The organism is Bacillus sp. DB-2 (genome assembly GCF_003315125.1).
GTDB lineage: Bacteria > Bacillota > Bacilli > Bacillales > Bacillaceae_G > Bacillus_A > Bacillus_A mycoides.
Window position 1 is genome coordinate 269,192 of record NZ_QNRN01000007.1, and the last position, 44,175, is coordinate 313,366.

Annotated in this window: 38 protein-coding genes, 2 other RNA genes and 2 riboswitches (1 of these 42 running past the window's edge); of the genes, 29 read left to right on the top strand and 11 right to left on the bottom strand. The window is 35.8% G+C overall.

Annotated elements, in window-relative coordinates; all coding sequences use genetic code 11:
- Window positions 1-1,838: the 3' portion of a dynamin family protein gene (locus tag DET63_RS14555; protein WP_113937076.1), read on the top strand. 1,822 nt of this gene lie to the left of the window's left edge; only the last 1,838 of its 3,660 coding nucleotides appear in the window; its start codon lies beyond the left edge, outside the window; its stop codon occupies window positions 1,836-1,838.
- A gap of 3 nt (window positions 1,839-1,841) precedes the next feature.
- Here DET63_RS14555 and DET63_RS14560 read toward each other — a convergent pair whose 3' ends face one another.
- The gene (locus DET63_RS14560; RefSeq protein WP_000369740.1) at window positions 1,842-2,096 is read right to left on the bottom strand and encodes a DUF3931 domain-containing protein; all 255 of its coding nucleotides are present in this window, start codon (window positions 2,094-2,096) and stop codon (window positions 1,842-1,844) included.
- A 72-nt stretch (window positions 2,097-2,168) separates the two neighbouring features.
- On the opposite strand from DET63_RS14560, the gene DET63_RS14565 reads away from it, so the two are divergent.
- The 5 genes from DET63_RS14565 to ssrS (DET63_RS14585) all read left to right on the top strand — a co-directional run bounded on the left by DET63_RS14565 (window position 2,169) and on the right by ssrS (DET63_RS14585) (window position 4,270).
- Window positions 2,169-2,636: a GNAT family N-acetyltransferase gene (locus DET63_RS14565; RefSeq protein WP_002030843.1), complete on the top strand. Its 468-nt coding sequence runs from the start codon at window positions 2,169-2,171 to the stop codon at window positions 2,634-2,636.
- 21 nt (window positions 2,637-2,657) lie between these two features.
- On the top strand, window positions 2,658-2,930 hold the full coding sequence (locus DET63_RS14570) for a YpbS family protein (protein WP_113937077.1): 273 nt from the start codon (window positions 2,658-2,660) through the stop codon (window positions 2,928-2,930).
- Between the two features lie 2 nt (window positions 2,931-2,932).
- On the top strand, window positions 2,933-3,766 hold the full coding sequence (locus DET63_RS14575; protein WP_113937078.1) for a sulfurtransferase: 834 nt from the start codon (window positions 2,933-2,935) through the stop codon (window positions 3,764-3,766).
- 116 nt (window positions 3,767-3,882) lie between these two features.
- A non-coding RNA gene (ssrS, locus tag DET63_RS14580) (6S RNA) lies at window positions 3,883-4,065 on the top strand.
- Window positions 4,066-4,086: 21 nt separating this feature from the next.
- Window positions 4,087-4,270, top strand: a non-coding RNA gene (gene ssrS / locus DET63_RS14585) — 6S RNA.
- Between the two features lie 55 nt (window positions 4,271-4,325).
- Here ssrS (DET63_RS14585) and DET63_RS14590 read toward each other — a convergent pair.
- Window positions 4,326-4,775, bottom strand: coding sequence for a hypothetical protein (locus DET63_RS14590; RefSeq protein WP_113937079.1), 450 nt, complete (start codon window positions 4,773-4,775; stop codon window positions 4,326-4,328).
- Window positions 4,776-4,858: 83 nt separating this feature from the next.
- Here DET63_RS14590 and DET63_RS14595 point away from each other — a divergent pair, with 83 nt between their 5' ends.
- The 6 genes from DET63_RS14595 to DET63_RS14620 all read left to right on the top strand — a co-directional run bounded on the left by DET63_RS14595 (window position 4,859) and on the right by DET63_RS14620 (window position 9,719).
- Entirely contained in the window at window positions 4,859-5,170 is a 312-nt protein-coding gene (locus DET63_RS14595) for a hypothetical protein (RefSeq protein ID WP_113937080.1), read from the top strand.
- A 3-nt stretch (window positions 5,171-5,173) separates the two neighbouring features.
- Window positions 5,174-6,409, top strand: a complete 1,236-nt coding sequence (locus tag DET63_RS14600; RefSeq protein ID WP_113937081.1) for a glutathionylspermidine synthase family protein — start codon at window positions 5,174-5,176, stop codon at window positions 6,407-6,409.
- Window positions 6,406-6,792 carry a DUF350 domain-containing protein gene (locus DET63_RS14605; protein ID WP_002117799.1) on the top strand — a complete coding sequence of 129 codons (387 nt, stop codon included), beginning with the start codon at window positions 6,406-6,408 and terminating at the stop codon, window positions 6,790-6,792. Before DET63_RS14600 ends, DET63_RS14605 begins: the two co-directional genes overlap by 4 nt.
- A 205-nt stretch (window positions 6,793-6,997) precedes the next feature.
- Window positions 6,998-7,163, top strand: a riboswitch (M-box (ykoK) riboswitch).
- 354 nt (window positions 7,164-7,517) lie between these two features.
- A complete protein-coding gene (locus DET63_RS14610) occupies window positions 7,518-8,243 on the top strand; it encodes a P-type ATPase actuator domain-containing protein (protein ID WP_113937082.1) in 726 nt (241 codons plus the stop codon).
- A 132-nt stretch (window positions 8,244-8,375) separates the two neighbouring features.
- Window positions 8,376-9,242: a 5'-3' exonuclease gene (locus DET63_RS14615; protein WP_113937083.1), complete on the top strand. Its 867-nt coding sequence runs from the start codon at window positions 8,376-8,378 to the stop codon at window positions 9,240-9,242.
- A 336-nt stretch (window positions 9,243-9,578) separates the two neighbouring features.
- Window positions 9,579-9,719 carry an FbpB family small basic protein gene (locus tag DET63_RS14620; RefSeq protein ID WP_001228051.1) on the top strand — a complete coding sequence of 47 codons (141 nt, stop codon included), beginning with the start codon at window positions 9,579-9,581 and terminating at the stop codon, window positions 9,717-9,719.
- A gap of 67 nt (window positions 9,720-9,786) precedes the next feature.
- Here the strand turns inward: DET63_RS14620 and DET63_RS14625 are convergent, their stop codons facing one another.
- Entirely contained in the window at window positions 9,787-24,819 is a 15,033-nt protein-coding gene (locus DET63_RS14625; RefSeq protein WP_113937084.1) for a DUF7507 domain-containing protein, read from the bottom strand.
- Between the two features lie 122 nt (window positions 24,820-24,941).
- On the opposite strand from DET63_RS14625, the gene DET63_RS14630 reads away from it, so the two are divergent.
- Window positions 24,942-25,802 (top strand): GNAT family N-acetyltransferase, encoded by an 861-nt coding sequence (locus tag DET63_RS14630; protein ID WP_113937085.1) that lies wholly within the window; start codon window positions 24,942-24,944, stop codon window positions 25,800-25,802.
- A 44-nt stretch (window positions 25,803-25,846) separates the two neighbouring features.
- Here the strand turns inward: DET63_RS14630 and DET63_RS14635 are convergent, their stop codons facing one another.
- Window positions 25,847-26,407 carry a cysteine hydrolase family protein gene (locus tag DET63_RS14635; protein ID WP_113937086.1) on the bottom strand — a complete coding sequence of 187 codons (561 nt, stop codon included), beginning with the start codon at window positions 26,405-26,407 and terminating at the stop codon, window positions 25,847-25,849.
- Window positions 26,408-26,589: 182 nt separating this feature from the next.
- On the opposite strand from DET63_RS14635, the gene DET63_RS14640 reads away from it, so the two are divergent.
- Complete coding sequence (locus tag DET63_RS14640; RefSeq protein WP_001195213.1) at window positions 26,590-26,850, top strand: DUF6123 family protein; 261 nt, start codon at window positions 26,590-26,592, stop codon at window positions 26,848-26,850.
- Between the two features lie 2 nt (window positions 26,851-26,852).
- On the opposite strand, the gene DET63_RS14645 is transcribed toward DET63_RS14640, so the two are convergent.
- From DET63_RS14645 to DET63_RS14655, 3 genes are all read right to left on the bottom strand, one after another.
- The gene (locus tag DET63_RS14645; RefSeq protein ID WP_002135344.1) at window positions 26,853-27,758 is read right to left on the bottom strand and encodes a DMT family transporter; all 906 of its coding nucleotides are present in this window, start codon (window positions 27,756-27,758) and stop codon (window positions 26,853-26,855) included.
- A 13-nt stretch (window positions 27,759-27,771) separates the two neighbouring features.
- Window positions 27,772-28,158: a reverse transcriptase-like protein gene (locus DET63_RS14650; protein ID WP_113937087.1), complete on the bottom strand. Its 387-nt coding sequence runs from the start codon at window positions 28,156-28,158 to the stop codon at window positions 27,772-27,774.
- Window positions 28,159-28,228: 70 nt separating this feature from the next.
- A complete protein-coding gene (locus tag DET63_RS14655; RefSeq protein ID WP_002086548.1) occupies window positions 28,229-29,101 on the bottom strand; it encodes an aldose 1-epimerase family protein in 873 nt (290 codons plus the stop codon).
- A gap of 131 nt (window positions 29,102-29,232) precedes the next feature.
- A riboswitch (PreQ1 riboswitch) is annotated at window positions 29,233-29,277 on the top strand.
- Window positions 29,278-29,283: 6 nt separating this feature from the next.
- Between DET63_RS14655 and DET63_RS14660 the strand changes: the two genes are divergently transcribed.
- From DET63_RS14660 to DET63_RS14670, 3 genes are all read left to right on the top strand, one after another.
- Complete coding sequence (locus DET63_RS14660; RefSeq protein ID WP_002011909.1) at window positions 29,284-29,772, top strand: QueT transporter family protein; 489 nt, start codon at window positions 29,284-29,286, stop codon at window positions 29,770-29,772.
- 269 nt (window positions 29,773-30,041) lie between these two features.
- A complete protein-coding gene (locus DET63_RS14665; RefSeq protein ID WP_002126525.1) occupies window positions 30,042-30,701 on the top strand; it encodes a ribonuclease H family protein in 660 nt (219 codons plus the stop codon).
- Between the two features lie 12 nt (window positions 30,702-30,713).
- Window positions 30,714-30,890 carry a zinc-finger domain-containing protein gene (locus tag DET63_RS14670; protein ID WP_002011906.1) on the top strand — a complete coding sequence of 59 codons (177 nt, stop codon included), beginning with the start codon at window positions 30,714-30,716 and terminating at the stop codon, window positions 30,888-30,890.
- 33 nt (window positions 30,891-30,923) lie between these two features.
- Here the strand turns inward: DET63_RS14670 and DET63_RS14675 are convergent, their stop codons facing one another.
- Together DET63_RS14675 and cspB are read right to left on the bottom strand one after the other, a co-directional pair.
- Entirely contained in the window at window positions 30,924-31,172 is a 249-nt protein-coding gene (locus DET63_RS14675) for a DUF2564 family protein (RefSeq protein ID WP_002011905.1), read from the bottom strand.
- A 119-nt stretch (window positions 31,173-31,291) separates the two neighbouring features.
- Window positions 31,292-31,489, bottom strand: coding sequence for a cold shock-like protein CspB (cspB, locus tag DET63_RS14680; RefSeq protein WP_002011904.1), 198 nt, complete (start codon window positions 31,487-31,489; stop codon window positions 31,292-31,294).
- 260 nt (window positions 31,490-31,749) lie between these two features.
- On the opposite strand from cspB, the gene DET63_RS14685 reads away from it, so the two are divergent.
- The 8 genes from DET63_RS14685 (at window position 31,750) to DET63_RS14720 (ending at window position 38,277) form a co-directional block, all read left to right on the top strand.
- Window positions 31,750-32,478 carry a YqcI/YcgG family protein gene (locus DET63_RS14685; protein ID WP_113937088.1) on the top strand — a complete coding sequence of 243 codons (729 nt, stop codon included), beginning with the start codon at window positions 31,750-31,752 and terminating at the stop codon, window positions 32,476-32,478.
- Between the two features lie 138 nt (window positions 32,479-32,616).
- Entirely contained in the window at window positions 32,617-33,249 is a 633-nt protein-coding gene (locus DET63_RS14690) for a LysE family transporter (RefSeq protein WP_002086541.1), read from the top strand.
- 19 nt (window positions 33,250-33,268) lie between these two features.
- Complete coding sequence (locus DET63_RS14695) at window positions 33,269-33,562, top strand: hypothetical protein (protein WP_002086539.1); 294 nt, start codon at window positions 33,269-33,271, stop codon at window positions 33,560-33,562.
- Between the two features lie 82 nt (window positions 33,563-33,644).
- Window positions 33,645-34,274: a sterol desaturase family protein gene (locus DET63_RS14700; protein WP_002086538.1), complete on the top strand. Its 630-nt coding sequence runs from the start codon at window positions 33,645-33,647 to the stop codon at window positions 34,272-34,274.
- Window positions 34,275-34,499: 225 nt separating this feature from the next.
- Complete coding sequence (locus DET63_RS14705) at window positions 34,500-34,841, top strand: DUF485 domain-containing protein (RefSeq protein WP_002086537.1); 342 nt, start codon at window positions 34,500-34,502, stop codon at window positions 34,839-34,841.
- 2 nt (window positions 34,842-34,843) lie between these two features.
- A complete protein-coding gene (locus DET63_RS14710) occupies window positions 34,844-36,394 on the top strand; it encodes a solute symporter family protein (RefSeq protein ID WP_113937089.1) in 1,551 nt (516 codons plus the stop codon).
- Window positions 36,395-36,583: 189 nt separating this feature from the next.
- Window positions 36,584-37,933 (top strand): aspartate aminotransferase family protein, encoded by a 1,350-nt coding sequence (locus DET63_RS14715; protein WP_113937090.1) that lies wholly within the window; start codon window positions 36,584-36,586, stop codon window positions 37,931-37,933.
- 65 nt (window positions 37,934-37,998) lie between these two features.
- Window positions 37,999-38,277, top strand: a complete 279-nt coding sequence (locus DET63_RS14720) for a DUF3986 family protein (protein ID WP_113937091.1) — start codon at window positions 37,999-38,001, stop codon at window positions 38,275-38,277.
- 63 nt (window positions 38,278-38,340) lie between these two features.
- On the opposite strand, the gene DET63_RS14725 is transcribed toward DET63_RS14720, so the two are convergent.
- Window positions 38,341-39,504: a cation:proton antiporter gene (locus DET63_RS14725; protein ID WP_002011888.1), complete on the bottom strand. Its 1,164-nt coding sequence runs from the start codon at window positions 39,502-39,504 to the stop codon at window positions 38,341-38,343.
- Window positions 39,505-39,772: 268 nt separating this feature from the next.
- Between DET63_RS14725 and DET63_RS14730 the strand changes: the two genes are divergently transcribed.
- Together DET63_RS14730 and DET63_RS14735 are read left to right on the top strand one after the other, a co-directional pair.
- Window positions 39,773-40,603: a MerR family transcriptional regulator gene (locus DET63_RS14730; RefSeq protein ID WP_113937092.1), complete on the top strand. Its 831-nt coding sequence runs from the start codon at window positions 39,773-39,775 to the stop codon at window positions 40,601-40,603.
- A gap of 89 nt (window positions 40,604-40,692) precedes the next feature.
- On the top strand, window positions 40,693-42,048 hold the full coding sequence (locus tag DET63_RS14735) for an MATE family efflux transporter (RefSeq protein WP_113937094.1): 1,356 nt from the start codon (window positions 40,693-40,695) through the stop codon (window positions 42,046-42,048).
- Window positions 42,049-42,086: 38 nt separating this feature from the next.
- Here DET63_RS14735 and DET63_RS14740 read toward each other — a convergent pair whose 3' ends face one another.
- Complete coding sequence (locus DET63_RS14740; protein WP_002126540.1) at window positions 42,087-42,752, bottom strand: DUF421 domain-containing protein; 666 nt, start codon at window positions 42,750-42,752, stop codon at window positions 42,087-42,089.
- A 202-nt stretch (window positions 42,753-42,954) separates the two neighbouring features.
- On the opposite strand from DET63_RS14740, the gene DET63_RS14745 reads away from it, so the two are divergent.
- Together DET63_RS14745 and DET63_RS14750 are read left to right on the top strand one after the other, a co-directional pair.
- Window positions 42,955-43,491 carry a YdcF family protein gene (locus DET63_RS14745; RefSeq protein WP_306475273.1) on the top strand — a complete coding sequence of 179 codons (537 nt, stop codon included), beginning with the start codon at window positions 42,955-42,957 and terminating at the stop codon, window positions 43,489-43,491.
- Window positions 43,492-43,638: 147 nt separating this feature from the next.
- The gene (locus tag DET63_RS14750) at window positions 43,639-43,956 is read left to right on the top strand and encodes a magnetosome magnetite crystal formation protein family (protein ID WP_002189054.1); all 318 of its coding nucleotides are present in this window, start codon (window positions 43,639-43,641) and stop codon (window positions 43,954-43,956) included.
- Window positions 43,957-44,175: the final 219 nt, after the last annotated feature.

A 44,175-nucleotide genomic window follows, 5' to 3' on the forward strand; every position in this document is an offset into this window, starting at 1 on the left:
AAGAAGTAGTTGGCAAAAGACAGCGTGTAGAAACGAAGCAATTTACAGTAGCGTTATTTGGAGCTTTTAGTGCTGGGAAATCATCATTTGCTAACGCATTGCTCGGTGAAAAGGTACTTCCTGTATCGCCAAACCCAACGACAGCAACAATAAATCAAATTTTGCCAGTTACAGAAGATAAACAACATGGAACGGTAATTGTCCAGTTTAAATCAGAGCAAGCGCTGTTAGAAGATATGAAAGCTGTTTATAAAATGTTTCACTATGAAATTGCTACATTGGAAGAAGCGTTAACGAAAATTGATCAAATTATGAAATACCCTTCACCAAGTGGGAAGCAAAAAACAACATTTAGCTTTTTGCGAGCGGTACAAAAAGGATATGAGGCAGTTGCTAATCATTTAGGGGAACAATTACAAGTTACGTTAGAGGAGTTCTCTGATTATGTAGCTAATGAAGAAAAATCATGCTTTGTTGAGTATATGGAGCTTTATTATGATTGTGCTTTAACAAGGCAAGGAGTAGCTCTTGTAGATACACCAGGGGCGGATTCTATTAACGCGCGCCATACGGATGTTGCATTCCAGTATATTAAAAACGCAGATGCTATTTTATTCGTAACATACTATAATCATGTTTTCTCTCGTGCAGATCGTGAATTTTTAATTCAGCTCGGTCGTGTAAAGGATACATTTGCACTTGATAAAATGTTCTTCTTAATAAATGCTGCCGATTTAGCACAATCTGAAGAAGAACTTGAAATGGTAAAAGGTTATATTGCTGATCAGCTCCTGCAATACGGTATTAGAAATCCACGTTTATTTGCAATTTCAAGTTTATGTGCGCTTGAAGAAAAGCAAGGGAAAAGTATTGATAAAGAAAAGTATGGTATTTTACAAAACTCCGGGATTACTAAGTTTGAAGAATCATTTACGTCCTTTATGATGAGGGATTTAATGCTTGTATCTGTGCATGCTTTATATGGTGCATTGCAAGGAGCGAATCAGCTTCTTGTAAATATGATAAATGGCGCAAAGCAGGGAAATGATGAGAAAGAGAAGCAAACAAAAAAATATGAAGCAGAGCGTAATCAGCTACTTCATATTATTTCATCATATAGTGTACTTGCTGAAGAGCAAGCAATGCAAAATGAAGTGAAAGAATTGCTTTATTATGTACACCAACGTCTATTTTTACGCTATAACGATGTGTTTACTGAATTTATTAATCCGGCGTCGTTACGAACAGATGGGAATGTGAAAATGCAGTTGCAGCAATGTGTAATGGAATTAGTTTCATTTATTCAACATGATTTATTACAAGAAATGCGTGCGACATCATTACGTCTTGAAAAATGGATAGATGAAGCGATGAAGCGTGCAAAGGATGAAATTGTTGTGAATTGCAAAGTGGAAAATGAATCGATTTCTATGGGTGGAACAGTGGATTATGAATATAAAATTATTACACATAAAGAGCCGTTTCCTTCAATAGAAATAAAAGATTTTAAAAAGGCACTAGCACATTTTAAAAATGAGAAAAGCTTTTTTGAAAAAAATGATAAAGCTTTTATGCAAGAAGACGCTAAAGGAGTGTTAGAACCTTTCGTATCAAACTATGTAGTTGATGAAGAAGATTTATTCGTTCATCATTATAAGCAAGAGTGGGATGCAAAATGGAACCTATTCCAAAAAGTGATGCAGCAAGATGTTGAGAATTATTATGAAAGTATATTATTCGCTTTAGCTGAAACAATTGATGTATCACTATACGAACAAAGTAAAGAAGAGCTACAAAAGCAGTTAGTAGAAATTGAAAAAGAAATTTATATTAAATAGCTGTTATGAAAAAAAGATTCGTTCAATTTTCTTTTGTAGTACAGTATCTAAAGATTTTACAAACCCTGCAAACTCATCAGTAGAAATCATATGGGTAAGAACTAAGCGTCTGCCGTCTGGTGTTTCACCGCATAAGACGAATGAAGAAAACTCATACGTTTTGTTTTCTACTACTAATTTTGGATAGGAATATGTGTCGCTCTTCTTTTTCTTTCCATCAATAGAGATGACGTTGCATTTTTTCTCATTGTTGTCCATGATGAATCCCTCCTTTCTATTATTTATGGTAGACAAGGAGGGTTTAGAACAATAGAGAAAGGGGAATTTTTTATGGGCGTAGTAATAGAGTATATTTCGAAAGAAGCTATACCGAAACCTTTATTATTGCTTGCTGATCCAAGTGAGCAGCAAATTGATGCATATGCACAAAGAGGCTTAACATATGTAGCTAAGCAAGAGGAGAGTGTTATCGGTGTATATGTTCTTTTGGAAACAAGGCCGAAGACGATGGAAATTATGAACGTTGCGGTTGTAGAGCATTTGCAAGGAAAAGGGATTGGAAAGAAGCTATTAAGTCATGCCATAGAAACTGCTAAAGGATATGGTATGTCAAAACTTGAAGTTGGTACAGGCAATTCTAGTGTTTCACAACTTGCTTTATATCAAAAATGTGGATTTCGTATTTTTTCTATTGATTTTGATTACTTTTCAAAGCATTATGAAGAAGAGATTATTGAAAATGGGATTGTATGTCGTGATATGATTCGGCTTGCAATGGAATTGAATAAGAACGTATAACTTATTTAGGGGGAAGAGAAGATGGAAGTACATAAAGCAATTACAGCACATTCTCGTAAACAAAATGAAAGTGTAAAAGCATGTTTACAATTAGATGCGCAGCGTGAAGCAGCTATTGAAGCAGCCGTATCTCTTGCGTCAAATGGGAAAGAATTTTCGGTTGATGTCATTAATGTTGTAACAAAGCAAATTAATGAACTTGCAAAAAATGGCGTTGCACTGCAGCGTAAACTTGTTACAAAAGATATGGTTATGGAGTATGTAGGTCGTTTGCAAGAGAAAGAAGGTCGTTAAAGATGGTTGTTACAGTCGAATGGTTACGTGAGCATATAGAAGATGAGAATGTCCGTATAATCGATTGTCGATTTGATTTAGCGAATCCTAATTGGGGTAGAGAGAAGTATGAGGAAGAACATATTCCTCATGCGTTATATTTTGATTTAAATTTAGATTTATCAAGTCCTGTAGCAGAACATGGTGGCCGCCATCCGTTGCCAAATATTGAGGAGTTTGCAGACAAGCTTTCACAGGCCGGGATTGATGAACATACGACAGTGATTGCGTATGACAGTCAAGCTGGTGCAATGGCTTCTCGTTTATGGTGGTTATTAAACTATGTAGGACATGAGAAAGTGTATATATTAGACGGTGGATTTCCAGCTTGGAAAGAGAATGGATTACACACAACGCCGAATATCCCAGTTATTGCACGAAAACCTTTTATACCGGAAATACAAGAAAATATGCTTGTAACGATGGAAGATGTGAGAGGGAAAATTCGTGCAGGTACAAATATGACATTAATTGATTCTAGGGAACCAAAACGTTATGCTGGTGCGGAAGAGCTCGTTGATTCGAAGGCAGGGCATATTCCGACGGCAGTAAACTATTTTTGGAAAGATGGGATTTTAGAATCGGGACACTTTAAAAACGAAGAGGAACAGCAAGGGCGTTTCCAAAATCTTGATAAAGAGAAGGAAACAATCGTATATTGTGGTTCTGGTGTTACAGCGTGTCCGAACATAGTTGCATTAACATTAGCTGGTTTTCAAAATGTTAAGTTGTATACAGGTAGCTGGAGTGATTGGATTTCTTATCCAGAAAATCAAATTGCAAAAGAAGAAGATTAATCACTTGCATGCAAAAATAATTTGTATTAAAATAAGGTCACAAGCAAGAGATTGCTTCAAAAATATTATATTTTACACATTGGAAACAATGTGATAATATAACGACAAGTAAATAATACATCCTGCGGTGTGCGTAACTTATTTATGTCTAAAACCGATGTTAGTTTTACGGAAGCTCAATATTTAGTGACCATTATCAAGCCTTCCTTGTGGAGGAAGATATACGGTAACTGTGAGGGCATCCACCTGCGAGTAGCGGGTTTTTGGACATTTACGAGAGACGGCACTTGCGGGGGTCTTATTTCAACTAATAGTATATAAAATTCCTACGGTGTACGTAGCTTGTGTATGTCTTAAACCAATAAGTATAATATGGAAGTTCAATATTTAAATGTAGATAGCAGGCCATCTTTTTAAGAAGGAAGTTACAAACATTTGTGAGGACATCCACCTGTGAGAGCAGGTTTATGGACATCTATAGATAACGGCATATGTGGGACTATATAAAAAACCTTACGTTTTATACGTAAGGTTTTTTTGTTGAATATATATGCTCATGTTATCTCGATTTACCTGTAAAGTTCCCATAATAAATATAGCACTTGCGGTCTTCATCAATTTCTCTTGAATCTAGGGTGAATTCCAAATGTATTCTATCCTGTTGAATATATATAATATCTGAATGGAGAGAGGGTAAGATATCCTCGTAATTCCAAACATCTTTACTTTCTATCATAATTGAGCTTGTTTCCTTTAGTTCCCGAATTTCAAAACCTATGTGCGAGTATGTAGGATCTGAAGGGTCGTTGAAAAAAACTTCTTTTTGTATATATAACACTGCTGTCCCGTCTGGATCTACTGAAGTTGCAGTAACGACATATGTATTTCTATCTTTTGTAAAATATTCACAAGTCATGCGCGCGACAATTTCAGAATTAGAAATATTTGTGTAGTTCCATAAAGCCGGATACCCGTTAGTTTCATCATTGAGCCGATATTCCAATCTCATTTTATCCCTCTCCTTCCTTTTTCTTCTACTTTATCATGGTATCTTATATAATAGAAATATAATTTTAAAAGGGGAGTGCAAAGGTGACAAAAACGAAATGGCTAGTAGGTGGTGTCCTAACATCTTTAATGACGGGCACTTTATTTGGCTGCGCGCAAGATATTCCCCCTGAACCGAATGATAATAGTTGTTCTGATTGGGATTGGGATGATGAGCTTGGTGTTTGGCAGTGTGATGATAGTAGTTCAGGTTATCGTGGACATTACTTTTATGGTGGTACATACTATCAAAATAAATCCGCCTTCAAAAATTCATCAGAGTTTAAAACTTATCAATCTTCGGCCGAATTTAAAGGTGGAATTGGAAGCGGTTCAAAAGGTGGATTTGGAGGTTAAAATATGTCGCAATACATAAAGGAACGAAAAGAATTTTATTCGAATTATCCTCATTTCTGGTCGGATTTATATGAATGTGAATATAGTTTGTTTCATGTTTTCCCGATAACAGAGCAAACGATGAAACAATTACAAGTAGCAACTGAAAGAATGGGGAAAATATTTTTTAAGACTGCTAGAATTCTTCGGAATTTATCTAATGAACAGCTTCTTGAACTCGGTTTTCCAACTGCAAGCTTGCCTTTTATTAGACTGAAAAGAATGTATCCTGAATCTGTTATTTCACGATTTGATTTTGCTTTAACAGATGATAATCGTATTAAAATGCTTGAGTTTAATAGTGACACTCCGACTTTTATTGTGGAATGCTTTCAAATGAATGGAAAAGTTTGTGAAGAATTAGGATATGATAATCCAAATGCAAATCAAGAGCGCTTACTTTCTTCTGGTATTACAAAAGCCGTAATGGAGTTTGCAAAAGGAATGGAAGATCCAAATGTTGTTTTCACAGCTCATCATGAACATATAGAAGATTGGAATACGACTATGTATTTGAGTGGGCTATGTCATGTTGAGAATAAAGTAATGCCAATGACAGAACTTAGAATTACAGCCGATGCTTTAGTAGATAGAGATGGTGTACCAATTGATATTTTATATCGCCAAACATATCCAATTGAAGACTTGATTGAAGATCAAGATCCCGAAACTGGGGATTTGGTGGGAGTGGAACTCTTGCAACTTGTAAAAGAAGGAAAGCTTTGTATTATAAATCCTTTGTCGGCCTTTTTACTTCAGCCAAAATCAATTCAATGTCTTATTTGGGGATTAGCAGAAGAAGGTGCTTTTTACACAAGTGAGGAACAAAAGTGGATTAAAGAATATATGCTTCCTACATATTTAGAGCCAGATTTATTTTTTGGGAAAAGTCCTTTCGTTCAAAAACCTTCGTTCGGTAGAGAAGGTGACACGATTACGATTCGTGATAAGGATACGAATGTTATGATTCGAAATGCACATGAAACGTATAAATCATCACTTCCTATATTTCAGAAATATACAGATCTTCCAGTTGTATTTTTGGAAACTGAAAAAGGAATTGAGAAGCTTTCGTACGTGTTTGGGGCGTTTTTAATTGCTGGAAAAGCGAGTAGCATCGGTATACGTGCTGGAGAAAAAATTACGGGAAATGAATCGTATTATTTACCGGTAGGTATTAAGAAGGAGGAAAATAAATGATTAATTTTTTACTATATTTAGCAGTATCACTTGCACTTTTATGTATCGGTCTTTTTCTTATGGAAGTGACAACGAAAGTTAAGGAATTTAAGTTAATGGCTCAAGGAAATAAAGCGGTAAGCTATGTACTTGGAGGAAGACTACTTGGCCTTGCTATCGTTTTATATTCAACGGCTGCTAATTCTATTTCAATTCTTGATATGGTTTCATGGGGGGCTGTTGGGATATTAGCTCAAATTATTGTCTTTTATTTAGCGGAATGGCTTACACCACGTTTTAATATTAATAAAAGCCTTGAAGAAGATAATCAAGCAGTTGGTCTTTTCCTTATGTTTTTATCACTTTCCATCGGAATTGTAATTGCTGGTTGTGTAACATATTAAAACCCTTACATTTTAACGTAAGGGTTTTATTTTTCATGTGCTAATTTCTTGCAATATGTGTTCAATTAATTTATGTAGCCGAACGCTGAGCAGAATACGTATTAGTGTACTAAACTCGAGATAGTTGTTGTAATAAAAGGAAAAGTTTCCATACAAAGTGTTGACATCTATTTTAAATAAGAGTAACATTTTCTATGTAATTATAATAAGTCTCTGTTAGGTGAGGCTCCTGTATAGAGAAATGCTACTGCCCAAAAATGTCGAGAGACGCCAATGGGTCAACAGGAATGATCGAATTAAGGTTTTTCTTAACGTAGCTGGTAATGAACCTATGCTATACAGTGCTAAAACTCGGCGAGGGAGAGGTCCGTAGATTTCTAATTGTATTATATTAGGAATCGCTTATTTGTGTATGCAATGACCTTTGCTCTCTTATGAGTAAGGGTCTTTTTTGTTAGCAAGCTATGAGTAATTTCATAGTATAGATTATAACTAAAAAATTAAAGAGGAGGTGAGGAGCATGTCAAATTCTGACTCGGTTCCGTTACCCATATACTTCAAATCAAAAATATATGATGTAGGCAGGAAACGACTTGTTCCTCCCTCTATATTTATCGTAATGTAGCGTTTATTCGAGTATTTAAGCGCTAGACACTTTCACGGTAAAGTGGATAAATTGAGAAACAAAGCGTTTCTTCCTATGTTGTAAAGGAGGAGACGATAATATGTTATATGTAAATAAAAGTGTGGGTAACACTTCGTATAAATTAAGTAAAAAAGCAATGAAAGAACAAACAATGCTTCAAAAAAATAAAGATTTATTAATTGAAATCGCAACAAGAGATGTAAAATCTGTATTTGCGTATTTTAAAACAACAAGAGACGGACTATCTATGAAAGAGGCACAAAAGCGTATTCAAGTATACGGTCGAAATGAATTAACTTCAAAAAGAGCGCGTATTGCGGAAGTAATGATGAAGCTAAGTGGAATGATTCCAGGTCTTTCAAAACAAAATATGGGTGATGAATTACAATGTGAAACAGTTACTGTTTCTAGAGTAGAAGCCTCTAGCGTAACAGGGCTAAACAGTGAACTGAAAATGATGAAATTACCAATACAAGAGCTTGTACCTGGAGATATGATTTTTCTTTCAGAGGGCGATACAGTGCCGGCAGATGTACGTATTATTTATGCAAATGATTTATTAGTAAATGAATCTATGCTGACAGGAAATGATGCTAGTATTGAGAAATTTGAAAGTTGCTATCATCTTGAACGTAAACGATTTATTCCATTAAAACGGATGAAAGACTATAATCCACTTGAACTTGAAAATGTATGTTTCAAAGGTACGTATATTGTTGACGGAAATGCAAAGGCTGTAGTTGTTTCGACAGGTAAAAATACGTATTCAGGAATACTTCATACTTGCTGTGGTAGAATGTCTTAATGTGTTAATGATGCTAAATATACAAAAACAATGTATAATAGACAAAGTTGAACAAAAACGTAGAATGGTAATCTATATATAACCTTACGTGATAACGTGAGGTTATTATTTTTTGTTAGTAGGAGAGGAATTATGAAAAAAGTATTATTAGTTGATGGTATGGCACTATTATTTCGTGCTTTTTACGCAACAAGTGTATATGGACAATTTATGAAACGACAAGATGGTACCCCGACGAATGGGATTCATGGTTATATGAAGCATTTATTAACAGCAACACAAGCAATCGAACCAACGCACATTGTAACGTGCTGGGATATGGGAAGTACGACATTTAGAACGGAATCTTTCTCGAATTATAAAGCAAATCGTGCAGCACCGCCGGAAGAATTAATTCCGCAATTTGATTTAGTGCAAGAAATGACTGCGAAATTATCTATGCCTGTAATCGGTATGAAAGGTTATGAAGCGGATGATTGTATCGGTACGCTTGCAAAACAATATTGCAATGAAGCGGAAGTTTATATTTTGACAGGTGATACAGATTTACTTCAACTTGTTGATACGAATGTTACAGTTATGCTTCTTCGTAAAGGAATTGGAAATTACGAGTATTACACACCGGAAAAAATCATGGAAGATAAAGGTGTAGAACCTTGGCAAATTGTTCATGCGAAAGCTTTCATGGGAGATACAAGTGATAATTATCCGGGTGTAAAAGGTATTGGTGAAAAAACAGCGTATAAGCTTATTCAAGAATACGGGACAGTATCGGCAGTGCTAGAAAATATAGCATCATTAACGAAAGCGCAGCGCACAAAAATTGAAAGTGATTTAGAGAATTTAAATATCTCTTTACAATTAGCGCAAATTCATTGTGAAGTTCCAATTTCATGCTCGTTAGAAGAAGGGTTACACACAATGGACGAAGAAAAACTACGCTTTGTTTGTAACGAAATGAATTGGGGAAGACCTGAAATATTAATTAATATGCTTTAAAGAGCATGGAAAGGTTGATCAAATATATTTTTGATTAACCTTTCTTTTTTTGTTCACAAAGTTGTCAGAAAATAAACGGAATTTTCATATGAAGTTCAAATGGAATTCACAACAATCAACTATTATAAGGACACACAGATAAATCCTTATCCCGCATTAACGGGAGATAGGACTTCTATCTCAGTATTATAGCTGAATAAAGAGTGATGATGGAAGAGTAACTCCCTGTAAAAGCCCGATTGATGTAGGCTAATAATTAGTGAGGGTAAATCCTCTCATTAATTAAAGTTTCAAGTTATCTTTTATATAAACCATCCCCCAAGGAGGAAAATAAACATGCGAAAAAAAGTGAGAAAATCCTTTAAACAATTATTAATAGAAAATAAACAATCCCTACTAACTAATAAAGAGAATATGAAAGAAATTGAAGAACGGATTGAGAAACGACATGTAGCATATAGTGCTGCTAGCAATTGATAATTTTGTTTATGAAAAAAGCTTGTAGTTTGGATATTATCCGAACTACAAGCTTTTTCTTTTTTGATTAACGCCACCAAATCCAAGTCCAAAAGTAATTTCGTATATTTCGAGGAGTAATGCGTATGAAACGTTCACCGTCAAAGAAACAATTTAAATTTGGAAGTGTTTCATCTGGATTTTCTAGAATAAAGGTGACGATGTTTTCGTTACTTGTAATGGTTACTGTGATTGGTGGATCGGTAGGAGAGACTTGAAGTTGTAAAGAAACGTTTGCCGTGTTTTTAAATTCATTATTAATAGGTGGACTTATCACTTGTACTGTGAATAATACGATAATTGTTTCGTTCGGTTTCAAATTAGTAGCGACTAGGAAACCGATATTCGGATTCGCTAGTGGAGAGCGTTCCCCATTAATGAAGACCGTACCGTTCATAAATTGTAAACCTGCTGGAATGGTGTCTTGTAATGAAATATTTGAAAGTGAAATCTCGGAAGTATTCGTAATACGCACTGTATAATCAAAATATTGGTTTAAATAAGCTGAGCTAACGGAAGCATTTTTTATCACTGCTGCCGTTATAAATTGAACTGGTATACGAACAATATTCGAATTAACAATGAAAATAATAATTGGATCCTGTGGTGTCAATTGGAAAGCAGCTGTAACGGTTGCAGAATTGATAATCGCACTGTTTGAAGGAATAGAAGTTACGAGAACTTTAAATGTTATAGTTGCTACTCCATCTGCAGGTAAAGCGCCGATATTAATACCGGTGTCTGGACGAATATTTGGAACCGAAGTACCGTTAATTGTTACGCTGTTTTCTATAAATGTTGTACCAGCTGGAATCATATCTAAAACGGAAGTACTTACTGTAGGAATTGGGGAATTATTAAATACCTCTAATGTGAATGTAATAATATCTCCTATAACGACAATAGATTTGTCAGCGGTTTTCTCAATGCGCACCATTGGATCAATGAGTGTTGTTGTAACGGTATTTGTTTGCTTTGTAATTGTAATAGGTGGTTCATTCGGATCAAGGATAACAGTATAGGAAACAGAAGCATTGTTATTAATTGTAGGCTGAAGAGTCGAAGAAGATATTGTTACTTGGAACGTAATGATAGCAGATTCATTAGGAGCAAGGTTTCCTAATGTAATACCGTTTTCAGGATTCGCATTCGGTTGATTGATTCCGTTAATCGTAACACTGCTAGTAACGAAGGTTGTATCTACTGGTACGGTGTCTACAACGAAAAGATCTTCAATCGTTACATTGCCACTATTAGTAATTGTAATTGTATACGTTAAAGTTTGACTAGGTAATGCATTCGTGGCATTAACAGATTTTATGGCAACGACATTATCATTTTGGACAGTTGTTGTCACAGTATTTGTTGTAATCGTATTTGTAACAGGTAAGTTATTTGGATTGACTATATAGTTAAAAGTAGTAATTGCTTTGTTGCTGAGTTCATTTGGTGTTGGAATAGAAGTCACAGTTACTTGGAAGGAAGCGATGGCATCTCCACCTACAATTATAGTACCAATTGGTATGCCGCTTACTGGATTAACTCCCGGAACAGTTTCTCCTTTTACAATGACACTATTTTCTATAAACGTAGTACCTTGAGGAATAATATCTTGAATGACTACATCATCTGCTGAAACATTACCAGTTTGATTTAGTGTAATCGTATACGTTAACGTATCACCAACCGTTGCAAATGCAAGGTCAACAGCTTTATTACTAGTCAAATTCGCATGATTAATTTCTGTTACAGCAGCTGATGAAATAATAGTTTCGGTAATAGGTTGTTGATCTGGTACCGTGTATTCATATTCAATTGCACTCGTGTTAGAGATTGGATTTGTTTGCGGAATCGAAATAACCCGGACTTGGAATAGAATAGTTGCTGTCGTATTAGGCGGAATGTTATCAATTGGTATACCGCTAAGTGGATTGTCATTTGGCCGAGCGTTGCCATTTACAATAACGCTATTCTCTATAAAGCTCGTATTTGCTGGGATGATATCTGTAACGATAATGTTTTCCACTTGTATATTTCCGTTATTTATGATGGAAATTGTATAAGGGATAATAGTTTGTAGGTCAGCGTATTGGATTGGCGTTGTTTTTGTCGCAATTACATTAGCAGAAATAACTTCAGTGAAGGTAATATTACTAGTCGATATTTGTTCTTCCCCGTTTATTGTATAGCGGGAAGCTGATTGATTTTGAACATGGCCGCTAGCTGGAAGAGCTACGACGGTAACAGAAAATGTGACTGGGATAGAAATGTCAGGAGCAATCGTTCCTACAAGTATACCGGTACTTGGATTGGCGTTAAGCTGCGGAATGTTATTTACTAAAACGCTACCGTCTATAAAGGTTGTTCCATCAGGAATATTGTCTGTAAATACAACAGCAGTAGCATCTGTATTCCCTGTATTCGTTAAAGTTGTTGTATAAGTTAAAATGTCACCAATCGTTACAGAAGTTAAATCAACAGTTTTCAGTGAAACGATATCAGCGTCATTAATTTGAACGAAAGTAGTATTGGAAGTAGTAGATTTTTGAATTGGTGCAAAGTCAGGATTGAAAATAAAGTCGTAGACGATGTTTGCAGTATTAGGTGCTGGATTTACAGCAGGTAAATTCGTAACGGAAACTTGGAATGTTATTGTTGTCGATTGACCTGACGCGATATTAGCAATGGAAAAGCCGATATTCGGATCTGCTGCAGGAAGTACAGTATTGTTAACTATTACACTTCCCGGAATAAATACTGTTCCATCTTCTATAGTATCTGTAAAAAAGATGGAGTTAGTTGTAGTGGATCCGTTATTTTGGATTAATACTGTATATTCAATGATTTCATCAATAGTAGCTAATACTTTATTAGCGGATTTTGTAGCGATAAGAATAGCGTCAATAAATTGTATATTTGTACTATTGGAAGAGGTCGTTTCTGAAATTGGTGGTGAGCTTGGATCCGGTTGATATTCATAGTGAATGACAGCGATATTATTAATATTATTTTGAGAAGGTATAGAGACTACATTTACTTGGAACGTAACAATAATCGTATTATTTGGAAGGATAATATCAAGGGTGATTCCGGTAATTGGATTTTCGTTAGGTCTTGGTATGCCATCTACAAGGATGCTATTTGGAACGAATGTGGTGCCAGCTGCAATTGCGTCAATTAGGAGAGTATTTGTAATAGGTACTGTACCAGCGTTTGTAACTGCGACTGTATATGTGATGATTTGACCGATGCGTGTAATGGATCTATTGGCGGATTTAATTGCACTAACATTTGCCGTCCGCACTTCCGTATTTACTGCATTTGATAACGATCTACGCTGAATAATCGGAGAGCTAGGGTCAATTTGGTATTCGTACGAAGTGTCTGAAATATTAATGACTGTATTGCCGGACGGTATATTTGTAAGTTGTACTTGGAATGAAATAGTGACTGCTTCATTTGGTTGTATCGTGCTGAGAGTTACTCCGTTTTCAGGATTCACGCCAGGCTGAATCACATTATTTATTGATAAGCTATCTTCAATGAATATAGTACCTTCTGGAATGTTATCAATAAACACGGTATTGTTAGCTGGAATGGTTCCTATATTTTGTAGTGTATTTGTGTAGGTAATAATTTGCCCAATTGATACGAAAGTTACATCCGCGCTTTTAACAGAAATAATATTTGCATTTTGAAGTGATGTTGTAACAATGTTAGAATTTGCAGAGCGATTCACCGGTGGAGCTGTAGGAATACTTACATATTGGTAATTTGCAGAAGATTGATTTACAATTTCGGTTTCAGTAGGTGGATTGTTTGTTTGCACTTGAAATAGTATCGTTTTTGAACTATTTGCTGGAATCGTTCCAATCGGTATTCCGTTTTCAGGATTTACACCTGGCTGCAGGACACCGTTAATTGTGACACTATCGGGAACGAATGTAGTCCCAGCTGGAATAGAATCTGTAAAAATAATATTTATTGCGTCAACATTGCCGATATTTTTCACTTCAGAAATATAAAGTATAGTTCCGCCAATATCTACAGTTATTGGATTGGACGTTTTTGTAATTGTCAATTGTGCTTGCACAAAATTTGTAATGACAATATTACTTGTAGATGTTTCAGTAATAGGCGGCTGGCTTGGATCTGGTTGAATTGTATATGTTGTATTGGATTGATTTGTAATAGAATCTTGCGAGAATGAATTATTAATAAGAATTTGAAACGAAATAAGGTGAGTAGCGTTTGCTGCAAGGTTAGGCAAAGTAACACCTACGTTTGGATTGGCACCAGGTATAGCTGTTCCGTTAAGTGTAAAACTATTTTCTACGAATGTAGTCCCATTTGGAGTAGAATCTAAAAATGAGAGATTAGTTGCTGAGATATTTCCGTTATTTTCTAATGTTATCGTGTAGGTCAAAATATCGCTAGTTGTTGCTTGTTGTGCATTGACTGCTTTTAAAGAAATGATAGTCGCATCTGAAATTTGTGTGGATGCTGGATTAGAAGTAATTGTACGAGAGATGATAGGAGAGGTTGGATCGGCGATAAAAGTATAGTCAATACGGGCTGTATTAGAAATTGGATTCACGCTTGGAATGGATTGAACGATAACTTGGAATGTGACGGTGACGATTTCTGACGGCGCGATGGCGTTTAAAGGTATCCCTATGTTTGGATCGGCACCTGGAACGGAAACGCTATTAATGGTCACGCTATTAGGAATAAATGCAGTTCCTTCTGGGACCAAATCTGTTAAATTAACTGTATTTGCAGTTGTATTTCCGTTATTTTGAACGACTACTGTGTAAGTGATTGTACCGTTAGTAGATTGTACGAGAGAATCTGTATTTTTAATTACGGATAACGATGCATCAACGACAGCTGTATTAACCGTATTAGATGAGGATGTTGCTGTAACTGGAGGTTGACTTGGATCGACAATATACGTGTAACTTGTAATGGCTTGATTTATAATCGCCCCTTGCGGTGGAATAGAGCTTGCAAGAAATTGGAACGTAATAGTAGCAAAATCACCTGGTGCGATAATACCAACTGGAATACCGAGAGTTGGACTTGCATTTGGAAGTGACATTCCATTTAACGTAACGCTATTTGGAACGAATACTGCACCTACAGGAACTCCGTTTATGAGCAATACAGAATTTGCAGGGAAGTTTCCGGTATTTGTTAATGTTGCTGTATACGTAATTATATCTCCGATGGATACGATTGATCGATTTGCTTCTAAAACAGTAGTAACGGTAGCGTTATTAATTTGTGTTGAAGCGCCATTAGAATTTATTGTGCTTGTAACAGGAGGAGCTGCCGGGTCAACAATGAATGTGAATTGAATAGATCCAACGTTTGTAATTGGGTTTGAAGGTGGAGTAGATGCAACCATGACTTGGAAAGTAACAGTTAAGGAACTGTTCGTACTAACGGTTCCGATATTAACCCCGTTATTTGGATCTGCCCCTGGAATGATACTTCCATTTACAGAGAAACTATTTTCAACAAAGGTCGTTCCAGCTGGAATAAGATCTGAGAAATTTAAATTCGTAGCGTTTGTATTGCCGCTGTTTTGAATCAAAACTGTATAAGTGATTGTGTCTCCGATATTTGCAAAGGCTGTATTAGCAGTTTTTACAGCTGAAAGTATTGCTGAATTAATAGAAGTAACGAAGACGTTCGTTTCCACATTGCCAGGCTGGGCTTGTAATGAATTGCCTACGTTATATTGGAAGTTAACAAATCCTAAGTTTTGGAGTTCAGGTGTGAACGTTGTTGGATTGCTTACAATTTGAACTTGGAATATGATTGTTACGATTTGATTTGGAGTTATTGTATTTATGCCAACACCGCTAATAATAGAAGCGGATGGTAATGGAGTGCCATCAACAACAACTGATCCTGCAACAAATTGTGTCCATGTTGGTAAAGGATCTGAAAAAATAACGTTGTTAGCAGGAATGTTTCCTGTGTTCGTAATAGTAGTTGTATACGTAATCGTATCACCGATAGTTGCAAAAGCTTTATCTCCTATTTTAATAGTGTTTAAAATAGCACTTTCAATTTTTGTTATAACGTTGTTAGAAGTAATATTTTTTGAAACTGGAGGATTTGCTGGATTAACGATATGTTGGAAGCTCACACTAGCTTGGTTGGAAATTGGATTTATAGGCGGAATTTCATTGGCATTAATATGAAATGCTACGATGACAGATTGGTTTGGCGCGATATCACCAATTGGAACACCTGTAATTATATTTGCATTTGGGATGCTAATTCCGTTAAGTGTAAAACTATTCGGTTCAAAGGAAGTTCCGGCTGGAATAAGGTCGGTAAAAATAACATTCGTTGCACTAACATTTCCGCTATTTGTAATTGTAACGGAGTAGACGATATCCTGCCCGATATCTACCGTTTCCGCATTTGAATTTTTTTGTGCAGTAAGGATAGCACTATTAATTTGGGTTGTCGTTGTATTCGATTGATTGGAAGTTGTAATAGGTGACTGGCTAGGATCAACGACATAATGATATGTGGTAGAAGCAAAATTAGAAATTGGATTAAGTGTTGGAAGTGTAGTAACAGTTGCTTGGAATGTAACGATTGCCGTATTACCCCCATTAATTGAACCTATGTTTACACCAGTAGACAAATCAGCGTTTGGAATGGTTTGCCCATTAACTGTGAAACTGTTTGGAATGAAACTTAAATTGCTATCAAGAATATCGATAATAGTTACATCAGTTGCAGCGACATTCCCTGTATTAGGAAGGTTAAGTGTAAATGCTATTATATTACCAACATCCGCAAAAGTAAGATTTGCTGTTTTTGTGCTCAAAATATTTGCATTGTTTATTTGAAGAAGTGTAGTGTTGGAACTAGCTGTATTCGATACCGGTGGATTACCTGGATCAACAGTAAACTCATACGTCGTTGATGCTGTATTTTGTGCTGGATTACTAGGCGGGATGCTGTTTACTGTAACTTGAAAGACGATACTATATATTTCATTTGGTGGAAGTGCTGCCAGTAATACACCTGTATTTGGATTCGCATTAGGTTGTAAAACGCCATCGACAGTTAACGTGTTAGGAACAAATGTGAGTCCGCTTGGTAATACATCTGTGAATGCAATGTTAGTTGCATCCGTATTGCCTATATTGGTAATAGAATTAGTATAAAAGGCAGTTTGCCCGATATCTGCAAAGGATACACTTTCATTTTTCGTCATGGATAATATGGCTTCTCTAATTTGCGTTGAAACAGGATTGCTAATTGAAGTTTCTGCATCAGGTGGTGAGACTAATTGATACGATGTCGATGAGAAATTTACAATTGGATTTGCGGTTGGTAATGAGGTCACGTTTACTTGGAAGGAAACATTTACTGTAGTCCCAGCTGTTATAGGCCCAATATTTACACCGTTCGTTGGATCCGCGCCACTTTGAGGAATTCCATTAATAGAAAATGTGTTTGCAATAAAAGTAGTTCCACTCGGCACGGTATCTGTGAATATAACATTTTGTGCGGATGAATTTCCATTGTTTGTTAAAGTGACAGTATAAGTGAGTGTGTCTCCGATATGACTAAATGATTTATCAACTTGCTTTGATGAAAGAATGGTAGCTGTATTAATTGTAGTGAACACTGTGTTTGAAGTAGCAGTTCTTGAAACAATAGGTGCATTTGGATCAGCGATAAATGTGTAAGAAGCAGTCGCGGAATTGGCAATAGGATTTTGGGCTGGTGTAGAAGTAGCGGTAACTTGAAATGCAATAGATATTGAGCTGTTAGGAGCAATTGATCCAATCGTTATACCTGTATTAGGATTAAGGCCAATTTGTGTGATGCCATCTATTGTAACGCTATCAGTAATAAACGTTGTACCATCTGGAATAAGGTCAGTGAAAGTAATGTTAGTTGCATTTGTATTACCACTATTCTTTAAAATGGTCGTATAGGTAATGGCATCACCTAGTGTTACAAGCGTTTGATCGACTGATTTTACCATCGTTATCATAGCATCTAATACAGGGGTTGTAACAATATTCGTTGAAGTAGAAGTAGTAGCAGGAGCACCGTTTGGATCAACAGTATAAGAATATAAAATTGTATCGTTACCCATAATCGAACTTGAAGGTGGAATAGAAATAACATTTACTTGGAAAGTAACAGTTACTGTCTGGCCAGGAGCGATATTGGGTATATTTACTCCAAGTGCTGGTTGCGCACCAGGCTGTTGAACTCCATTTATTGTGACTGAATTTGGTATAAATGTAGTGCTAGCTGGAATAGCACTTGTAAATGTTATATTAGTTGCGGGTGTATTACCAGTATTCGTAATAGTCGTTGTATACGTAATTGTATCTCCGACAGAAACTATAGATTTATCAGCACTTTTTGTTGTAGTTAATATCGCACTATTTATTGTCGTAGTCACGGTATTAGATGAAACGGTTTGTGTTATAGCGGGTTGACTTGGATCGACAATATGCTGAAATTGTACAGAACTAGAATTAGAGATTGGATTTATACTTGGAATGTTTGTCACAAGGACATTTATCGTAATAGTAGCCGTACCACCTGGATTTATATTTCCAATATGAATCCCGTTTGCCGGATTGCCAATTTGCTGCGTACCAGAATCATTTATAAGAGTGCCAGATATAAATGTCGTTCCATTAGGCAAAATATCCGTGAAAATTATATTTTGTGAAGTGACATTTCCAGGGTTATTTAATGTAATTGTATAAGAAATTGTATCGCCGATCGTTGCGAAATTTTTATCCGCGGATTTAACCGCGACAATTTCTCCGGAATTTATTTGTGTCGAAACAGAATTGGATGTTGTACTTCGTGAAGCAAGTGGCAAATTAGGTCCTGTCATAAATTGGTAATTAATAGAAGCACCATTTATAACCGGTGAGTTTGGCCCGCCTGGTCCGATTGTGAAAATTGGATTTGGAATACTAACTACTTGCACGCGGAAGGTGACGTTTATAAAGTCCCCTGCAATAATATCCCCAATTGGTATCCCATTTGCTGGATTTACCCCAAGTAATAAAATCCCACCTACTCGAACACTATCTTCTATAAATACTGTATTATTTGGAATCGGATCTGTAAAAATGATATTAGTAGCAGTCACGTTCCCGATATTTTCTAATAAAACTGTATACGTTAAAAATGAATTTCCAGGCGCGACGTCAGAAAATAGACGATCCACACTTTTCGTTGCTTGAATAATTGCTTCATTTATTTGAACTAAGACCGGATTACTAGTAGCCGTTTCTGTAACAGGCGGCTCGGTAGGGTCAACAATGATAGAGTATGTTGTACTAGATTGGTTCATCGTAGGGTTTGAAGCTGGTATTGAACCGACAATAGCTTGGAAGGTAATGGTTGTCGTTCCTCCAACTGGAATTGGGTCTAAAGGAACCCCGTTATCTGGCCTAAATCCGAGTTGTGGGATGGTATTAATTTGTACGCTATCAGGAACGAATGAAAGTTCAGGTGGTAATATATCGATAAAAACAGGTGTGTTTGCAGTTGTATTTCCGTTATTGGTAAGGGTTGTTGTATACGTAATTGTATCGCCAACAGCAGCAAATGCACTGCTCGCAGTTTTTGTTGCGATAACGGAAGCAGTATTTACTTGTGTAAAAGTTTTATTGGATTTAACTGTTCGTGAAACAGGGGGTTCATTAATATCTACAATAAAACTATATTGAAGCGATGATTTATTAGGGATTGGATTAGGATTTGGAATCGTTGTAATGTTTACTTGAAAGCTGAGTATAACTGATGCATTTGAATTTATGTTACCGATATTGATACCATTTTGTGGATTTGCATTAGGAATGGTTGTTCCATTTACTGTAAAACTATTTGGAATAAACGTTGTACCATCTGGAATTAAATCTGTAAAAATAACATTGTTTGCGGTAGTGTTACCGGAATTAGTAATGGTAGAAGTGAAAGTAAGTGTATCTCCAATAGTAGCGAATGTTGAATTGACAGTTTTATTTATAGATAGAGTAGCATCAATAATTGGAGTAACCGTTGTGTTTGTAATTGTACTACCAACAGCAGGTGATTGGTTTGGATTCACTGTATATTCATAATTTACAAGGGCGTTATTTGTTAATGTGCCACTAGGCGGTATCGCTAAAATTTGTGCTTGAAAAGCAATAAATACAGTATTACCTGGTGGAATATCTGCTAAGTGAATACCAAGTGATGGATCTAATCCTGGTTGTGGAACATTATTGATAGTTACGGAGTTTTGGATAAATGAAGCTCCTGCGCCAAGCCCATCCGTTAAAACATTTGCACTAGCAGGGATATTTCCAGTGTTTGTAACTGCAATCGTATAGGTAACGATATCTCCAATTGCAGCTGTCGGTGTATCCACTGATTTAGTAGCGACGATCGTAGCATTATTAATTTGAGTTGTTATTACGTTACTTAACGCATTGGCGGATGCTGGAGGTAAGTTAGGATTTACGACATATTGGTATGCTGTATTACTTTGATTAGGGATTGGGTTCGGATTCGGGATGGAATTTACTTGTACTTGGAACGAAATTATCGTATTTGCATTCGGATTTATTGGATCAATTGCTATCCCATTCGCTGGATTTACATTAGGCAGTATATTCCCATTTACTGTTACACTATTAGGAATAAACGATGTCCCGTTTGGAATTACATCTGTAAAAATCACGTTTGATGCAAGAGTGTTCCCACTATTCGTTAAAGTAGTCGTGTACGTAATAATATCATTTACGTTAGCGAACTGTTTATCTGCAGATTTTGCAGCGGTAATCGTAGCGTTATTAATTGTTGTTTGTACCGTGTTAGAAGCCACCATCTGCATTACAGCTGGTTTGGATGGATCGTACGTATATTGGAATGTTGTGCCTGATTGATTTGTAATCGGATTTACAGCAGGGATATTTGGTACAAAAACCTGGAATGAAACGGTACGTGATGAATTCGCCCCGATTGTACCGATCAAAATACCGTTAGCAGGATTTGCATTTGCTATAGGGACATTGTTAATCGTTACAGTATTAGGAATGAAGAGGGTACCCGCTGGAATGATATCTGTAAACGTTACATTAGAAGCAGGGATATTACCGTTATTTGTTAAAATGGTTGCATATAATATGACATCACCAACATCAGCGAAATTTGTACTCGTTAGTTTTGTAGCAACAATATTAGCAGTATTAATTTGTGTAGTTACTATATTGCTAGCAGCGTTTCTAACAACAGCAGGTAAACTCGGATCAGCGATAAAGCTATATTGAAGTGAAGCGCTATTTTGAATTGGATTTGGTGAAGGTAGCCCATTTGCACTTATTTGAAAAACAATCGTTGTAAAACCACCAGCAGGAATGGAGCCGACTTGAAGGCCGGTACTTGGGTCTGCACCTAGCTGTAAAGCGCCACCTATAAAAATACTATTTGGTACGATAGTGGTGCCGGGAGGGATTATATCGGTAACAATAACATTGTTTGCTGTAGTATTGCCAAGGTTAGCTAAGGAAATTGTATATGTGATTGGTTGCCCAACATCAGCAATAGTTAAATCTACTTGTTTGACAATAATTACATTTGCTAAATTAATTTGTGTACTTACAGTGTTACTTAAAGATGTTTCTATAATTGGTGGATCGCCAGGATTTAGAATAAAGCTATACTGTGTACTAGATGAATTTATTGTTGGATTTTGTGCTGGTAAAGAGGTGACAGTTACTTGATAAGAGACGGTAAGTGAGCCGTTAGTAGGAATGGAAGGTAACGGAACACCTATATTTGGATCTGCGTTATTTTGGAGCACACCATTAATAAGGAAAGTGTTTGGGATAAAGGTAGTACCGTCTGGATTCGTATCTACGAAAGTAGGACTATCAGCAGAAACACTTCCTGCATTCGTTAAAATAACGGTATAAGTTAATATATCCCCTACGGTAGCGAACGCTCGATCCACTGTTTTGGCTGAAATGACATTTGCATCGTTTACTTGAGTAAATGTAGTGGTTGAAGTAGTGTTCTTACTTACAGGTGAAGCGTTTGGATCAACAATAAAGTTATAGGAAATGGAGGCACTATTCGAAATAGGATTTGGGTTTGGAATACTAGTTATTAATACCTGGAATGAAGCTGTAATTGTAGTATTAGCATTGATGCTACCAATATTGATGCTAGCTGGTGTTGCGCCCGGCTGAGTAACACCGTTAACTATAACACTGTTCGGTACGAAGGAAGTACCATTTGCAATTGAATCGGATAGTAATACATTGTTCGCCGCAACATTTCCATCGTTTGTAAGAGCAAAGGTGTAAGTTAATACATCTCCAACTTCCGCAAATGTTTTATCTACAGATTTTATAGCATGTAGATTTGCTAGTCTAATTGTTGAGGTAACAGAATTAGAATTTGCTGTTTTTGAAGTTGGCGGCAGGCTTGGGTTTACAGTGTAAATATAAGAGGCGAAAGCATTATTAATGATAGGATTTTGGGAGGTAATGTTGATGACTGTTACTTGGAACGATAAGGTGAAAGTAGCTCCGCCAGGAATTGTACCGATAGGTAAGGCAATAAGAGAAGCTACATTTTGCAAAACGCCGTTTAGCGTTACAGTACCTGGAGTCAATATCGTTCCATTTGGAAGTGGATCTGTTAGCTGTACGTTCGTTGCAGCAGTATTTCCACTGTTTGTAATAAGGACTGTATAACTGATTGTATCTCCAATTGTAGCAAATTGTTTATTTGTCGATTTTGTTAATGTTAAATTCGCATTGTTAATTTGAGTGGTAACGACGTTAGAAGCGATGTTTTTCGTAACGGGTGATTGACTAGGGTTGACAGTATACTGATAAGAAGCGCTTGATCCATTAGATACGATATTTGCTGGAGGTATTGTGTTTACTACTACTTGAAATGAAACGTTTTTTGTCGTACCAGTTGGGATGGAGCCTATGTTCACACCATTAGCGGGATTCGCGCCAACCTGTGTTGTGCCATCTATTGTTAAACTGTTTAGGACAAAAGTTGTTCCTGTAGGAATGGCATCTGTAAAAATAACATTGTTCGCATTCGTATTACCTGTACCTGTAAAGGCAACAGTGTAAGTCAGTGTATCTCCAATATCCGCATAGTTTTTATCCACTGTTTTTGCCATAGTTACAGTAGCATTATTCACTTGAGTAGAGACGGTATTAGTCGTATTAGTACCACTTACTGCAGGCTGATTTGGTACAGGAATGTATTGATATGTTGTTGTACCACTATTTAATATTGGATTTGTTTGGGGGATAGAAGGAACGAATACTTGAAATGAAATGGTAGTAGTAGAATTTGCAGCAATAGTTCCAACGGATATACCATTAGCAGGATTTGCTCCAGCTTGAATAACGCCGTTAACAGTTACACTACCTGGAATAAAAGTAGTCCCGTTTGGAATGGGATCCGTATATATAACATTTGTAGCAGCGATATTTCCTGCATTAGCTAAGGAAATACTATAAGTTAACGTATCACTAATATCGGCAAAAAGTTTGTTAACTGATTTAGTTCCATTAATAGTTGCAAGGTTAATTTGTGTGCCGGCAGCATTACTCGTTGCAAGACCGTTAAAAGTTGTTCCCCCAGCAATTGGTGTGTATTGAAACGTAATGTTAGCGGTGTTAGAGATAGGGTTTTGACTTGGAAGAGAAACGACAGTTGCTTGGAAGGTCACTGTACGAGAAGCGTTGTTATTAATTGTTCCGAGAGAAATACCAGCGGCAGGATTTGCGTTTGTTTGTGGTACATTATCTATCGTTACGCTGCCAGGTATAAAGGAAGTGCCGTTAGGGAGAACGTCTGTAAAAGTAACGTTATTTGCAGGAAGAAGCCCGGTGTTAGGAACAGTAACTGTATAGGTTAGAATATCGCCAATTGTAGCAACACTTTTATTTACGCTTTTTGTTGCTTGTATATTAGGTGAATTAATATCAATTTGTAAACCAACTGTATTTAGCATATATGCGTCACCGTTCGTTGTTAAACGGATTGCGGCGGAAACCTGTGAATTTGTTAAATAGGGAGATATATCAATGGCTGTAATATCCCACCCTTGTCTTCCAGCAGAAATATTAGTACTTGTGGATCCGCTTTGATTACGCGTTCCGAATGTTCCAGTTGTATCTAAATTTCCTGTTGCATTATTAATTTGAGACGCGAAGAAGTTATTTACAGCATTATTTGGCCCAGATAAAGCGTTTAATGAGCTGAAGTTTGGTCCAAATAAAGCTTGATCCCCAGTTAAATCAGCATCCCCCTCAGTAGAACTTAAAAATAATCTCCCGCTTACAGGTCCCCCGGCAGGTGTTAAAAACCCTGAGACAGATACATCTGCACTACCGGTTTCTACAGAAACACGGTTACCAGCTACGTAAATTGTTAAATTCCTTGCGGGTAAGGAACCGTTTTGATAAGCGACAATAAGCGTCCATCCTGCAGAATTAATTGCTCCATTAGAAGCGTCTAAAGGATCTACAAGTCCAGGAACAGAACCTGTTGTATAAGAGCCAGATCCAGCAGATTGAACGAGTGACGTTACATCTGCTGAACGTGTATAAAATCCAAATGTGACAGATCCAGAAACGAAAGTTTGATTTGAAGCTGTAACAGCCGAAGGGGTAATTGAGTATGTTGACACAGGTGTTGTAAAAGAAACGGGGTTTCCTAATACGCTCGTAATGTTTTGATCACGAGATAAATAGTTTCCACCCCAAACGAGTTCTGCGTAAAGAATAGTACTGCCAGCAGGGATATTCAAAATAGCGGTAGAACTATTTTGTGTATAGTTTAACGTTGTACCCGCAGGAAAAGTAGTTACTTGTAAAGCGGTATTCGTAGTTACGAATGCACCAATTGCACCGATTGTACCAGCACGGTTTAGATTGCTAATTTTACTTAAACCTAGTGTGTTTCCTGTAATAGCGAGTGCGCCGTTAGTGGTGGTAGAAAATCGATTCGTAATGGGCATGTTGTCACCTCATTTACAATATAGTCTTGGTCAAAATAGGATATGTGTGTGACTGGTAAAGGGAAACATGTACAAGTTGATTCGGAAAAAATGATGCAAACGTCTAAATATGGAGATGGAGAATGATTGAATTGGAAATGAGAGTGGAGCGTCTTAGTAGAGAAAAAACAGAGGATATTGTAGCATTATCTTCTTATATTGGCTGGGATTATAACAGAGAAGAAATTGAAACGATTTTTAATTCAGGTATTGTATATGGTGTGGTAAATGGGAGGGAAGAGCTTATTGCAAGCGCGGCAATTATATTATACGGGGAGACATTAGCGTCTATCGGAATGGTGATTGTACATCCAGATTATAAAGGGAGAGGGATTGGAAAGGCGATAACGGATTCATGCGTTAAAAGCGTATCAACTCAAACTCCAATTATGCTTATTGCTACGGATGAGGGGAAGCCTTTATATGAAAAACTAGGATTCAGGGCTGTTAGTTATGTTTCTAAATACATATGTAACTCGTACAATGCGAATTACCATTGTGTAGGAAATGAAGAGTATATTGTGAATTATGAAGAACGTGATTTAGAAGGAATAATACAAATAGATGAAGGTGCGTTTGGAACAAATAGAAAAGCGTTTTTAAAGAAAAGAATTATGCAAAGTGAACAGTGTATCGTTGAGAAGGATAAAGAACAAAATGTACTAGGATATGGTTTGAGTTTACAAACGTCAGAAAATAAAATAATAGGACCGGTAGTTGCTAAAAATGATGCGATGGCAATGAAAATTGTACATTATTTAGCAAAAGGGCATAATGGGAAATTAAGAATGGATGTACCAGAAGGAAAGAAAGATTTCGTGAAAGAGTTAGAGATTAGCGGTTTTCAAAAGGTTAATACACCGCCAATTATGATGGAAAATAGAGATCAATTTTTGAAAAGAAACGGAGAATTATATAGCATTGCAGCTCAAATTTTTGGATGAAAAAAGAATCCTTATAAAATAAAGGATTCTTTTTTGTAGTTAATCTATTCACGATATTGGTCATGAGTTGGTTGAAAGAGATCTTCCTCGATATCTCTCACCATAGAAAAATGATCAACATTATAATGACCGTGTAGAGTTTTATTATGATGACCAATAATTTGCTCTGCAGACAATACGTCAGAATGAGTTGTGGAATGACCATTTTTAATTAATGTAACGTCAAATCCTTGTACAGTAGCTGTTCTAACTGCGGTGTCAATACAATGTTCTGTTTTACATCCACCTATAACAATATGATTAATTTTTTCTTCTTTTAAAAGCTCAAGTAAAGAAGTGCCATAGAATGAGTTTGTTGCTGCTTTATTAATAAGGATTGCAGACTGAGGTACTTTAATTTGATTATGTACTTCAAATCCTACACCACTACCAGAAGCAACATCGATATCTCTTACGAAAACAATAAGGGCATTTGCATCTATTGCTTTCTGTACGGCTGTATTTAGTGTAGATAATAGCTCGGTTTTACGAAAAACTTCATTTTCTTGTTCATTTCCATCAATTAATTCTTGCTGAGCATCGATAATTAATAGTGCTTGTTTCATTCGATATCCCCTTTAATATAAAATAAATTCCACTTTACATATTCTTTTATATTGTAAGGAACTCCTCTTTTTTCTAAGAAGTAGACGATAGATTTACAAAGTTGTCAAATAAATTTCATTCTCATAGAGTATAAAAACATGTATGATAAGAAGTGGAGAATTTTTGAGTAGGTGGGAATATCATGCAAACAGTAGAAGATTATCTTTCATTCTTACATACGAAAGGATTTAAATTATCAGAGGAAGCACAAGGATTTATTATGTTCGGACAAGGATATACTGGTGCATCTGATGGGATAGTGAACGTAGCAATAGAAGCGACGATTAAACATCAATTACAGTTTGATGGCAGTTATTTTGTTGCGTTATTAGAACGCTTGAAAGAAGAAGAAATTACAGATAAAAAAAGCGCTAAGGCTTTTATGCGGAAGTTACAAGCGTAACTTCACGCAGCCCGCGCTTCTTTTTTCGTTTTGGAAGGTAGTTCAACAAAAACCATACCTAGGAAAATACATAGACATCCAATAATAGCAGAAATAGAAAGCTGTTCATTTGCTACTAGAACACCTGTCAATGCTGCAAAAACAGGCTCCATTGCGAAGATTATTGCTACTCTCGTTGGAGAAGTGTGTTTTTGTGCAGAAGTTTGAATGAAAAAGGCAATTGATGTCGCAAATAGGGAAGTTAGAAATAGAGCGAATAAAAAGGATTGATTCGTCCATAGTGAAACTGAAAATAATTTTTCCCAATCTTCAAACAAAAAAGCGCAAATAGAAGAAAATATACCGACAGCTAATACTTGAGAGGTGCTTAGTAATAAAGGTGATATTTTCTTAGAAAAGAAACCGTTAACAAGAATATGGGCAGCAAAAGCAACTGCACAACCGAGAACGAGTATATCTCCAATGTTTAATTGAAAAGAATCACCAGCCGTTAATAAGTATAAACCTGCTGTTGCTACAGCAATACCAAGTACGATGAAAATTGTAGCCCGCTGTTTTAAAAAGATAAAAGATAGGATTGGAACCATAACGATGCTAAGTCCAGTTAAGAAACCAGCTTTTGAAGAGGTTGTATAAAGTAAGCCGAATGTTTGTAATAAATAGCCAACACATAAAAAGAATCCAACAATCAATCCAGCGAGACTACTCTGTTTTATATCTTGTTTTGAAGTTTTTTGTGAGAAAATCATTTGAACGAATAATAAAATAATTCCAGCGAATAAAAAGCGAATCCCATTAAAAGTAAATGGACCAACGAAAGACATAGCATTTTGGACGACAACAAACGTAGCTCCCCAAATAAAAGAGACAAATAATAAAGCAAGAGGAGCAATCCAATCTTTTTTCACACTCATACCCCCGTTAATTTTGTAAGATAGCTTTTCTAGCTAATTCATCAGCAACTTTATTTTGACTACTTGGAATCCACTTAATAAAAAAGAGATCGAAACTTTTTATGTACTGTAGTGCTTCCTCTAATAGTGGTGCAAATATTTTATTTTTTGCGTATTCTTTTTCGACAGCTCGCTCGACAAGCTGCGAATCGGTACGAAAAGAGACAATGTTATAATTATGCTTCGTGCAATATTTTAATGCCGCAAGTAAAGCGTGGTATTCTGCTTCATGATTGGACATTGTCCCAAGGGGCAATGCTAACTGTACAGCTGGTTGCACCCCTTTAATAAACACTCCTGCACCAGAAGGACCAGGATTTCCTTTTGATGCACCATCAATATATACTTCAATCAAAATGAGAAACCTCCAAATTATAAGATGATCCCCTACTTATATGTTTCTTTGAAGTAGGGGATAGAGTAACTTAGCCGATTGTAATACTATAACGACATGTAAATGTTTCATTCGTTTGTAAAGATTGAATTCCTTTTTTTTCCTTGAAATCTTTTGCCGGATTTACTTCATCAGCAATCCCGTACCAAGGTTCAATACATAAGAAAGGTGCGTTCTCGCCTGGTGTCCATACACCGACAAATGGGAATCCGTCAAATTCTACTTTTACAAATTTATTATGTTTATGAGAACGAATAGAGATTTCATCCGTATTCATATTTTCAAAAATAAGTGCATCATTTTTGAATAAATCGTATGTAAGTGGTAATTCATTCGTATTTTCAGCGATTAATTGCTTTTTACTTGAAAGATAAGGTCCTTCTAATACGCTTGTTTCTAAGCGTTCAGAACCATTAAATGATAAATGATAATCTGTAAATGATTCGCCCTCTAATAAGGGGAAGTTGAAACCAGGATGTGCTCCGATTGAGAAGAACATCTCTTTTGAAGTAGGGTTATTTACTTCATATGTTACATGAACGATTTGTCCATCTAGCTCATAAGAAACGAGTAATTCGAATTCGTATGGGTATTTTTTTAATGTTTCTTCATTACTAGTAACAATATAAGTAATATTCGTTTCACTTTGTTCTTTTACAGAGAATGTAAGATCACGAGCAAAGCCGTGTTGTGTTAAAGAATATGGTTTACCATCTACGTAGTATGTATTATCTACTAATCGGCCGACAATTGGGAATAAAATTGGTGCGCGGCGCCCCCAATAAGTAGAATCGCCTTGCCATAAGTATTCAGTGTTATCTTCTTTTAAGCGAACGCTTTGTAATTCTGCACCTTTGTCAGAAATGGAAACGATCACTTTTTCATTTTGAATTGTTGCTGTCATGAAGTGAAACCTCCTAAATCTTTCATATGTTTTATTATACGTTGTCCAAAAGAAAAAAGGTAGTAAATGATAGGAATCTATTGACGAAAGAGTGCCTATTGCGTAAAATATAATCTTGTTGCTTAAAAACGAATAACGTGGTTCGAAACCATCCCACGGAAAAAAACTAAGGAGATTTTGTCATGAATATAAGGACATTAGTCGGTAATGGTATTTTAGCGGCATTATATATTGCTGTTTCTATGCTTATTCAGCCATTTGGCTTTACGAGTGTACAGTTTCGTATTTCAGAGATGTTTAATCATCTCGTTGTATTCAATAAGAAAGCAATTTACGGGATTGTATTAGGTGTATTTTTAACGAATCTCTTTTTCTCACCTATGATCGCTTATGATTTAGTATTTGGAGTAGGGCAATCCATTCTTGCATTACTTGCAACTATTATTTCTATGCGCTTCATTAAAGGTGTTTGGGCTCGTATGATTTTTAATACAGTTATTTTTACAGTCACAATGTTTATGATTGCAATTGAACTTCATCTTGCGTTTGATCTGCCATTTTTATTGACATGGCTAACTTGTGCAGTTGGTGAATTTGTTGTAATGGCAATTGGTATGCCTGTAATGTACTGGATTAATAAGCGAGTGCAATTTGAAAGATTTATGCAATAGATGAAAGAGCTGTCCTTACTTAGGATGGCTCTTTTTGTATGTGATTAAATTGTATATAATACTGTGACTCTTGATAAAATATAATAAAATAAAGTGAAACTTTAATCAGTGGGGGGACCCCACTGATTATTAGCCCGCACCAATCGGGCATTTACGGACAGCCCGACTCCCGCCTAACTTCTTTGCTTTCGTTAAATTTTAAGGTGGGAGTCTTACTGGCCGCAAATAGCGGGATAAATATAAGAAGTCTTATAAAAGGGGAATCTAGTATGAAATATAAAATACATTGGTTGTATAAAACGAAGCGTGGTTTACAAACTGAATTAACAACAGATTATATGAACATAGAAGAAGTGCTTCAATTTGCGGAGGATTTTGAGAAAACAGGTAGGGTGAAAGAACTTTTATTTTTCGATGAAATGGACGCGGAATGGTCATTAAAAGAAATGAAAAAACTGAGTAAGCAAGTGGAGGAAGATCCGCAAGAAATTCAAGTTTATTTTGATGGTGGTTATGATGTGCAGACGAAAGAAGCTGGGGTTGGTATATGTGTATACTATAAAAAAGGAAATACAAATTACCGAATTCGTCGCAATGCATACATAGAAGGCATATATGATAATAACGAAGCGGAGTATGCAGCATTATTATACGGGATGAATACACTCGAGGAATTAGGAATTAAATATGAAGCAGTTACACTTCGTGGAGATTCTCAAGTTGTACTGCAGCAATTAGCTGGTGAATGGCCTTGCTATGATGAACATTTAAATCATTACTTAGACCAAATTGAACAAAAAGCGAAGCAAATGAAATTAAAGCTTATTTGTGAACCGATATCTAGAAAACAAAATAAAGAGGCACATCAATTAGCAGCGCAAGCATTAGAAGGGACGACAATTGATAGTCATAAAGAAATAACCGAATAGAGAGGTGCACACGTGAAGAAGAAGCAACTCATTACAGAGGTAAATGACTTATTAGAAACGTATTGCGGAGGGTGTTTCCTGCAGGAACATAATCGGAAAAATCATAGTAAATACTATGCCCATTCTTTTTGTATACGGCAATGTACGGTTGGAGAGAAGTTGAAAAAGTATGGGGAGCAATTGTCATAAAAAAACATCCAGAGAATTTTCTCTGGATGTTTTTTAGTGCTTCGCTTCGTGCAATTGATGCTCGCATTTACTTAATTTTTTTTCTTCATTCATTAGAAATGGCTCATCTAAATCCGTTGCAACGGATTTCATGATTTCAAGCTGAGAACGAGCCGATTCTACTGCAGTAGTGGCATGCTCTAATGTGTCTGGATCCATTGAAATTGTTGCAGAACCTACCATTTTTTGTGCAGTTTCTACACGGAATTTTACTTCTTCAAAATCATTTACATGTGACCCCATTGTTATTGCCTCCTTTGTATTTTGCGCATTTCACATAGTTTTTGCTCTGGAAAACGGAAATATACAAAGGAATAACAAAGGAGGTTACCAAGTAAGGTAACCTCCTGTCATATGTGGGATTAAAGTTTTGCTACGTTAGCAGCTTGAGGTCCACGGTTTCCTTCAGTAATGTCGAAAGATACTTCTTGACCTTCCTCTAAAGCTTTGTAGCCGTCGCTTTGAATAGCAGAGAAATGTACGAATACATCTTCAGAGCCTTCCATTTCGATAAATCCAAAACCTTTTTCATTGTTAAACCATTTTACTTTTCCTTGCATGTCACAATTCCTCCTAAAAACGATTCCTTTTTTCATTTAGTGAAATTCATCAAAAAATAATATAAATAAAAAATGCTATATTCTCGAATATTCTGCCAAATGATTAATTTAAATATACATGAATTGGTAGAATTTAGTCAAGTAAGCGTTTTTAAAATTTTGTATTTTGAATTAATTTTTTCTCGAATTTTTAAAAAGGTATAGGACAAGCCGAGTATGTAATATTCTTAAGTGAATGCTGTACATAATGAGGTGAAAGAATGGATGAGTCTTATTTATTAGATAATGAAGGGATGAAAAATAGAGTCGACATACCGAATTGGGTTGCAAAAGAATTTCATGATTTTTCGAATGTCGTGCTAGAACCAACTTTTCCGTGTTATTTCGGTTTAACAGCTTTGAAAAAGAATGAACTTCGTTATTCATTTCTCTCTCATAATGATTGGGGGCATTTACCCAATACAATGTTATCTTTTTTGGAGTTAATGAAAGAACGGCCAATTGTAAGAAGAGGCTTTTTTCTTTTTGTAGAGCCGGAATGTGAAGAGAAATCAATCGAATATTATCGAGATTATTTTTGGAAAGTACTACAATATTTACATGAAAACGATGATCAAACATGGCCGAAGCAAATTCCTGAAGATCCAGATCATTATTTATGGGAATTCTCATTTGGTGGTGAACCGATTTTTGCGTTTGGAAATGCGCCGGCTTATAAACAGCGAAAGACTAGGCATTTAGGAAATTCTCTCGTTATTGGATTCCAGCCACGAACTATTTTCGAGGGATTAGAAGGAGATCGTCCTAAAGGGTCGTATTCAAGACAAATGGTCCGTGAACGAGTTGAAAAGTGGGATCAGTTGCCGAAGCACCCTAACATTAGTCACTACGGCGATCCTAAACATCGTGAATGGAAACAATATTTCATAGGGGATGATATTGAGCCGGTTAAAGGTAAATGTCCTTTTCATCATAGAGTAGAGAAATAAGAGCCATCAACTGATGGCTCTTTTGTATATTTTGGATAAAAAAGGGTATTGTATTAGTGAATAATTTTTATGAAAGCTAGTCTATTTTCTATATTTGCATCATTACTTAATAGTAAAAGAAGTAGAAAGGATAGAGCGATGTTTGGAGCAATTATACAACAAATAGTATTGGGTATTTCATTAGCTGCGCCGGTAGGTCCAATTAATATTGAAATGTTAAAACGTGGAATTGAACGTGGATTTTGGCATGCGTGGATTGTTGGAATCGGAGGAATGACTGCTGATATTTTGTTTATGCTTCTTATTTATTTTGGTTTATCTTCTGTGTTTATGTATACATATGTACAAGCTTTTATGTACTGCACTGGGTTTTTCCTGTTATTTTATTTAGGATTTCAAAGTGTAAAACAAGGAATCTCCCACTCGAATATGGAATATAACAAAGAAGAGGTAGGTGGACTTAAACAATCTTTTATGGCGGGATTTTTAATTGCGATATCCAACCCATTAAATCTCGTTTTTTGGTTTGGTATATACGGAAGTACACTTAGCTCATTGCTTACAAAGGTAACGAAACAAGAAGCTTTTTTGTACAGTCTTTGCATTATTGTTGGTATTATTTTGTGGAACTTAAATATTGCTTTTTCTGTACATTTTGGAAGAACTTTATTAAAACCAAAAGCACTTGGCTATATTACAGCCGGAGCAGGTATTATTTTAGTAGGATATTCTATCCATTTTGCATACAAAGCTTTACAGTTGTTCACATAAGATTGAAGGGGAGATTTTTATGTATCGAACCACTATTGACGGAAAAGAAATTATCATCACGTTAGCACCAAAAATCCGAAAAGAAATTACTGACAGGAACCCATTATATGAAGCGGTATTTAAAAATGCAGCAAGGTTACTGCAAACGAAACAACCAACGTTTGCGGTAAATCATGAAGTATTTGGTCTCATTATTGGAGAAGTACAAAGAGGAGAAGTAACGGTGTTTGCAGTAGAACACATTATTCCGAAACAAAATATATTTGGTCCGAACACTTTTTTCTCGGCAATAGAACAGCAGGCAAATTTGTAAAGTGAATAAAATAAGAATGAAATAGAAAAAAATGGTCGTAACGATATGTTGCGGCTGTTTTTGTGGAAAAGGGGGAAGTAAGATGAAGAGAGTGGTGAAAGAGTTTTTTTTACAACATGATATTGTTATTATGTATAGTGTTTTATTAATTTTTATTATTATTTTAAAAATGCAATTTTTCACATGGATTGGTATGTTAGCGTGTATGTTTGGGATTGTTTTTTATACGTTTAACGAATATATGACACACCGTTTTTTATTCCATCTAAAGCCGCCTAAAAACGCATTTTTATTAAAAATGTTAAGAAGATTACATTATGATCATCACGTATATCCAGATGATTTAAAGCTTTTATTTTTGCCTGTATGGTTTAGTATACCTAGCTTTACTATATATTTACTTATAACGTATGGTATTACAAAAAGTGTTACTGTTACACTTTCATTCGGAATCGGAATGATTATCATGCTCCTCGTTTATGAATGGAAACATTATATTGCACATAAACCGATTCGTCCCTTCACTAAGTTTGGAAGATGGCTAAAAAAACAGCATATATTACACCATTATAAAAATGAAAAGTTTTGGTTTGGTGTTTCAAATCCAGTATTCGATTTTATATTTGGAACGCTTAAAGATGGAAAAGAAGTTGAATTAAGCGAAACAGCTCGTAATTTAGAAAAAGAGAAAAAGACAGAAGTGGTGCGATAAGCACTACTTTTTTTATCCCGATTGGTGTGGATTGAAGTACTCGAATTTTATGGTGAAAAAGTATATTAAAAACTTAGGGGAAAATGCCGAAAAATGTCTATCGAAAAATCTTTGCAGGAATGTACGGATTGTCTAAAATGAAAATGAGTTTCTGAATATTTATAAGATTTAGTTTTTAGGTATGCAAGGGGGAAGTGCATTTCAAGTAAGAGAGGGGACCAGAGAATGAAACGAGATGATACGTCAGCACGTAAGTTACAAAATGAGGTGAATTATACAGAGGTTGTTCAGTCAGAAGATTTTCAATTGCTATTAAATAAGAAAAAGAAGTTTATCGTTCCGATGAGTATTTTCTTTTTAAGTTTTTTTATTACATTACCTATTTTAACATCCTATTCAAAGGTGCTTAATACACCGGTATTTGGTGATGTTACATGGGCGTGGGTATTTGCATTTGCGCAATTTATAATGACATGGGCATTATGTATGATTTATAGCAAAAAAGCAGAATCCTTTGATGAAATCTCGCAAAAAATTCTGCAAGATATGCAACAAGGGAGGGGCTGACTTTGAATACAACCGCTTTTGCACTATTTTTAATTATCGTCCTTGGTACACTCGTTATCACGTATTTCGCATCGAAAAAAACGAAAAATGCGAGTGAATTTTATACGGCTGGAGGGGGATTAACTGGCTGGCAAAATGGTCTGGCTATTGCTGGGGATTACATGTCTGCTGCGTCATTTCTTGGTATAGCCGGAGCGATAGCGTTAACTGGGTTTGATGGGTTCTTTTATAGTATCGGCTTTTTAGTTGCTTATTTAGTTGTTCTATATCTTGTCGCAGAACCGCTTAGAAATTTAGGGAAGTACACGTTAGCGGATATGATTGCGGCACGTTTTGATGCGAAAAAAGTTCGTGGTATAGCAGCGCTTAATACGATGACGATTTCAATTTTTTATATGATTGCACAATTAGTTGGTGCGGGTGCACTTATTAAACTATTATTAGGTATTGAATATACAACATCTGTATTAATCGTAGGTACACTTATGACTGTGTATGTTATTTTTGGAGGAATGACAGCTACGAGCTGGGTTCAAATTGTAAAGGCTGTACTACTTATGGCAGGGACATTTATTATTTCTGTTATCGTTTTCTCCAAATTTAATTTCAGTGTGACTGAAATGTTCGCTCACATGAAAACAGCTACTCCATTAAAAGATTCGTTTTTAAATCCAGGAGTAAAGTATAAGGATGGTCTTGATACACTTTCTTTAAATTTAGGACTAGTCCTTGGTACAGCCGGATTACCACATATTCTTGTCCGCTTTTTTACAGTACGTGATGCAAAAACTGCACGTCAATCTGTTGTATATGCGACGTGGTTAATTGGCGCGTTTTATATTATGACAATTTTCTTAGGGTTTGGAGCAGCAGCGTTTGTAGGAAATGAGGCGATTATTAAAGCAAACCCTGCTGGTAATATGGCAGCACCTTTATTAGCAAAAGCATTAGGCGGAGATTTCTTATTTGCTTTCGTATCAGCAATTGCTTTTGCAACTATTTTAGCTGTAGTAGCAGGGCTTGTGTTAACAGCAGCATCAGCATTCGCGCATGATTTTTATAATGAGATTATCCGTAAAGGAAAATCAACGGAAAAAGAGCAAGTGTCAATGGCGCGTTATGCGTCTATTGGGGTGGCGATAGTATCTATTATACTTGCTTTATTTGCTCAAACATTAAACGTAGCATTTTTAGTATCACTAGCATTTGCAGTTGCAGCGAGTGCAAACTTACCGGTTATATTATTTACAATCTATTGGAAGCGTTTTAATACAACAGGAGCAATTTCTGGTATGATTGTTGGTCTTGTATCAGCGATTGTTCTCGTAGCGTTAAGTCCAAACGTTTGGAACCCAGTAGCTGGAAAAGCTATATTTGTTGGGGAAGCGATTTTCCCATATACGACACCTGGAATTATTTCAATTCCGCTTGGATTCCTTGCAGCATATTTAGGGACAGTTTTATCTAGTAAGAAAGAAGATGCAGCGAAATTTGATGAAATTCTTGTGAAATCTAATACTGGTCATGGTATTAGCGATGCGTCTTCACATTAAAAAAGAGGGGCTTTTCGATATATAAGAAAAGCTCCTTTTTCTTTTGTCATTTTATTGTAAATAATACTGCTTTGTAAGTAGGATTTGTCTTAATTTTGTGGAATGAAAATAGGCAGGGAGAAATTTAACTCATCATGGTACCAGCGCAGCTTTGTGAAAAATAAGTTGTTATGGAAGGTGGAAGAAATGATGAAGACAAAACAAACCGATGAATTATTAGCAAAAGATGAGCAATATGTGTGGCACGGAATGCGTCCCTTTAGCCCGAGTAGTACAATGATAGGGGCGAAAGCAGAAGGGTGCTGGGTTGAAGATATACAGGGGAAAAGATACTTAGATGGTATGAGTGGCCTTTGGTGTGTAAATAGTGGGTATGGAAGAAAAGAGCTCGCAGAGGCAGCTTATAAGCAATTGCAAACATTATCGTACTTTCCGATGTCACAATCACATGAACCAGCAATTAAGCTCGCTGAAAAGTTAAACGAGTGGCTTGGAGGAGAGTATGTTATATTCTTCTCTAATAGTGGTTCGGAAGCGAACGAAACAGCTTTTAAAATAGCAAGGCAATACTATGCTCAAAAAGGTGAACCGCATCGTTATAAATTTATGTCACGTTATCGTGGTTATCACGGAAACACAATGGCAACGATGGCGGCAACTGGCCAAGCACAGCGTAGATACCAATATGAGCCATTTGCTTCAGGTTTTTTACACGTAACGCCTCCAGATTGTTACCGCATGCCAGAAATGGAATCGCAAAATATTTATGATGTAGAATGTGTAAAAGAAGTAGATCGCGTTATGACATGGGAATTAAGTGAAACGATTGCAGCTTTTATTATGGAACCAATTATTACGGGCGGAGGCATTTTAATGCCGCCAAAAGACTATATGAAAGCTGTTCATGAAACGTGTCAAAAACACGGTGCACTACTCATTAGCGATGAAGTGATTTGCGGTTTCGGACGTACAGGAAAAGCATTTGGATTTATGAATTATGACGTTAAGCCTGATATTATTACGATGGCAAAAGGGATTACGAGTGCTTATTTACCGTTATCAGCGACAGCTGTGAAAAAAGAAATATATGAAGCATTTAAAGGGAAGGGAGAATATGAATTCTTCCGTCATATTAATACATTTGGTGGAAATCCAGCGGCTTGTGCATTAGCACTTAAAAACTTAGAGATTATGGAAAATGAAAATTTAATTGAGCGCTCTGCACAAATGGGTTCACTTTTATTAAATCAATTAAAAGAAGAAATTGGGGCACATCCGCTTGTTGGAAATATTAGAGGGAAAGGGCTATTAGTTGGAATCGAACTAGTAAATGATAAAGCGACGAAAGAACCAATTGATAATGACAAAATTGCAAGTGTTGTAAATGCTTGTAAAGAAAAAGGGCTCATTATCGGACGCAACGGTATGACAACAGCAGGGTATAATAACGTATTAACATTAGCACCGCCGCTCGTTATTTCAGGTGAAGAAATTGCTTTTATTGTCGGAACGTTGAAGACAGCGATGGAACGTATTTAATAAATAGAACGAGAGGAGCGAGCTGTAATATAAGGCTCGCTTTTGTTTATTAGGAGGAGCTTTTAATGGAGAAATATGATCCTAACAAACATTATCACATCGGATATTATGAAGATGGTTATGATTTAGAAGTGACAGCGTACAAAAGAATAAATGAACCAGTTTGGGATGCTTATATTCCGCACTATGAGGCAGGCGACTTTTATAAGAAGGTGGAGAAGATGAAGCTAGGTGAATATATAGATGATTACGGCATTATGGTGTATTCATTTAGTAATGATATGGATGATGAAGAAGCACGCTCCATTTTTGAAAAATGGTTGAAAACGAATGGAATTGTTTAAAGAGAAAATGAAAAAGGAGATTGCTATCTTTTAAGATAGCAATCTCCTTTTATTATAGTAAACTTATTTACTTGCTTTCATTGCTTTATCTTTTGCACCAAAAGTGTATTTTAACATTGGTGGTGTAATCATCGTTGTTAAAATAACTACGATAACGATTGCTGTAAAGTAATCTTGTGCTAATAGGCCAGAAGAAAGTCCTGTTCCTGCGATGATAAGTGCAACTTCACCACGAGAAACCATACCAGCACCGATAATTGCAGAAGACTTTGCATCAAATCCAGTGATTCGTGCACCGAATCCACAACCGATTAGTTTTGTGAATACAGCGATAACTGTTAATGCTAAGATGAACCAAATTTGATCGCCAATACCGTCAAATGTAATATTCATACCGATACTAACAAAGAATACTGGAACGAACATAGCGTAAGCAATTGGTTCTACTTTCTTTTCTACTTCATGTTTGTAGTTCGTTTGAGAAATAGCGATACCAGCTGCGAAAGCACCGATAATACCAGCAATTCCTAATAGTTCGCCGAAGTATGCGAATGAGAAACAGATGATAAGTGCAGCACTAACGATAGACTCAGATACGCGAAGTGGTGATAACCAGCGCATGATTGCTGGAACACCTTTCCAACCAATTAAAATGATAGAAGCAAAGAATACTACTTTCTTCAAGATAATCATTGTTAAGTTAACGTCATCTGTGCCTAAGAAGCTCATTGCAAATGCTAATAAAATAACAACAAGAATGTCATCAAATACAGCGGCTCCAAGCATCGTCGTACTTTCACGTGTTTTCATTTTACCTAAATCACGAAGTGTTTGAACGGAAATACTAACACTTGTTGCACATAGAAGTAATCCTAAAAAGACAGCATTCCCTTGTTCCATACCGACAACAAGACCGGCAACGTAACCACCTACGAATGGAAGAACGATACCTCCAAGTGCAACAGCTAAAGAAGAATTACGATTTGCGTTTAATTCTTCTAAGTCTGTTTCAAGTCCTGCCATAAACATTAAAAGAATAACTCCGACATTACTTAATTGTGTTAGAAGCTCTGAATTTTCAATCCATCCGAATATAGCTGGACCGATAACGATACCAACAATTAATTTACCGAGTACAGAAGGTTGACCTAATCTAACACTAAGGTCACCAGCAAGCTTTGTACTTAATAAAATAAGTGCAATTTGAAAGAAAAATTCGAATTCCATTTGATCCTCTCCTCATCACTTTTTATTTTTATCATACGATTTCTCGGAATTTGCCTAATGATAATATGTAAAGATCCATTAAACAAAGGGTCTATTTACGAGTTCTTTTGAACTTGTAATTTGAACCTGTAATTAATATATAATAAAATTTATTAAAAATCAATGAAAAAATAGCAGATTTTCATGAGAGGATTCGTTTTAGAAACGGGGGATATAGATATATAATAGGAAGTAATAAAGTTTACAAATAATGAATGGAGAAAGAAAAATGTTATTAAATCAACGTTTTACAATTGGGGAAATGGCGAAAATGCATAATATAGCGGAATCTACATTACGTTATTATGATGAAAAAGGGATTTTTCATCCGTCAATTGTTGACCCTCAAACCAATTATCGTTATTACACAATTGATCAGTTTTCACTATTAGATACGATTAAATTTTTACGCCAATTGAACATCCCGTTAAAGGAAATAAAGAAATATATTGATGAACGAAATCCATCTTATGCGCTGAATTTACTTGAAAAACAACAAAAAATGATGCTGAAAAAACAAAGAGAAATTGAGTATGCTTTGGCAAAAATGGAACATAAAATCCATTTAATGAAGAAAGCGACGAAATCTGAAGCAAATCAAATTATTTATAAAAAGATACCGAAACGAAAAATTACAGCAATTGCAGTTGCACCAAATACAACGGATGATATGTTTGAATATTATATCCATTCGTTGCAAAAAAATATGAAGCAAATTGATAATAGTTTATTTTCAGGTGATATCGGTGTAACAGTTTCAAAAAAAGCATTAATGCAAAATGAGTTTCAAGCATATAACAGTGTGTTTATTTTATTGGATTACATGCCTTTTGAAGCGCATACTTCAGATGAAATAAAAGAAGGGATATTTGCCTGTTCTTATCATCATGGACCATATGAAGAAACAGACGCAACGTATACGGAATTATTAAAGCACATTGATAACGAAGGATATGAAGTGTGCGGAGATGCACTGGAACTTGCATTAATTGATTGGTCCGTAACAGAAAATCCGAAGGAGCAAGTAACGGAAATTCAAATACCTGTTGTAAAAAAATAGGCTTATATATTTTTCGATTCTCTATTGACCTTCAAGTAACTTGAAGGTTTAAACTGTGAACAGAGCATTGAAAAAGGAGCATTTATATGATGGAAACAACAGAAAAATTAAGAGAAAAACCAATTAAAAGTTTATTTATTACGTATTTAATACCAGCTGTTCTTGGGATGGTATTAATGTCGGTTAATATTGTGATTGATGCAGTCATGATTAGTAGAGGAGTTGGAGCGAACGGTTTAGCCGGAGTAAACGTAGCTATTCCAGCATTTTCAATTTTCTTCTCTATTTCATTATGGATTGGAATGGGCGGAGCCACGCTATATTCCATTGCACTAGGTGAAAATAAACTGGAAAGAGCAAGGTCTATCTTTACTCAATCTATGACAGTAGCAGTTGTTATCGTTGGCGTTTTAGCGGCTATTTGCTTATGGAGAATAAAAGATTTAGCATATTTATTTGGTGCGAATGAAGTGATTTTACCATACGCATTAGACTATTTACAGGTGTTATTAACATTTGGAATGATATACGTTTTAGAAAATATTTTAAGTACATTTATACGAAATGACGGAAATCCTAATTTAGCAATGGCAGGTCTTGTTGTAACGGCTGTATTAAATATAGTGTTCGACTATATTTTTATTTTCATCTTTGGATGGGGTGTAACTGGTGCTGCTTCAGCTACTATTCTTTCGGCGGCAATTGGTTTCCTTGTATTATTAACTCACTTCTTTAGAAAAAGTAGTATTTTAAAATGGACGAAATTCCATTTTGAATGGGATACGGTTAAACAAATTATGGTGATCGGTTTCCCAAGTTTTACAGCAGAAAGTACAGTTGCAATCGTAACAATCGGTTTTAACATTGCATTCGTTCAATATGCAGGAGAAATAGGAGTCGCTTCCTATGCGATGGTGAATAGTATTCATGCAATGACATTACTATTATTCTTCGGTGTTGGTGCAGCATTACAACCAATCGCTAGTTTCCATTACGGTGCAAACTTATCAGAAAGATTGCGTGAAGGATTACAGTTTGCTGTGAAAATTGCGCTTGTACTCGGAGGCATTGCGATTGTTGTCGGTTTATTCTTTGGGAAATATATTATAGGTTTATTTAATGTTCAATCGCCAGAACTATTGGAGTTAACGTTAACAGGTATTAGTTTATTCTTTATTCAATATGTATTTTTAGGCTATAACATTGTGTATGGAGAGTATTTCCAATCAGTGCGACAAACGAAAAAATCAGTACTTATAATAATGAGCCGAGGTTTACTATTTGTTATCCCATTGTTATGGATTATGCCAAAAGTATTTGGTATAAACGGAATTTGGCTCGTTATGCCAGTAGCGGAAGTATTGACAGCAATTATCGTATTTACGATGAATCGTATGAAACATCCTGTTCCGTTAAACATGGCGAGAGAGAAAAAAGTAATATAGTGAAGAAAATCCCCTTGAACAAGTAAGGGGATTTTTTTTCATTCTTTTAAACTAATCGCAAAAGATCCATCTGTCTCCTGCACAGAAGCGAAAGCCACATTTTTAATATTTGTAACGCCTTTCTCCATTAACTCTGCATGTAACCACTTTTCATTTTTATGGATTAATTTTAAGTTATCGTATTGAATTTGTGAATCAACGATAAGAGCAATTGGTAAGCCTGCATACTTAACATTTATATTCAAATCTTTTGGAGTCAGAGGCACAAGTTCTCTTTTTGGTAAAATACTAATAGCTCCATTCGCTTCTAATATCGCATACTCAATTTCATGAACACTTGGATATCCTGCGACGCGAAGGTTAGAAAGCAATTCAGGGATCGGATATCTACTTTTTTGTAAGTTCTCAAAAATAATATCACCATGTTTAATTAAAATAATGGGGTGTCCGAGAATAAAACGATTTAGTTTGTTGAGTAGGCTTAATTTTGTAAGAAGCAAATGCAAACATGTAATAACGACCATACCGAGAAATGCTTGTAAAGCACCAGCGACTGGTATGGCTTGAAAAGCTAAATAAGATAAAAAGATAATAGCCCCAAAATCATGAGGAGTTAGTTGTGCTAATGCAGATTTACCAAGTAGCTTAAGTGATAGTAAAAATAAGATGAAAAAGAATGATACGTTACATAAAAAGAGAAGCAATAGGGACACTCCTTCGTGCGAAGTTGTACTTACTATTCCCGAAATTAATAGAAATATTACCTTTTGGAGGATAAATTAGGCTTAATTGGAATTTGTCTGTATACAAACGAATAACTGGATATTATGATGAAGGAAGTAAAGGGAATAGGGGTATATGGATATGAGAAAGAAGAAAATAATCAAGTATATTTTAGTTGTTATAATGATTTGCGCCGTATATGCGGGGTTTTTACAATATAACATTTATAAGCATGGGCATATGAATGCAATTGATGATGCGGATTATATAATTGTACTAGGATCGAAAGTAAATGGAACAAAACCTTCTTATTCATTGCAATATCGTATTGATAAAGCAGCTGAGTATTTAAAATTACATGATAAAACAATTGCTATTGTATCTGGAGGCCAAGGAAAAGGTGAAGATATTACAGAAGCATTAGCGATGAAACAAGGATTAATGAAACAAAATATTGCAGAAGACCGCATTATAATGGAAGATAAGTCGACGAGCACAGATGAAAATATTAAATTCTCAAAACCGTTAATTCCAGCCAATATGAAAAAAGGTATGATCGTAACAAACGATTTCCATATGTTTAGAGCGAAAAAAATAGCTGCAAAACAAGGTTTGCAATTAGAAGGGCTTCCGGCCAAAACACCGAAGCCAATTATCATTCCATCAAATGTGCGAGAATATTTAGCGATTACGCAATATTGGTTTATGAATCGAATATAGTTAAAGTAATCCCGCCCAAAATTTGAGGCGGGATTTATTTCGAGGAAAATCTTACAAAAATGTCATGTTCATGAAAGGTAAAGCGATAGTTTCTGGAAAGGTTTCCTGACATAATGAAGGTAACAAAAAACTTTAGAGGTGATTCGGTTGAAAGGAAATAATATTTTATCTTCGCTATGTTATTTTAGTATCTTTTTTGCACCATTTTTACTACCAATTATCGTTTACTTCGTTGCGGAAGATGAAGTGAAATATCATGCGAAAAAAGCATTCTGGTCACATGTTTTTCCGTACGCAATCTTATTTGGTGGATTAGCTTTATCAGGGGTATACGGTTTAAGTTTCAATCAGTCTGATAGCGTTGGAATTGGGATGGTTATAACGTATGCAGTGTTTATTTTAGTAGGGATTTACTACTTCATTTGGAATATTGTTAAAGGTATTAAAGTATTGAAAGCAGCTTAACAAGAATTGTATAACAATATATTAATTCGACGTTATTTAGCGATAGATTAATATATTGAAATTGCCGCTAATATAATTTCATTTACCATAATAAAAGATACTGTAAAAAAAGAGCAGTTCAAAATAATCTGTACCCTTTGTAAAGGACATTTTGAAAAAAGTTAGGCAACATCAAGAAGATGATTTCTGTATCCAACAGGAGTCATCTTTTTTAAATTC

Coding starts and splice junctions, on each gene's coding strand:
- DET63_RS14700 (WP_002086538.1), top strand. CDS start 33,645: ATGAAGAGAGTGGTGAAAGAGTTTTTTTTACAACATGATATTGTTATT.
- DET63_RS14620 (WP_001228051.1), top strand. CDS start 9,579: ATGCGAAAAAAAGTGAGAAAATCCTTTAAACAATTATTAATAGAAAAT.
- DET63_RS14690 (WP_002086541.1), top strand. CDS start 32,617: ATGTTTGGAGCAATTATACAACAAATAGTATTGGGTATTTCATTAGCT.
- DET63_RS14665 (WP_002126525.1), top strand. CDS start 30,042: ATGAAATATAAAATACATTGGTTGTATAAAACGAAGCGTGGTTTACAA.
- DET63_RS14605 (WP_002117799.1), top strand. CDS start 6,406: ATGATTAATTTTTTACTATATTTAGCAGTATCACTTGCACTTTTATGT.
- DET63_RS14590 (WP_113937079.1), bottom strand. CDS start 4,775: ATGAGATTGGAATATCGGCTCAATGATGAAACTAACGGGTATCCGGCT.
- DET63_RS14735 (WP_113937094.1), top strand. CDS start 40,693: ATGGAAACAACAGAAAAATTAAGAGAAAAACCAATTAAAAGTTTATTT.
- DET63_RS14655 (WP_002086548.1), bottom strand. CDS start 29,101: ATGACAGCAACAATTCAAAATGAAAAAGTGATCGTTTCCATTTCTGAC.
- DET63_RS14725 (WP_002011888.1), bottom strand. CDS start 39,504: ATGGAATTCGAATTTTTCTTTCAAATTGCACTTATTTTATTAAGTACA.
- DET63_RS14745 (WP_306475273.1), top strand. CDS start 42,955: ATGATTTGCGCCGTATATGCGGGGTTTTTACAATATAACATTTATAAG.
- DET63_RS14570 (WP_113937077.1), top strand. CDS start 2,658: ATGGAAGTACATAAAGCAATTACAGCACATTCTCGTAAACAAAATGAA.
- DET63_RS14730 (WP_113937092.1), top strand. CDS start 39,773: ATGTTATTAAATCAACGTTTTACAATTGGGGAAATGGCGAAAATGCAT.
- DET63_RS14560 (WP_000369740.1), bottom strand. CDS start 2,096: ATGGACAACAATGAGAAAAAATGCAACGTCATCTCTATTGATGGAAAG.
- DET63_RS14575 (WP_113937078.1), top strand. CDS start 2,933: ATGGTTGTTACAGTCGAATGGTTACGTGAGCATATAGAAGATGAGAAT.
- DET63_RS14615 (WP_113937083.1), top strand. CDS start 8,376: ATGAAAAAAGTATTATTAGTTGATGGTATGGCACTATTATTTCGTGCT.
- DET63_RS14610 (WP_113937082.1), top strand. CDS start 7,518: ATGTTATATGTAAATAAAAGTGTGGGTAACACTTCGTATAAATTAAGT.
- DET63_RS14685 (WP_113937088.1), top strand. CDS start 31,750: ATGGATGAGTCTTATTTATTAGATAATGAAGGGATGAAAAATAGAGTC.
- DET63_RS14600 (WP_113937081.1), top strand. CDS start 5,174: ATGTCGCAATACATAAAGGAACGAAAAGAATTTTATTCGAATTATCCT.
- DET63_RS14705 (WP_002086537.1), top strand. CDS start 34,500: ATGAAACGAGATGATACGTCAGCACGTAAGTTACAAAATGAGGTGAAT.
- DET63_RS14625 (WP_113937084.1), bottom strand. CDS start 24,819: ATGCCCATTACGAATCGATTTTCTACCACCACTAACGGCGCACTCGCT.
- DET63_RS14630 (WP_113937085.1), top strand. CDS start 24,942: ATGATTGAATTGGAAATGAGAGTGGAGCGTCTTAGTAGAGAAAAAACA.
- DET63_RS14635 (WP_113937086.1), bottom strand. CDS start 26,407: ATGAAACAAGCACTATTAATTATCGATGCTCAGCAAGAATTAATTGAT.
- DET63_RS14640 (WP_001195213.1), top strand. CDS start 26,590: ATGCAAACAGTAGAAGATTATCTTTCATTCTTACATACGAAAGGATTT.
- DET63_RS14715 (WP_113937090.1), top strand. CDS start 36,584: ATGAAGACAAAACAAACCGATGAATTATTAGCAAAAGATGAGCAATAT.
- DET63_RS14675 (WP_002011905.1), bottom strand. CDS start 31,172: ATGGGGTCACATGTAAATGATTTTGAAGAAGTAAAATTCCGTGTAGAA.
- cspB (WP_002011904.1), bottom strand. CDS start 31,489: ATGCAAGGAAAAGTAAAATGGTTTAACAATGAAAAAGGTTTTGGATTT.
- DET63_RS14660 (WP_002011909.1), top strand. CDS start 29,284: ATGAATATAAGGACATTAGTCGGTAATGGTATTTTAGCGGCATTATAT.
- DET63_RS14695 (WP_002086539.1), top strand. CDS start 33,269: ATGTATCGAACCACTATTGACGGAAAAGAAATTATCATCACGTTAGCA.
- DET63_RS14565 (WP_002030843.1), top strand. CDS start 2,169: ATGGGCGTAGTAATAGAGTATATTTCGAAAGAAGCTATACCGAAACCT.
- DET63_RS14720 (WP_113937091.1), top strand. CDS start 37,999: ATGGAGAAATATGATCCTAACAAACATTATCACATCGGATATTATGAA.